Source organism: Bacillus sp. KH172YL63, from assembly GCF_011398925.1.
In the GTDB taxonomy this organism is placed as follows: domain Bacteria; phylum Bacillota; class Bacilli; order Bacillales; family Bacillaceae_B; genus Rossellomorea.
Genome location: NZ_AP022842.1, coordinates 3,815,543 through 3,873,213 on the forward strand (window position 1 = coordinate 3,815,543; position 57,671 = coordinate 3,873,213).

Below are 57,671 nucleotides of genomic sequence, written 5' to 3' on the forward strand. Positions count from 1 at the left end.
AGGAGGAGATCATGCACGACAACATAGCGTTCGGGATCCAGCTTCCCTAAGAAGTATCTTACCTTTCCTTCACCGATTTTCCCCTTGACCTTCGGAGAAGAAGCGAAGACGGCAAGCAATAATAGTAGTGATAGAAAAAGATAGCTCATGTGCGCCCTCCAAATGGAATTATTATACAATCACTATACTACCATAAAACACATGAAACCATCCCGACAAAAAAAGCAGCCCCGAAAGACTGCTTCCCACTCCAATTATTTCATCGCATCCGTCAACACAGGAACGATTTGTTTCTTACGTGATACAACACCTTTTAACAGTGCCGTATTGTTTTCAAGCGTCACGTTGAAGGCTTTTTCTACTTCCGCTGCCTTGCTTCCAAGGGCAAGTGCCGTTGAGTCGTTCTCAAGGATGTCGGTTACAACCAATAGGAAAAGGTCCAATCCTTTTTCCTTGATCAGCGTTTCGACCGCCGCTTCCACCTCTGCCTGGCGTCCGAATACATCATTGATGTCGACCACGTTGACTTGAGCGACTTCCACTTTGGCGTTCCCCATTGAGAATTCTTTCGCATCCAGTGTCACAAGTTCAGCGACTGACTTCGTGCTCATGTTCGCGCCTGCTTTCAGCATCTCCAAGCCGTACACTTCAGGATCCACTCCTGCGATTTCAGCCAATTCCTTCGCTGCTGCTACGTCTTCATCCGTACACGTAGGAGATTTGAACAGAAGGGAATCTGAGATGATCGCTGAAAGCATCAATCCAGCCATTTCCTTCGTCACTTCTACCCCTTTTTCCTTGTAAATCTTGTTTAAGATCGTTGCCGTACATCCAACCGGCTCTGCACGGTAGTACAGGGGATCTGCCGTTTCAAAGTTCGCGATACGGTGGTGATCGATGACTTCAAGGACACGCACTTCCTCGATATCCTCAGCGCTTTGCTGACGCTCGTTGTGATCGACAAGGATGACCGTATCCGTCTCAGCTGCCACCTTTTCCACCAAACGCGGTGCATCCACTTTGAAATAATCAAGGGCATATTGTGTTTCACCGTTCACTTCGCCTAAGCGCACAGGCTCAACGTCCATGCCGATTTTTGTTTTTAAATCAGCATATACGAGTGCAGATGTGATCGTGTCTGTATCCGGGTTTTTGTGCCCAAAAATTAGTGTTTTACTCATTGAACATTCTCCTAACTATATGTAATGGGATCTTTGTTTGCTGTCTTTACATTTTCTTATATTACCATATCTGATGACAAAACCGTATGTATACGGAATTATTTTATGGATAGAAGGATATATGGTTTTACTTCCATCTACTTCCCCCACTTAAAATAACTTCATCTGTTCACCTTGTTTCTTTTCTTTCCCCTCTACTTTATAACCTAATGATCGGTACCCCTCTAATCTTTTTTCATACATTTTCTTAAGTACAGGAATTTGATGATCAACATAATCATAGACTTTTACATCCATTTTAGATGGGTAAGAGCGATGAAGTCTTCCAACATATTGCTGTAGAGTTCCTTTCCACGAAATTGGCATTGTCAAGAAAAGTGTATCCAATCGGGGGTCGTCAAAGCCCTCACCAATGTACTTACCGGTTGCAATGATAACTCTTTCTTCAGTATCAGGTAACTCTTTTAACTGTTTTAATCTGGCCTGCTCCTCTTTTTTCTTCAGACCTCCTTTTAGCACAATAATATTTCTGGCAAAGCCTTGCAGTTTTCCTACCAGTATATCTATATGCTTCTGTCTCTCCGTTAAGATGATTGGGCTTCTCCCTTCTTCCAGCGCATGCAATACATCATTGAAGATTTGGAGATTTCGGGTCTCATTCGTTTGTAAAGTGTTCATTATTTCTTGGATCGTAGCTTTCGTTGCCTTCTCGCTACCCCCGGATATTAATCTAGGACAGAGGAGGTGATTGAAAGAATGTACCTTAGACTGTTGCTTGGCACTGACTTTATAACGGATAGGTCCGCACTGCATCGTCATGATAGGATGCAGTCCGTCTTTTCTAGTAGGTGTTGCCGTTAACCCAAGAACATGTTTCGCACTTGATTTTTTTAATACTCTTTCAAATGTCAAAGCCGATATATGATGACACTCATCCACAATTATATGACTGTATCTTTGAATTACATTTTCCTTTTCAGAATTGGATCCCAGCGTCTGAATCGTGGCAATATCGATTAATCCATTAGGCGTGTTTTTCCCTCCACCGATTTCTCCAATGGCTGATTCTTCACAATGGAAGAGGGATGAAAGACTGGTTTTCCATTGTTTCATCAACTGTTTACGATGTACGATGACTAGGGTGTTCACCTTTCTCTTATGTATCATTGCTGCACCAATCACTGTTTTCCCAAAACCAGTGGTAGCTGAGAGCACTCCATGATTGGATTGACTTAACTTTTCTACGGCCTCTTTCTGTTGCGGGTATAGAGTACCTTTAAATTCTAATTCAAGCTTTGTCGAGGCGATTGTTTCATCTTTAACTGTGCAACCGATTCCCGACTCTTCACAGACTGCAAGAACATCCTCCAAACACCCCCTTGGAAGAATAAGGTCTTTTTCTGTTTGATCTGCGCAATTGATAACCCTTGGTATATGATGCGTCGACAACCTTTTGGCCTGTGCTTTGTAATATGCTGGATTATTAAAGACTGCTATATCCATGAGTTTCTTTAAGATAAATGAAGGGACGACATTTTTATCGATGTATAGGCCATTTTTAAGAATAATAGTAATCTCTGCCGGTTTGCTTTCTGAGGAGATTTTATTTTCATTAAAACCAGATTGGGGATTTTTTATAATGCTATTTATTTTTTTATAAGAAATTTTTCTTATGCTGGCTAAGTACTGCCACTGATCTCCTATTGGTATCAATTCTTCATCCAGAAACACACTATTTCCCTTTTTCCTCGATTCTCCTTGTAAAGGAAGTGCAATAAGGTTGCCCAGACCACCTTTCGGTAAGATGTCCTGGTTCGGAAATAACCTGTCAAAGGAATCTATTCCAAGAGAAAAATGCTGTTCCATTGTCTTAGACAACAATTCGAAGCCAAGCTTCCTCGCAAGGGATGCTTTGATAGCCTCTTCAAAAAAGAGCCAAACATGAGCTCCGTTACCTGATCGAGAAAGCTCAAGGGCTACATGAAGGTCATGAGATTTGCAAACTTTAATAAATGCTTGTACATCCTGTCGCCAACTGCCCTTATCAAAGTCAACTGCTAGAAAAAAGCAAGTGTCATCACTTTGTAAAGGATAGATACCAACCGTCTGTTTCCCACTTAAGTGATTATATATAACCTCTTCAGTCATAGGTAAATAAGCCTTATTCATACATTGACCGCATTTAATATGTGGTTTCTGACATAGGGTAGGGTGCCATTCGTGCTTACAGGCTGGAGTATATCCAGAATTTCCATTTTTGATAGATTCCCACCTTAGGGCATACACATCTTTTCTACCTACAAATAAGGAGGAGAAAAGCCGAATACGATCTTTGATAATTTGTTGTCTCTCTTTTCTTTGCATTTGATTCTGAGATTGCCCTTCATAAGGGATATTATGCTTATCTAATAACGCTTTTAACATCCTATTCTCATTCTGCAACTGTTGGCATTCTAGTAAAACCTGCTGAAGTTTTAATTTATTATTTGTCATAGCAAAACCTCTGTTTTGTTAGAATATTGAATATTTTAAGACTACTAGAAATCCTTCTCATGTAATAGGATATGATATTAGTAAGTATTGGATATTAGTAAGTATTGGATATTACTCGATTACTTATACATAAAATGTGAACATGAATATAGAATTAACTCTGTCCAACTTTTAAATGCTGTTTATTATAAAAAAACCGAACACAAATTCGAAATATCTCAAAGATAAACGAATTTGTTCGGATTTTTTTAATGCGAAGTATGTTTCTTGCATGTAGTATATTCTCGTTGCTAGTAGGATTGCGTAATCAAGAAAAGTGAATTCTCACCCCATACCTCGAGCGGAATACCTTGTACAAGAAACAACAATGTTGAACAAAGACAATAAATACATTTTAAACCCTAATTCTTTCTCCATCTTCACAGCCTGTGCGAATAATCATCTCCACTGTCTTTTTCTTCATATTCAAATGAGAAACATCCGTCCCCGCAATCAATTCTTGCGTATTCCTGTCATCAAACGACAACGCACCCGCCAGATACACTTTAAACACATCGATCAAGCTGTTCAGCTTCACTTCTTCCCCGTCCAGTTCGTATTGATCGGTATCTTCAACGACAGACAGGTTTTGGAATTGAAGGGCATCCTTCAGCATGTTGAGCAGGTCGATGTTTTCAGGTGGATTCGGGTTGGTGATATGATAGATTTTATCCGCTTCCGCTTTTTCAGGAGCGAGACTCAGGATATCCGCGACATAGTCGACCGGGACGAGATTGGATGTCCCGTTCTTGGCTGCCACCAGCCGGTAGGTACGCGCATCGCCTTTGCGTCTCGCTGTCTTGCGCTTGAAGACGGCAAGTGCCCGCATGAATCCATACAGGGTGAACTGGGAATCGGCTTCTCCCGTTTTCGAATCCCCCACGATGATGGCAGGACGGAAAATGGATACGTCCATTTTGTCTCGGTATGAAAACACCAGATGCTCCGATTTCACTTTGCTTTCTTCATAGGGATTATTGAATTCACCGTCCACCGGATACAGTTCTTCGACTCCTTGTGTCAGTTTCCCTACTGTATAGGCCGTACTCACATAATAGAACTTCTTCACATTCAGACGCTCTGCAAGCGCCAGTATATGCTTCGTCCCGTCGTAGTTTGCTGCAAATAGTTCATCCCGCAGATCTTGATCGAATTTCACAAGGGCCGCCAGATGATAGAAGGCATCGATCCTGTCAGTCAACCATTCCTGGTCGTCATGGCTCAAACCGGCGTTTGGAATTGTGATGTCCCCTTGGAAAATATGGATCCTGCTTTGTTCGTCTGCTTCAAAGGAATCCCGTAATCTTTCAGCCTTTTCTACATTTCTCACTAGTATATAAACTTCATTGATTGTATGTTGCAAAAGATTCTTAATCAGCTTCCCGCCCAGGAAACCTGTTGATCCTGTTAGAAAAATGTTCATTTTGTTCACTCCTGCTTTGTTGGTCATTCCGTTAATCATACCACAGATTGAAAGCGTCATCGTGTTGGAACTTGATGACAAAAAAAGAGAGGAGCATCCGCCCCTCCCACAAACTTAATTCCAGCCTTCATAAAACTTCTTTGTCACTTGTACTGTATGGGTGCTTCCCCCGGCATCCTGTACACCTTCAAGGAGCATGGCGAGCACCATGGACGGATCCTGTTGATCGTAAGAAACAAACAGTCCATTTTCCGTCCCTGTCGTTCCCTGCTCTGACTTGATTTCAGCCGTACCGGTCTTTCCGGCGATTGCTTTGCCCTCTACACTCGCTTTCCCGGCAATCCCTTCGGTGACGACTTTGCGCAGATTCGTCTTCATCATGTCTGCTTGCTGTTTCGTCAGCAGCCCTTCCTTCCATACTCCCTGCTCTTCATTCATCAGAAGACGGGGCTTCATCATATCGCCATCATTGATGATGCCGCCGTATGCACTTGCGAGGTGGACGATGCTCATCAACACTTCTCCCTGACCGAAGGATGAATCTGCCAATTGAACTTCCTTGGAAATCTTCCCGTCATTTGACACTTGGGATGTGTAGATTGGATATGACATTGGAATGTCTTCCCCAAAGCCAAAATCCTTCAATCCTGATATAAACGTGTCTGACCCCATCTCCAGTCCAACCCTGGCAAAATAAATATTGTCGGAGAATTTCAGGGCGCTTTCCAAATCCACCCTGCTATCGTTGTCAAACACTCGGACTACCTTATAATTGCCCCAGGAGTCGTCTTTTCTCCATGCCTTCCCTTTGATGTCATAGACCTTATTCGGGTCAAGCTTCCCGGATTTCAGTCCGATCGATGCAGTGATGCTTTTCATCGTCGATCCCGGTGAATAGGCTAGCGGGAATCGGTTCCGCATCGGTTTCTTCGGGTCATCCGCCAACTTTTTATACGACTCAGAAGAGATCCCTAATACGAATTCATTCGGATCGTAGGCAGGCGTGCTTACAAGGGCCAACGCCTCACCTGTTTGGGGATTAAGGGCTGCTGCCGTCCCTGCCTCATCCTTCATTTGTGCATAGATCTTCTTTTGCATCTCGGCGTCGATCGTCAGGGTGATGGTCTCACCATCTTGGACAGGCTGCTCCACAATCGTAATCGTGTCTTCTGAATCCTCTTTTTTCAGATAGATGCGCTGTCCGTCTTTCCCCCTCAGTTGTTCCTCGTACACTTCCTCAGCCCCGCTTAAGCCCATCAGGGACTGAGCCGTATAGCCTTTGTCTTTCAGATTTTCCAATATCTCTGCTGTAAGCTTGCCGATATAGCCTGTGAGGTGAGCAGTGGCTTCTCCGTATGGATATTCCCTTGCCGGCACCCGTTTGGAGTAGAGACCGTCAAGCTCGATGACTTCAAGGGCGAGAGGACGAGCTTTCAAGGCGATTTTTTTGATCGGGACAAAATAGTCAGGCTTTACCCAGTTCGCGTCCAGTTTCTTTTGAATCGCTACCCCTGAAAGATCCAGCAAAGATGATAACTTGCTCATATCACTTTCACTAAATTCCTTCGGGACGATTCCCAGTTCAAACGCTTCCCCATTAATGGCTAGAGGCTGCTGATTCCGGTCCAGAATTTCCCCTCGCTTAGCTGATATACGGTCCACTCCGACTTTGTCCCCTTTTTCCATATCAGGCAGGATGAACGAAGGATCCCATTCCACGAACCAGTTCTCCTCGTCTTCCTTCTTTTCTTTCGTCAGCGTGACTTCTTTTTCATAAGAAACTTCGCCAGCAAGTGTGTGGAAAGAGATGGTCATCGGGAACGCTGCTTCCGTTTGTTTGTCCCAATCCTTTTCTTTATCCGGTTTCTTGAAGTCTACTTTTACATCTTTGACTTCCAGGTCTTTATAGATATCCTCATATCTCGCAACGTAATCTTCTTTTTTGAATGCCTCTTTTGTAGAAGCGCTCACATAGTCGCTGTACATGGCATCAAACTCACCCTTGTTCCACAGGTCCGCGTACGCCTGAAGACGGTCATCAGGCTGAGGCTTTTCCTGGCACCCTGCGGCCAATAGACTGAGAATGACAAGTAAACCAAGCATTAAGACTTTTTTCGTCATACTTCAAGCACCCCCTCGGATTTTTCAACTTATATGTATTCTTTCAAATCTATTCCAACTTTACAAATTAAATGAATTCACCAGAAATAGCTTGTCTCTGTTTCCGAACGCAACCACACCCAATATCCACCACCTTTTCCTCACAATCCCCAGCATTTCTCGCCTATACATGATGCAATTTCATAAAAGTTTGTTATAATAGAACATCGTAAGAGTAATAAGGAACAGAATCCTAAGATTATATCTTGCAAATATAAATCGATAGGTGGAAATAAACATGAAAGATTATCGAGTACTACTGTATTACAACTATGTAGATATTGAGAACCCAGAGGAAGTTACTGCCCAGCACAAGCAGCTGGGTGAGGATCTTGGCCTGAAGGGGCGCATCCTGATTTCAGCTGAAGGAATCAACGGAACATGCTCAGGAACGATCGAGCAGACAGATGCGTATATAGAAGCGATGAAACAGGATCGTTATTTCAACGACACTGTATTCAAGATTGACGAAGCTGACGGTCATGCGTTCAAGAAGCTTAAAGTCAAGCACCGTCCAGAGCTTGTGACGCTTCGCCTTGAAGATGACGTGAATCCAAATGAGCTTACAGGTGAATACCTTGAGCCGAAGGATTTCTTCGAACAGATCCAGGATGAAGATACGGTCCTTCTTGATGCCCGTAATGACTATGAATATGACCTTGGTCACTTCAGAGGCGCAATCAGACCGGATATCACAAACTTCCGTGACCTTCCGAACTGGGTACGTGATAATAAAGATAAATTAGACGGCAAGAAGATCATCACTTATTGTACCGGCGGCATCCGCTGTGAAAAATTCTCAGGCTGGTTAGTAAAAGAAGGCTTTGAAAATGTGGCTCAGCTGCACGGCGGTATCGCAACTTACGGTAAAGATCCCGAGGTAAAAGGTCAGCTATGGGACGGTCAGCTCTACGTATTCGACGAGCGCATCGGTGTTCCTGTCAACCAGACAGAGCATGTCGTGGTAGGGAAAGACTTCTACACCGGCGAGCCATGTGAGCGCTACGTAAACTGTGCCCACCCGCCTTGTAACCGTAAAATCCTTTGCTCAGAAGAAAACGAGCATAAGTATATGAGAAGCTGCTCTGACGAGTGCCGCACGAGCCCTGAAAACCGCTACATCAAAGAGCATGGTTTAACAGAGGAAGAAGTGGCAGAACGTTTGGCAGTGATTGAGCGGGAGAAGGAAACGGCGACGATTTAGTTAGTAAAAATGAGATCAGCTTGTAGAGGAACTTAGTGTTTCTTCTGCAAGCTTTTTTAATGATCTAAACTTTTTTTACAAATATAAAGTGATTGTTGAGGTGTGAACATTCTTTCATCTACCTAGTTCATCCCAGTTAGGTGGGTGAAGTAGTGACTAATAATTTTCGCCACCCAACAACTAATTCTAATTCACTTATTTAAAGTTGTTGGTATTATGCAGTCGTTTTCCCAGAACCCATGAGTAGTAATAAACAGGATAGCGAAGATGCAAAACATAGAACACCTTACTCGCGATGGCATATTAAATTATCTCGTTGACCATATTGCGTATACAGACATAATAGTAGGCTGTCGATACTTTCTCGACAGCCTTAAATAATTCAATGGTCTTCCATTTTTGTGTTGATGCTACCTTTTCTCTCTCTTCTGACTTTCAATATATTTTCTTTCTTCCGTAGCATTCAACTTAGCCGTCGCCTTCCCCACATTCCCGTCCTGCATCCTCCAGATGGTATTGTGATCACCGACTACACCGGAGAAATCTTCCTCTTTCCAGCTTGTGAGGATGTCTCGATAAGTTGTTTCATTTTTATAATTGTTGATGTCGAGCTGATTCAGCAAATAATCGATTCGTTCGTCGGTGATCTCAAAGAATGACCATTTCTCTTTGGCCTTTACCTTCTGATGACTCATGGCGTGGATATATTGGCGCATGACCGTTTCGGTTAACGGCGTTTTGACTTTTTCACCGAACGGGTTCCCGTCTTTGCCAGTTTGTGGGGACGGAGTCGTTTCCACACCGGCCGTCGAAACTGTTTCGGTTTGATCCGTCCCTTCATCCACACTTCCCTTATCTAAGCTCCCGACAGCCACATACACACCCATCGCCGTCAGCAGCAATACACTTCCCAGTATGATCCCGATTGTTTTCTTTCGCAGCATGAAACTCCCCCTGTTTGTCATCGGATTGGTAGACCCACTTTTTTCTGTAGTACTTTCTTCGCTGTATGAGAATAGATGTCCTTCTATAATTTGTAATTCTATTACCATATTTTATCTATCTCAGTTTTTCTTTTCGGCAAGGCAGGAGGTGATGGCATGCGTTTGAAGTACCTTTTTTCTATATAAGGACAAAAAAACGCCCCGCCATCACCGGCAGGACGTTCTCCCTTACTTTAAAACCTCTTATACCCCACAAACTTCGGATTCCAATACGAATTGCTCAGCTTCGAAACCACCACACCGCTGTCAGAAGCGTGAATGAATTCCCCGTTCCCAACGTAGATCCCCATATGGCTGATCCCGGCTTTGTACGTATTTTCAAAGAATACGAGGTCGCCTGCTTTCGGGCTCGTGACGAAGGATGATTTGTTGTAATAGCCTTCAGTATTCGTACGGGCAATCGATTGTCCCGCCTGGTTGAACACGTAGTAGATAAATCCGCTGCAGTCGAAGCCGGACGGCGTTGTGCCTCCCCATGCGTATGGTGTGCCTACGTATTTCTTCGCGATATCGACGACGTTTGAAGACGTCTCAGAACCGCCGGACGCCCCCTGGATGGACAGCTTTTGTCCGACATAGATTGTAGTCGAACTCAGGTTGTTCCAGTTTATGATGTTTGATACGCTCACACCGTAGCGGACGCCGATGGCGGATAGCGTGTCTCCAGATTGGACCGTGTATGTAGTCGATGTTGCCGGCGGCGGGGTACTTGTCCCCCCTGCAGACACGATTAACGTCTGTCCCGGATAGATCACGTCACTTTTAAGATTATTCCACGATTTCAGCTCAGAAACATACACATCGAATTTGGCACCGATCTTTGACAGGTAATCACCGGACTGGACGGTATATGTTTTCCCTGTAGAGCTTGGCGCAGACACTTCCAGCACCTGGTTCACGTAGATCGTATCAGACGTCAGTTTGTTCCAGCTCTTAAGGTTTGAAACGGTTGTATTATATTTATTAGCAATCACCGAAAGGGAATCCCCCGATTGTACACGGTAGGAAGCCGCTTCCGTTGAGTTGGCAGCCATGCTCGAAAGTAGCGCAGCAGTTGTAAAGGCAATAATGGTTTTCTTCAAAAAAAATGTCTCCTTCATCCAAAATGTCTGTTGCCCATCCATTATGGCCGAAGGAGACTTATAGTTTAATAGGCTAAATTTCTTATATAAAGAAAAATCAGGAATAAACCCCAGTATTATAAGGTTTGGTACTTTATGGCTGTATTTCCAATACTCATTATAGTGGGAATGCTAATATAAAAATCGTTCCTGAAGAGGAGCTTTCCTTTAAGTACAGGTCCCCTCCCTGTGCGTTTGCAAGCATTTTGCTGAAAGGCAGCCCAAGGCCCAGCCCCCTTACTCTCAATTTCTTCTCTTCCCCTCTGTAGAAACGTTCGAAAATGAGTGCCTGTTCGTTTTCAGGAATCCCGCTGCCGGTATCCTGCACTTTGATCAAGATATTGGTTTCTATTTGTTGAAGGCTGATAGAGAGAGTGCCGCCACCTTTGGAAAGTGCCTGCCTGCCGTTATTCAACAGGTTGATGAGAATCTGCTCAATCCGCAGCGGGTCGACCTCCGCTTCCACGTCTTCTAATTCCAGGGTTAAATCAAACGTTTTATCCACCTGGGTGTTCGCCCATTGTCTCGCGATATCCTCAAGGAGTTCATTTACACTGACCCGCTCTTTCCGGATCGGGATCGCCCCTGCTGAAAACGAGTTGAAATCAAGCAGGTCGCCGATCATCCGCTGAAGCCGGTGGATTTCTTTTAAAGAGATGTCAAGGAATTCTCTCGCCTCGTTCCCGTCCACGACTTCATCTTTCACTGCCTGGATGAGGCCGCTGATCGAGGTCACCGGTGTCTTCAGGTCATGGGTGACGCCGGCCAGCAGCTCTGAACGAAGCTTCTCAAGATGCTGGAGCTTGACGGCCATCTGCTGGAAGGAGTCGGTGAGCTCGTGGATTTCCTTTTCCTTCGCCTCCTGCTTGAGACTGATGTCATAGTTTCCGTCGCTGACGAGCCTCGCAGCCTGTACCACTTCCTTGATTGGGGCAGACAGTTTACGGGAGAGGTAATAGATGACGAGCCAGCCGAGAAGGGCAAGGCTTACGAGCATGATGGCGAGCAGGCGATACTCCTGATTCACCTCGGCCAGATTCTCCTCCAGCGTGACCATCACCACATAGCCGAGCACTTCCTCCCCTGACCTGATCGGTTCACTGATGGCATAGGCCTTCTGAACTCGATCCCCGTCCAGTTCAATTTCCACTTCCCTGCTTTTATAAAAAGAAGGAGGAAGCTGTTGGACAGGGGGCTGCCGTTTCTTCGGACCCCTGAAATGATCCTTATCAGACAGGACCCGCCCTTCCGTATCAATCACATAGGTTAACGGGGGTTCTTCCAGATGAAGGAACTTACTTCTTTCTTCGACGACTTCCTTTAAGACGGCAGGGATGACAATCCGTCCGTCAGTGGTGACGATCCGGTCTGCCACTTCCTGGGCGACCACATGGGTCAGGTTCAACCTGTTGTCGATCGTCGTCTTCCGGATCCAAAGGGCAGAAATCACAGCAATGATCAGAAGGCCGAGTAGGAGGGTGATCAGGTACCGGGTCGTCCAGTAGCGGAGAAGTGACGGCTTATGCTTCGTAAACACTGAACTGATACCCCATTCCCCGCAGCGTCCTGATTTCCCCCTGCTCGCTTGACCAGCCCCCGAGTGCCTTCCTGATCCGCTTGATTGCAAGATCGACGGCCCGGTCACTTCCCTCATAATCCATCCCCCATACGTTTTCAATCAGCTGTTCCCTGGTGAAGGTCTGGTTTGGATGATTGGCAAGGAAAAGAAACAGAGATAAATCTTTCGGCGTGAACGTCACCTCTTCTCCGCTTAGGTGGACAGTATGCGATTGCAGATTGATTTTCAAGGAGCCGTATTGCTTTATATCTCCTGTTTGCAGAAGTGTCCGGGATCTTCTCAGCACCGCCTGCACCCTTGCGACGACTTCCTCTCCGATAAAGGGCTTGGTGATGTAATCATCGGCACCTGAGGTGAGGCCTTTGAGGCGGTAATCCACGTCGCCAAGGGCCGTCAGCATGATGACCGGTGTCGTGCTGTCTTTGCGGAGGGCTTCAAGGACCGACCAGCCGTCCCCATCGGGAAGCATGACGTCAAGCAGGATCAGGTCCGGGTTGTGGGCGGAAAATGCCTGCAGTGCTTCACTGCCGGAGTAGGACTGAATCGTGGTGAATCCGTTTTTATCTAAATAGGCTTTCAAGACGCGTGATATCGTCATTTCATCTTCAACAATCAATATGGTTTTCATCGGGATTCCTCCTATAGGTGAATTATAAAGGAAATGGAGGGGTTCCGGGGGAATTTCATGCAAATGGAGAGTGCCGCCGGAAGGCACTCTCCTATATCATAAGGGGGTGGGGTTGTTACAGTGCTACATCTTCAACAGTTGTGTTTTCTTCCTGCGCATCTGATTGCTCATCGCTTTGCTTGAAGCCTTTAAAATGTCCTCCACGGTGAGGTTTCTGCGGCGGTTTCACACCGAGCTCCTCAAGTTGCGTCCGTGCTTCTTCACGGGTGAGCGTGCCATCGATCACTTTCTTCAGGATCTCCTGGGCTTTTGCTTTCGTATCGGCATCCAGCCCTTCAAAAGGATCAGGCATTTGGTCAAGGTCCATTGGGACTCCCAGTTCATCAAGCTGTGCCTGCGCTTCCTCTTCCGTGATCAACCCTGCTGCGTATTGGTCACGGATATCGTGGGTTTTCTGGTGGGTCTCCTCATCCATTCCCATTCGATCACCTTTCCGGAATGGCTGGTCGATTCCCAGCTCTTCTAATTGTGCCTGCGCCTCTTCTTCAGTGAGCTCTCCTGCTTCTACTTGGGCACGGATCTCATCAAGCTTCTGACGGGTTTCTTCATCTAATGGCTCATGACCACGATGTTTCCGGGGCGTGATGCCGAGCTCGTCTAACTTCGCCTTAGCTTCATCTTCCGTCAGCTCTCCCGCTTCCACCTGGCTGCGGATGTCATCCAGCTGTTGGCGTGTCTCTTCGTCTAACTGCTCACCATGGTGCCCGCCCCGTTTTCCAAAGTGCTTCAAACCGAGCGCTTCCATTTGATCATGGGCTTCTTCCTTCGTGAGCGTTCCTGCTTCTACCTGTTCTTTGATCGCTTCTATTTTTGCTTTGGTCTCATCATCAAGTTTGCTCCACGGAGACTGTTCCTCTACGCTTGATTCCGCCTGGGCTTTCGTTGTATCATCCTGTGCCGCTGCGTACGCAGTCGGTGCCGCGATCCCAATCGCTAATGCACCTGCGATGAACTTCGTCGAAAATACGTTTAACATGTTTTCTACCTCCAACTGTTTGGTTTGTCTTACAGTTGTTATCATAATGGGCGAATGTGTCAGGTAAATGTCAGGTGGTTTTTTTGCATTGTACTTTTTTATTTTGTAAACTTTCTCTGCTTCAATGTGAGGGATTCTATCTAGGAATTTGAATTTCATCACTTGATTTATTCATCCTTCGTACATCGGGCATTTAGAAGAAGTACACACTTAAAAGTGCGAATGGCAAGTTAGCAAAACAAAGAGGATAATCGGAACCGGCGTTCAAATCTAAATTAAATGTTTAAAATCGAGTGGGTTCAGATTTTTTTGAAGGTCATAGTAGTACCCCAATCATTTTTTCAATAACTTTGATTTTTTGTCTAAAAAAGGTTTACACAGTGAAGATTAGGTAATTTTACATATAAGTGTAAAATATTAGGAGGGATACTTTGGAAGCTTTGATGTATGTGTTCAATATTCTGATTGCCGTGTATTTGTTTATCGATGCCCCTAAGCATCATAAAAACAAGTGGACGTGGGCGATTCTCGGAATTCTGTTTAGCTTTATCACACTGGGGATCTACTGGATCAAGACAGGTAAGAAAGTATTGGGCTGGGTCATCCTGATCGCCTCAACCCTATGGATCATCCTTGGGATCCTCGGCGTCGTGGCACTTGGTGTGTTAAAGGCCGTTCAATAATGTTTGTGTGCAGGGAAGGTGCTGTGTGGCACCTTCTTTTTACGTTTATGAAAGCGAATCCAAATTTCCCGTTGACAACTTGTATATACATGAATACAATGTAAATATATCTTGTATATACAACCCCGCACCGAAAAATGAAAGCGTTTCGTTCTTTAGGTGTTTTTCACTAAAGCATAGCGAGAAACGTTTTTCACATACTAAATAGGGGAATTCCATTAATAGAAATGAAAGCGGGTACAAGGGAGCCTGTCTCCCCCAATCCAAAGGAGGGAATCACATGAGCGTGAAACGTGAAGACGTGCTGGAGATCATTGAAGCGATCGGCGGCAAGGATAATATCCGGACGGCCACCCATTGCGTGACTCGTCTGCGGCTTGTGCTGAATGATGAGAAAAAGGTTGATAAAGAAAGATTAGAGGCAATCGATATCGTGAAGGGATCGTTCTCTTCCAACGGACAATTCCAGGTTGTCATCGGACAAGGCCTTGTGAATAAAGCGTATCAAATTCTGGCTGATGAGACGGGGATCGAATCAGCTTCGAAGCAGGATGTGAAGGATGCCGCAACACAGAATCTAAATCCACTGCAGCGTGCGATCAAAGTGCTGGCGGATATCTTCATTCCAATCCTGCCGGCGATCGTAACGGCCGGTTTGCTGATGGGTCTGAATAATATCCTGACCGGACCTGATATCTTTTACGATGGAAAATCAGTGATTGATGTACACCCTCAATGGGCAGATTTAACGAGCATCATCAACTTGATCGCAAATACCGCCTTCGTGTTCTTGCCGGGACTCATCGGTTGGTCGGCGGTTAAACGGTTCGGCGGCAGCCCGCTCCTGGGTATCGTCCTCGGTCTGATGCTTGTGCATCCTGACTTGCTTAACGCATGGGCGTACGGTTCAGCCGACGAAATACCGAAGTGGAACCTGTTCGGACTTGAAATCGACAAAATCGGATATCAAGGACAAGTCTTACCGATTCTTTTTGCTTCATTATTGTTAGCGAAAATCGAAAAGTTCCTTGATAAGCGTGTACATGATTCAATCAAATTACTTGTTGTTGCGCCTGTCGCGTTATTGACCACCGGCTTTGCAGCGTTCATCCTGATCGGACCTGTGACCTTCTTCATCGGAAACGTTCTGACAGACAGCGTGGTGTGGGTGTTTGACCATGTATCCTGGTTAGGCGGACTCCTGTACGGCGGATTGTATGCCGTCATGGTCATCACCGGTATGCACCATACGTTCCTGGCAGTCGATTTGCAGCTTGTATCAAACGCAGGCGGAACATTCCTGTGGCCGATCCTTGCTCTATCCAATATCGCACAGGGATCTGCAGCCCTTGCCATGATGTTTATCGCGAAGAAAGAAAACGAAAAATTGCGCGGACTTGCAGGAACATCTGCACTCTCTGCCTATCTTGGTATCACAGAGCCTGCGATGTTCGGGGTTAACTTGCGGTACAAATATCCGTTCATCTCAGCCCTGATCGGATCTGCGATCGGCGGTGTGCTGCTTGCCATGACGGGCACGAAAGCATTCTCCATCGGTGTCGGCGGGCTTCCTGGTATCCTGTCCATTCAATCAGAATACTGGGTGCCATTCGCAATCGGCATGCTCATCGCCTTCGTCGTACCATTCGTCCTCACGATGATCTGGTCCAAATTCAGCAAGAACGACGCAATCTAACTGATTATGAAATAGAGATAACAGTTGTATGAACTTGTATATACAAATACAATATAGGGGACAAATTCATTCAAACCACTCACCTCTTCAAGGTCTGTGCACGGAGGATTTGTTCCCTTTCTTTTTGGGGGACCTTTTTGAGGGACGGACCTTCATTTCTGCTGTTTTTGAAGCAACCTTTCTTATGAAATAAGGGTTTCTCCAGTAGCATGGAAGGTCCGTCCCTCAAAAAACAACAGACCTAAAACAGCAAACAGCATAATTGTAAGTGTTTATAATCAATTTATTTGGCGGATGAAAAGGAAATGCGAGGTCCGTCCCTCGCGGAAAATGATGGAAGGATGGTGCTTGAGGATGAAGCAGCCTTGGTGGAAGCGTGCGGTTGTGTATCAGATTTATCCGAAGAGTTTTTATGATACGTCGGGGAATGGCGTTGGTGATATAAAGGGGATTACGGCGAAGCTTGATTATTTGAAGGAGCTTGGTGTTGATGTGGTGTGGATGACGCCGATCTATAAGTCCCCTCAGAATGACAATGGCTATGATATTAGCGATTATTTCAATATTCACGGGGAATACGGGACGATGGAGGATTTTGATGAGCTGTTGGAAGAAGCCCACAAGCGGGGCATCAAGATCATCATGGATATCGTCATCAACCATACATCGACGGAGAACGAGTGGTTCATCGAATCCCGGAAGTCGAAGGATAATGAATTCCGTGACTTCTATATATGGAAGGACGGGAAACCGGACGGGTCCGAGCCGACGAATTGGCAGTCGAAGTTCGGCGGCAACGCCTGGCAGTACGATGAAGCGACCGGCCAGTATTATCTTCACCTCTTCGACGTCACCCAGGCCGATCTGAACTGGGAAAATGATAAAGTCCGTAAGAAGCTGTACGATATGATGCACTTCTGGCTGAAGAAAGGCGTCGACGGCTTCCGCCTGGACGTCATCAATCTCATCTCCAAGGATCAGGACTTCCCTGACGACGACGGCTCGGTCGCACCAGGAGACGGCCGCAAGTTTTACACAGACGGTCCGAAAGTCCATGACTATATGCAGGAAATGAACAAGGAAGTCTTCTCCCACTACGACATCATGACCGTCGGGGAAATGTCATCGACGACGATCGATCACTGCATCAAGTATTCACATCCTGACCGGAACGAGCTCAGCATGACGTTCAATTTCCATCACTTGAAAGTGGATTATCCGAACGGCGAGAAATGGTCCGTCGCAGACTTCGACTTCCTGAAGTTGAAAGAGATCCTCTCCACCTGGCAGCGTGAGATGCATAAAGGCGGCGGCTGGAATGCCCTCTTCTGGTGCAACCACGATCAGCCGCGGATTGTATCACGCTACGGAGATGACGGCAAATACCATAACGAGTCAGCGAAGATGCTTGCGACCACGATCCATATGATGCAGGGTACCCCTTATATTTATCAAGGGGAAGAATTCGGGATGACAAATCCGAAGTTCACAAGCATCGATGAATACCGTGATGTAGAATCAATCAATATCTTCAATATTTTAAAGGAACAAGGAAAATCGGAAGACGAAATCCTTGAGATCCTCCGTCATAAATCACGTGACAACTCACGGACGCCGGTGCAGTGGAACGGAGAAGCAAACGCCGGATTCACAAGCGGCACACCTTGGATTCCAGTCTCGAAAAACTACAAGGAAATCAATGCCGACCAAGCATTAAAAGATGAGAACTCTGTCTTCTATCACTATCAGAAGCTGAACTCTCTCCGCAAAGAATACGACATCATCGTGGACGGAGACTATCAGTTGATACTGGAAGATCATCCTCAGATTTTTGCATATGTACGAAACGGTGATGGGGAGAAGCTGCTCGTCGTGAACAACTTCTATGGTCACGAAGCGGAATTCGCCCTCCCTGATGATATCAATGTAGAGAACTGGACGAGTGAGATCTTACTTTCGAATTATGGGGATATGGAGAATGTGTATGAGAAGATTACACTTCGACCTTATGAATCGATTGTGTTTCGATTGACCCAATAATATTAAAGCATTGTCCTCGGACAATGCTTTTTTTAATGATGTAAAGCTTACCAATCCAAAAAATGGGTATATAATAGTCGTGTTACATTTTTCGTTCAAAAGAAAGAATGTCGACAAAACGATTATGGTCTACGGCCCGCAGAGGTGATTCATCCCGGTCTTGTTTCTCCTGCAGAAGAGCTGATGAGGGAAAAAGTAGAAGCTGATATAAAGAAAAAAACATATAAAGAAGAGGGAAAAGATGAAAATTAAATCACTACTCATACTGACATTGATCGTGTTTACTTTACTTGGCTGCAACAATGCAGCCACCAATGAGGATAAAATGGACGAAAAAATGAAGGAAGAAAGCCTCGACCCGACTAAGCTGCTTCCCATCGGTACAGTTGTCAAGCTTTCTAAAGTTGACAAAGCGGTTATGATTTATGGCTACAATCAAATACAAGTAAGCACGAATAAACAATTTGACTATATCGGGGTCCCTTACCCGGAAGGAAACATTTCACCTGATTATAACGTTTTCTTTAACCGCAATCTAATAGAAGACGTCTTGCATAACGGTTATGTAACGGATGAAGACAAAAAGATCCGGGAAGAAGCAGACCGTGAAGAGAATACTTACTAGGAGGCTTACATATGTTCACAACGAATCCATCTCTAAGAAAAATCATCCGGACAGGTCTTCTTGTGTTCGCTATAATGGGGTTTATCAGCGGCACATTACCGCTCGCCATCATCACTCCCGGTATCCTTTCGGGCTCGTACACGTCTGAACAGCTCCCAGCGTTCACTGTCGTAGCAGTCGTAAATTATGCTTTTGCCATCATGTTGTTGATCGTCCGCAGAAAATATTTTAAAAGTGATTCAAGCAAAGATAATATAAGTTAACTCAAAACACAAAAAAGTTAACATTTATCTTCTTTTATGAGATACTACTGCTAAAAGGAGATATTTATATGCCTACAAAACAAATCGTGCAATCTATTATAGAAGAAATGGAAACAAAACGTATCCAGCTTGGTACAGTTGCCCGAATCTATGGTTTCTCACACCCTGATACGGTGAAAATCAGTCAGGAGCTGGATGATTTATTTAATCTTTATCAATCAGAGAAACAATAAGAGGCTGTGTATGCACACAGCCTCTTGTGATTTATTCCGCAGCTTCCTCTTCAGTAGCCAGGAAGAAAATCGCCGCAACCTTCCAGCCATCCTCTTTATGATGGAAAACCGTTACCTGCTTGCCTGATTTGGTGACTTCTTTATCACTGTTCGGGTCCTTTGTCGTCGCTTTGATTTCTGCGTACACGTCTGCTTTCTTACCGGCAGCATAGTTGATGATCTTAACATTATCAACCGTACGCTTCGAGTCGACCGCATCAAAGATCTGCTTCACATAGCGCTCTTCGTCTTCATACTTGAAGTTCACCGGCGTCTTCGAGATGACGCTCATGTATGAGTCGAAATCTTCTTCATTAAAAGCCGTGATATATTGATCAAAGGCAGCGTTGATCGCCGTCTTATCCTCTTCAGGGATCCCCTCTGCTTCCTCAAGTGCACTCGCATCTTCTACCACCTGGGTCATCTGGTTCAGCGATGCTGCTTCATCAGTCGCAGGATCTTCACTCGGGCTGACTTCTTCCGTCTTTTCCGCTTCTTCTTTCTTGTCCTCATCTTCCCCACAAGCACCAAGTAACAGCGTGCTCATGCCAATTCCCAACATGATTTTCTTCCACTGGTGTTTCGACAATGTTCTTCACCCTTTTCTTAAATTTGCACTATCTCCATTCTATTGAAAATATTCGCAACACTCAAGTTGAATCTCATTTCTTCCCATTAATTATGGTAAAATAATAGATGGTGATATTATGACGAAAAGTAATAAATACAAACAAATCTTTGAAGACCTTTCAGAAAAAATCCAGGACGGCACCTATCAGGCGAATACGATCCTTCCATCGGAGAACGAGCTGACGGTCATGTATTCCACTTCACGTGAGACGATTCGTAAAGCGCTTACACTCCTGGCACAAAAAGGACTGATACAGAAACTGCGGGGAAAAGGCTCCCTTGTGCTCGATGCGTCCCGTATGAGCTTTCCTGTTTCCGGCCTCGTCAGCTTCAAGGAGCTGCAGACATCCATGGGACGGGAATCAATCGAAACCTATGTCCACGACTTCGGATTGATCCGGGCCGCAGAGGTCGCCAACCAGCTCGAGACGTCCCGTGACAGTGAAGTATGGAAAGTCGTGCGATCCCGCAAAATCGGCGGCGAGAGGATCATCTTAGATAAGTCTTATTTCTTAAAAGAGCAGGTCCCGCTTCTGACAAAAGACATATGCGAGAACTCGATTTATGAGTACCTTGAAGGTGAGCTGAACCTTCCCATCGACTTCGCCAAAAAGGAAATCGTCGTGGAACAATGCACAGAAGAAGACCGGAAGCATCTCGACCTCCACGGTTACGACCATGTTGTCGTCGTGAAGAATTATGTCCACCTCAAGGATGCAACACTATTTGAATATACCGAATCCCGCCACCGCCTCGACATGTTCCGGTTCGTCGACTTTGCCCGGAGAAAGAATTAGGGATTGAGTCCACTTCCTTGCAGGGAGTGGATTTTTTGATTGTGTTAAGTAAGCATGTATATGCCAGAGAGAAAATATAGTACAAAAAACGGCCCTTCAACACGAAGGGCCGCTCTCTCAACAACAAATTCACAATACCTGTCTCTCTTCTACTGTTAGCGTACTTCCACCCAGCCGTTTTTGATCGCAGTCACAACTGCCTGGGTACGGTCGTTCACGTTCATTTTTTGGAGGATATTGCTCACATGGTTTTTAACCGTCTTTTCACTGATGTATAAGCCTTCACCAATCCCCCGGTTACTCTTACCGTCAGCAAGCATCTGCAGTACTTCACACTCACGGCGGGTCAATAGGTGAAGCGGGCGGCGAACTTCGGATTGCTGGAATCCTCCTGAGTTCTGGGCGTTTGCCAGGCGCTTGTATTCCGCTACAAGGTTGTGGGTCACCTTAGGATGAACATATGATCCGCCTTCTGCGACGATTTTCACTGCGTCGATCAGGGCGTCTGAATCCATCTCCTTCAGCAGATAACCAAGTGCACCTGTCTTCAGCGCATGGTTCACATAGTTCTCGTCATCGTGAATCGATAAGATGATTACTTTCGTGTTTGGATACTTATCCATCAATTCACGCGTCGCTTCCACACCGTTGATCTCAGGCATGTTGATATCCATGAGGACAACATCTGGTTCATGTGTCTCTACCAGGTTCATCGCTTCTGAACCATCATCACCTTCTGCCACTACGTTGAAAGAAGGTTCGAATTCAAGGATTCGTTTAACCCCTTCCCTGAAAAGTTGATGATCGTCAATGATAACAATATTTGTTGCCATATCTTTCGCCTCCCTAAACCTTGGAAAAATTTACGTATTAAGCGGTACCTGGATCAATATCACTGTTCCATTCCCAACTTTTGAGTCAATCTTGATGTCTCCTTCAAGAAGGTCGACACGTTCTTTCATCCCCATGATGCCAAAGGATCCTTTTTTCTCTTTATGTTGATCGAATCCTTTGCCGTTGTCTTTGATGACAACTGATATTTGGTCTTTCTTTACTTCTACTTTTACTTGTATATGGGTCGCTTCAGCGTGCTTAAGTGCATTCTGGACACTTTCTTGTACCAATCGGAACAGAGCGACTTCGAATTTGGAAGGAAGTCTGATATCGAGCCCCATATTCATGAATTGAATCGAGGTCTCCGGATTATACTCTTCGATTGTACTCAAGTACTTTTTGAGGGTCGGGATCAACCCGAGATCATCGAGCGCCATCGGCCTTAAATCGTAGATGATGCGGCGGACCTCATAAAGGGCTGAGCGGACCATCCGCTTCAGATCGCGGATTTCCTTAATGGCATCCTCTGTACTCTTCTCCCGGTATACCCGCTCGATCAAATCAGAACGGATCAGGACATTTGCCATCATCTGGGCAGGACCGTCATGAATCTCACGGGACAAACGCTTTCGCTCATCCTCCTGTGCCTCAATGATCTTGAGACCGAAATCCTGACGCTGCTTCGCATCCTCCAACGCCTCATTCACTTGCCTTAAGTCACTATTTAAATAATTGAGGACAACCGATATTTGTGAACAAAGGTTTTCTGCCCGTTCAATCGTATCCCCAAGGGTTTGCAGGCGCCTTTCAAGCTCGTCCCTGCGTCCTCTAAGCTGCTTTTCCTGCTGCCGGTTCATCGACAGCTTCATCTGCAGGTCATGGGCCTTTTCGTATGCTTCTCTTACCTGATCCTCTGAATAGGTCTGGAAATGCTTGCTGACCTCGGATAACCTGACCCGGGCAAGCTTTGACTTCTGATGGAGGGTATCCCCTTCATCAATCACCTTCAGGACCATCTCTTTCACTTCGAGCAGTTCTCTCACTAAATCATCATAATCATTTCGACATTGTTCGCCAATCTGGAAGATTTCATCCTTACTTTCGTCAACTGTATCGACCATCTTTTTCAGGATGATATCCAACATCTTGGTGTCTATTTTACGTAATGGCACGGTACACCCCTCTTTTGTTCCACAATAGTCGTCAGCCTAATAAAGCTTGGTCACTATACTCAAGTCACGACAATGGATGTAGATAGACCTACTCTCTCATCTATAAACAAGTACCTATTATCATTTCCATGAATATTGGTTAAACTCCTTTATTCATCTAGGCATATTCCTACACGACGCCTCATTCAAGGCATCATCTCCTCCAATCCATGAGAAAAGAATGGCAATTATCTAGACCATTCGTTGTCATAGCGGAGCCTGGAACAACTGAAGTATCTCTATCAGCGTCCATTATACCATGTCATAAATTGTCGGAGATTAAAGTTTGATTACATTGTATTACCATTATTTCATGTAGAGCCAGTATTTACCTTATTTACACTACCGTCACTAGTGCTCAAGTTGTGCAATACCCCTTCATTTTATATAGTATAAGAAAGAGAAAAATGCGTAACTTGTCGAAGAGGGACAAAAAAGGAAGGGGAAAAACGATGCTGCATCACTATCATACCGTCAAAGGGTACGGTGAACATGAAATCACAATCGAACGCTCAAGATTCATTACATATATCAATCGTGTCGAAACGGAAGAAGAAGCACAACAATTCATCGCGTCCATCAAGAAAAAGCACCATGACGCGAACCATAACTGCTCTGCGTACATGATCGGGGAGAATAATCTGATCCAGAAAGCGAATGATGACGGAGAGCCGAGCGGTACTGCAGGTGTGCCGATGCTTGAAGTGTTGAAGAAACGGGATCTTAAGGATACAGTCGTTGTTGTCACACGTTACTTCGGCGGCATCAAGCTCGGTGCCGGCGGCCTGATCCGTGCGTATGGCCGGGCCACATCAGAGGGATTGAATGCTACCGGTATTGTCGAAAGGCGCCTTATGCGTGTGATGAAGACGAAGATAGATTATACGTGGCTTGGGAAGGTTGAGAATGAGGTGAGGTCTTCTCGTTATCAGTTGAAAGACATTCACTATTTAGACGCTGTCGAGGTTGAAGTGTATGTGGAGGAAGCTTCTAAGGGTGAGTTTGTGGATTGGATGACGGAGTTGACGAATGGGCAAGGAGCAATAATGGAAGAGGAAAAAACTTACCTAGAAATCAATTTGTAATATTTTATCGCTTTTTGTTGCATTGTAGAATGAACTCTTTAGATATATACTTTTTAGGTGAGAGTTATAAAGCAGGAGTGGATTAAATTGGATAGAATAAGAACAAAAACTAAAAAAAGAAGAAGATTGAGAATTAAAAGGATATTACTTCTTTTTGGATTCTTTTTATTGTTAATTGGAGCTTACGGGAGCTACGTCATATACAGTGCATATGAGGCTGCTAACAAGTCTTATAGTGAGTTAGACAGAGGTGAAAAATCCAAGCTGAGAGAAGAAGCAATAGAAGTTCAAAAAGACCCTTTTTCTTTACTAATTATGGGGGTTGAAGATTATTCTAGTGGAGGCGCGCACGGAAGAACCGATTCATTAATGGTTGCCACATTTAACCCTGAGGATCAATCAGTAAAGTTACTCAGCATCCCACGTGATACATTGACAGAGATTGCAGATACAAATGAGAAAGATAAAATTAACCATGCCTATGCCAGCGGAGGAAAGGAAGCAACTATTGAGTCTGTAGAAAACTTATTGAATATACCAATAGATTATTATGTAACGATTGGTTTCGATAGTTTTAAAGACATTATCAACGAAGTTGGTGGAGTATCAGTAGACGTACCATTTGATTTTTACGAGAAAAGTGATGAAGACAATCAAAAAATATATTTCACTGAAGGAACCATGGAATTAGATGGAGAAGAAGCATTAGCTTACGCTCGTATGCGCAAGCAGGATCCGAGAGGAGATTACGGAAGGAACGATAGACAAAAACAGATTCTTGAAGCAACAATTGATAAATTGTTATCTCCCTCCACAGTAACAAAACTGGACAATATCGCTGAACATATCGGTAATAATGTCCAAACAAATATGAAAGTAAGTCAAGCTCTGGCAATCCAAAGTAAATATCCTAATTTCAGTACTAACAACATTGAAAAGCTTTCTTTAGAAGGGTATGATGAATACATTAACGATATTTTTTATTTTGTTCCAGACGAGACTGAGTTAGCAGAATTGACAGGACAATTAAAGAACCATCTAAATCAATAGAAGAAATAAAATCTAGAGTCTCATCTCTAGATTTTATTTTGTAAATCCACAAATTCTGATAATAAGGAGGATCAAGATGAGTACACGTAAAGTAGTTATTTTTCGAGATAAACTTTTACCTGCTTCAGAAACATTTGTAAAAGCCCAGGCAGAAGGGTTATCTGACTTCACCCCCTATTATGTAGGCTATCAAAGAATAAAAAACAGTCTTGCACTAAGCGAAGAAAGAACCTATACCATTCATAATATTGGAACAAGGTTACATAATAAGTATTCTGAAAAATGGCTGAAAAAGTGGTTGATCAATACTATGATTTACAAAGAAATAAAGCGGATCGATCCCAAATTGATTCATGCTCACTTTGGACCCGATGGTACTCTCGCTCTTCCCATTGCTCAAAAGCTAAACATTCCTCTAATCGTGACATTCCACGGATATGATGTAACCAGAAGTATCGACCATTTAAAATCGGACAACGCATATAATATTAAACATTATGTTAGACATATGGATGCATTACAAGAAAGCGACGCTGTTTTTATAGCCGCTTCGGATTTCATCAAAAGAAAACTGGTGGAAAAAGGGTTTTCTAACGACCAGATCATAACACACTATATAGGTGTGGATTTAGAAACTTTAAAAGTTGACCACTCCATAACGCGAGAAGATAGTGTCTTATTTGTTGGCCGCCTTGTAAAGAATAAGGGGTGTGAATACCTCATTCAAGCAATGAAAATGGTAAATGACAAGTATCCAAACACCAGATTGATTATTGCTGGAGATGGGCCTGAAAGGCAAAGGCTAGAACAGTTGGCAGGAGATTTAAACATCAACGCTTCCTTTCTAGGTGCTATTTCACACAAAGATGTAGTACTTGAAATGAATAAAGCAAAAGTATTTTCCGTTCCGAGTATTGAGATTGAATCGGGTGCTTCTGAAGGATTCGGTATGGTATTTGCAGAAGCCCAAGCAATGGCACTCCCTGCTGTAAGTTTTGATACAGGCGGGATCCCTGAAGCTATCTCACATAATGAGACCGGATTTATTGTCCCCCAAAAAGATCATAAACAGTTAGCTGATTCAATTATTAAGCTTTTGAGTGATGTTTCTTTATGGGATAAATTCAGCAGTAATGCTGTTGAACACGTTAATGAGTGTTTCAATTTAAAGAAACAAAATAATAAACTTGAAGAAATCTACAACAGTATTTTATCTTAACGATACAAAAGCACTTTCATAGAGCTTACTTTAAGGTTCGCTTTGAGGTGCTCGCTGCCCAAATAAGCCCTAATGACAATTGTATTGACACACAAACTGGCAACTATAATAAATAAAAAGACTCGTCGATTGATGAGTCTTTTTGTATTTTAATATTCGTTGGTACTGGCATAACGGTCTTCAATTTATGCTCCCGACAATTCAATGGGCATGATTTTTCATTACTCAGCTACGTTAAGCCATTGACCGTCAGGACCAATTGTTATGTGAGGGATATTGTTTGTACTAAATATCTTATAAAGATCAATGTTCTTCTTATTTATATTTTTTAAATGTTGAGCTACATCAAAGCCTGAATAAACGAGAAAATCAATTGATGTAGAGCGTAAATAGAACTCGTAGATATATCGTTTTTTACTAACCTTTATATACCCTACAAATCCTCTGGTTCTTGGAGAAATCCTTACTAAAGGAAACGTAATCGTATGTATTTGAATAAAATCATTATCTAGCAGATATAATAATTCTTCTTCCCACTCAGGAATAATTGCATAAATATAACAGTCTCCCTTATAAATGCTTTTGATTACATCAATAAATTCCTGTTCAGCAATTCCCTCATCCAATAAAATCTCCTTTACCTTTAGAGCGCTTTTCAACAAATCCACCCCTTTGGCCCATAATAAAATTAAAATTCGGGTGTTTCCATATTCAACAATCCATCCATTAATGGAATATAACCTTTCTTTGTCTATCCTTATTTTACCACAGGGCAGGTTGCTGATTTAACAGTTATGATTTGTTTTGACAGACAACTGCGAGGCAATTGACAATCATTTGGCACCTTTTTGCGCGGGCAATAGCTGTTGTCCGGAACAAACACCTTGTTAAAAGGTTAATGCTTTATATACCTTGACATAACAAGAAACTGACCTATGCCAATTCATAGGTCAGTTTTATTTCAATATACAAAAGCACCAAAAAAGGAACCCACTAATATCTAAGCAGTGCCGCCTTTTTATCGTTTACACTTTTTTCTTTTTTAATGAGCCTTTTAGTTCCACAAGATATGCTTTATCGAAAGTAAATACTAACGCACCGTAAATAATAACCCCAAGCAGAATCAATATACTTAAAGGTATAATTAATGTAGGAAAGTGAATGAATGAAAGTAGTAGATACCCCGCATAAACAATCACGGCCATAGATACGCTGAAAAATGCAGGCTTTGAAAGACCGCGGAAGTACTCTCTCCCGTCTAAACCTATTACGTGGTGAAGTAAGATTCTTCCTAATAAAAAATTCAGGAGAGCAAGCAATACATATGTGATGGCGACAGCTTCTATTCCCATATTAACCACTAAATAAAAAGCGATTGCATGAATTGAAGCCACCCCTAAATCCCATTTAAAACCAATATCAGCTCGACCTTTAGCTAGCAATATTGATCCATTTGGATTCATAAGTACTCTTAAAAGTCCTAATGCCGATAATATTTGGACTAAAGGAATGGATGCAGTCCATTTCTCACCAAACATGACTGGAACCAATAAATCGGCTGTACACATTAATCCAAATAAAATAGGAAATGTTATAACAGCCAACATTTTTGACATGTCTGTAAACCCTTTGCTTAAAGAATCATTACTATTTTGCACCTTCGCGAATAGCGGAAAAGCAACTCTTGTAATCAAAGGGTTTATTTTGGTAACCGGAACAACAACCAACTGATACGCTATTGTGTAGATCCCCAATGCTTCTGCCCCTAAGAACCGTCCGATTAATATATAGTCAATGTTCGATGAAAAGTAACTCACTGACCTTGACCCCATTTGATAGACCCCAAAGCTAAGGAATCCCTTAACCTCTCCTAATTTAAAATAAAAACTCGGGCGAAAGGAACTCCACCCCTGAAGGCCATAAAGGATTGATTTAGTCGCATGGAATGCGATTTGACCAATAACAAGTGAATAAACACCAACACCGGCAAAGGCTAATATAATAGCAAGACAAACCCCTAAAACCACAGAGGTGATTTCAGTCTTTGCAATCCGGTCAAATTCTAAATTCTTTTGCATCAAGTATTGAAACTGTTGCCCAAAGGGTATGATACAAAAAATCAGAGCGATCAGATGAATTAACTCAACTAACCTTGGCTCACTGTAAAAATGGGCGACAAGAGGCGCTGAAAGAAATACAATGATGGCTACACCGATTCCTGTAAATACATTCAACCAATACAGAGTTGACAATTGTTTGTGCGTAGCATTTTGCCTGTGAACTATAGCATTCCCTACACCCATATCGGTAAATACTTGGGCGAAAGCAATAATCACTGTCACCATTCCCATAAGTCCAAAATCAGATTTAGCCAACAATCGGCCAAGAATAACATATTGTAATAATTGCATTCCGGTATTGATGATTGTTGCTGATCCAGTCCATTTCATGCCACCTATTAACTGCTTCATCAAAGAAGACAACATGTTCCCTACTTTCTAATTCAAATTCCAAAATAATTTGGTTCAGTGTTCAAATAAATAAACAGCCGTTTATGACCCTATCATAAACGGCTGTTTGGCTTAGATTATTGTCGTCCGGAAACTTTTCTGTAGAACTTAATGAAAGGTCGATACTGTTCGTTAACTAGCCCTACAGATTCAACAATGAAATGAGTAATTAGAAACAAACCGACAATAATAAGTAAGGAGCCCCATAAAGTAACTGATGATAACATGATCGCACTCACACTAAATAATATCCCAAGTGCGTATATAGCCAATACCGTATTTCTATGTGACAAGCCCATGGCCAATATACGATGATGGAGATGTGATTTATCAGGTGCTGATATAGGCCTTTTATTTATGATCCGTCTTATTATCGCAAAGGTCGTGTCAAATATTGGTACTCCCAAGATGATGATGGGTATAATAAAACTGAAAAGTGTCACACTCTTATATAAACCAAGTAAGGATAAAATTGAAATAGAGTATCCCAAAAAGAGTGCTCCTGTATCCCCCATAAATATTTTTGCGGGGTGAAAATTATAAAAAAGAAAGCCCAGAGTACTTCCCAAGATGATAATCGATAACAAGAGAATTAAATCTTTACCGGCCAGTCCGGCCATGATAGCTATCGTAGCAATACCGATTGAGGATATTCCAGCAGCCAGACCATCTAACCCATCAATAAGGTTAATGGCATTGGTAATACCAACAATCCATAAAACCGTTATTGGAAACGACATCCATCCAAGATAAAACTTCTCTACAATGAACGGAATGCTGATAAAGTCAATTGTTAATCCTGTACTTACGATGATCAATGCTACAACAATCTGGCCTGCGAACTTAACTTTGGCAGAAAGTTCATATTTATCATCAAGTATTCCCAATAATGTTATTAGGATACCACCCACAGTTATTGCGGTTACTTTTTCATTATAAAGCCCACTGACATAGTAACCAACAGCAACTCCTATAAAAATGGCGAGACCTCCCAAACGAGGCATAACTTTTTCATGTACTTTTCGATGATTTGGCTTATCTGTTGCACCAATTTTAATTGCCAGCTTTATAACGAGCGGAGTCGTAATCAGGACCGTAATCAGAGAGGCTAAAAAAGCTAAAATAACTTTGTCCACAATTATATCCCCTTAATATTCAAGTTACAGTATTAGTTTGCATCAAATATCTACATAATTCCCTAGCAATAAGTGGACATTCGACAAACTTTTTGCATACTGTTTCTTTCAATATAGCATTCTTCTAAATTTTTTCATCATAAAACATCATCATCGTATCATAATAATGAACATGTGCCAACACATTTCTAAATTATTTTGGTGGATGTTTCTTAATATCCCGCAAAAAACTACAGAGAATGACACGGAGAAGTACCTAGACCATCATTAATTATTTACCCGATTGGAACTACAGAAAAACCACTGCGCCAAGCTCGAAAAACAATGAGACTTGTCGAATTTGCACGCTACAGGGCCAGAAATTTTTGTATTATAATCTTTTCTTCATTGCAAAGAATGCATAATTCAGAAAACACCAAATCGAATAGGGTAGGCTTAGTTTTTCAATTTTTCTGTAAACCTGCCAGTTCCTTTTTGCCGCCTTTACTTTATTACTTGATATCGACCCTTTTACTACCCTATATTTTGAAAGCGTCTCTTTTAAACCATAGGCTTTGAATCCTTTTTTCAGGATGGACAGCTCAAACGCGTAGTCTTGTCGAGTACGAATATTTGGCATTTCAACACTTCCAGTTTTTTCAACATTGATCATAACTGTCAAAAAGCCAATGATTGTATTTTTTAATAAACCATGGTAATCAATCTCCTCAGGGATTTCAATGATTTTTCCTGTATCTTTACCAGATTGATCCATGATTGAGTATTGAGTGAAAGTGAAAGCGTAATGATTATCTTCCATGAATTGGATTTGTTTCTCTAACTTTTTGGGAAGCCATTGATCATCAGCATCCAAAAATGCTATATATGGTCCTTTTGCTTTTTTCATGGCCGTATTACGTGCCACTGCGGCACCGCTATTACTTTCTAGAAAGAACACTTTGATTCTTTCGTCCGAATCGACCTCTTGATTAAGGATATCCCTTGTACGATCAGTTGAACAATCATCCACAATGATTAATTCCCAATTTTGATGAGTTTGGTTTTTGACTGAATCGATAGTTCCTTTGATATACGCCTCTGAGTTATATGTTGGCGTTATGATTGATACAAAAGGCTGTTTTTCTTGCATGATTACGTCACCTCATTTACAAAAATAAAGCTGGCAGAAGCGCCAGCTTTCACCAGATATATTCTAGTTTCGGAAAACTTCAGGAACTAATAGTAAAAAAGCACTTAGCATTAGGCCGATTATGACACCAAATACTGTTTTCTTAAATGGATTTTGTTTTTGAGTGGTCATATTGGACGATTTTTCATCCAGAAGTGTGACTGGCTCCATCACTTCCGCTTCCCTGGCGTTATATAAATCTTGTCGAAGATCATATAAGAACTCTTTTTGTTCAATCTCTTCTTCATTACTGACATTAGTCTCTTGCAAATCTTCTACGGTCTCGTCAACTATGTTTGTCCATTCTTTGTACCTGCCACTACTTAAAGACAAAAATGCATCTACAATGCCTTGAAGGGACTTTTTCACAGTTTCTTTATCATTACCTGTTAATGAAATGACTAATAGCTCATCATATACATTCTCTAAAGTCATATTTTGTTTTAAATCTTCGACTTCAACATCTAATGCATTCTCATCAATGACTTTGTTTAAAAAAGCAGAACTACTCACTAAATTTTTCACGCTATTAGGGTGGTTTAATTGAGGGTCATTGAATTGCCCTAAGCTTATTGTTACATCAGCAAATTGTACGCCTTTATTCATTTCAGTACTATTATTGCCCCCAGCTAAAACAAAAGAAAGTACACCTGTAAAAACGGGGATTAAAAGCAGAAATACAGCAAATTTCTTAAAACGAGTAATAATATTGGATAATGTTTGTTTCATATCATATCACCTTTACGTTTGGTAGTCCTTCATAGACATTAATTATTTCACTAACATTCTTTTTCCAAGTGAATTGATCATTTACTTTATTTACCGCTCTCATTCCCATTTGTGTTCTGATAGCAGGATTCTCAATGAGGTATTCAAATGCTTCTGTAAGTGTATCTGTTTCTTTAGAAGGAACAAGTAATCCTTCCTCGTTCACGGTAATGATTTCTTCAACGCCTTCCCCAATACACCCTATTACAGCATTTCCACTTGCCATTGCTTCAATATAGACCACACCAAATGCTTCATTCCAACTTGGCAGTGAGAATACTTCACTCTCTTCCATAAGCTCCTTCACCACTTCTGGCTTAACCGCTCCCAAGAATTCCACATTCCCCTCCAAGTCCAACTCTTTGGTTAACTGAGTTAAAGCATCTCTTTCTGGGCCATCTCCAGCAATAATATAATGAAAATTTCGGTGTCCCAGTTTACTTAATGCTCTAAGATTGAACTCTATTCCCTTTCTCACAACTAAATGACATACACTAAGTATTCTTGTTTTACCAGGAGGGAAATATGTCTTAGCGTTCTCACATCTTTCCAGAAACAACTCATTGATTCCGTTGTGAATCACCTTAATTTTCTCATCAGGTACTTGTAAATGGGTTTGATTGATTTTATTTAAACGTTCACTCACGAGAATGACTTTTGCAGCCTGATTCATCGTATTCTCTATGAGTGACTTTGCTTTATCGTTTAAATGAATTGATTTAAAAAAGTCTTCCCCATGGATTGTTACCACATAAGGTACTCCTAAATCCTTAGAGACTAGATTAGCCGCTACTCCATCTGGCAAGGCGACGTGAGCGTGTATAACGTCGAAGTCGAAATCTTGTTTCACTTCATTAACTAAATGTTTAATTCCTTTATACATATGGTCCCCATTACGTTCAAAGAGGATATTCCTAGGAAGTGATAAATATCTGGGATGATAAATTTTAACCCCGTCTCTAACGTCTGTCTTCGGGATTTCTGAGAATTCCCTCCACTTCTCATTCAATAAATTTATTGGAAATGGTGTGGATTTAATAGGTGAAATAACTCTTACTTCACAGCCCTGTCTGATTAGTTCTTTAACTTGTTCATGTACAAACGTCCCATATACAGGGTGTGTAGAAGATGGATACATGTGAGAAATAATCAATACTTTCATTTAAACATCTCCTATCTGGCTTAATAAATACGTGAATGAACGGACGAATACTTTCTAGTATAATTCAAAAACCCTACGCTTACGGCAATTAAAACCCAGTGATAGAAAAGATTTGATACAGAGCTTGGGCTAATGGAAGCTGGGACAAATGTAATCAAAGCAAATAATAAACCCTCTGTGATCATTTTTTCCGAATCATCTGTAGATTTCTTCAAAAAACGATATAAAGACGTAATTAATGTAGAGAATAAAAGTACATACCCCACAAATATAATAAGCCCGAAATTACTGAATATTTCTAACCACCAATTATGCATAACAAAGATATCTCTTGTGAAGTATTGTGAATAATGCTGTAAGTAATATTGAGAATTCCCTGCACCTACACCAAACCCAAAAGTTTCTGCAATAAAATAAAAAGCATTTTTTGTTAAATTAACCCTAACATCATTAGAACCCATATTAGAAGGGTTAATGCCTTCACCACTAAACTTTTGAGCTATACTTTGAAATTTCTCGGAGAAAAGGAGCATGATGAAAGATATTAGTACTCCTCCTGAAATCAACATCCATTTCTTCACAACAGGTTTTGAAAGTAAAAAGATATAAGCCAGGATTCCTATACTTAGTCCTAAAATACTTCCTCTAGAAGATGTAACAAAAATTAAATATAGGGATAATCCTAAGAAAAGAAGTCCAACTAACTTCACCAATTGATTCTTTGAATACTTAATTAAGGAGATAAAGAAAAATGAACTTATCGCTAGAAGCGTTGCATAATCATTTTGATTTACAAATACCGCTGTTGGGATTCCCTGTACATATTCAGCTTGGGTATTGATAGTTGAGATGGCAAGATGCTGCTTTGTAAAATGATTCCACAACCCAATACTCACCAAGACTGCAAGCATAAAAATCCAAATGTAAAATAAGTTTAAGTATTGTAAGCGGTTCGTAAAATAAATAGTTACTAACGTTACAAGCATGATTCCAATAAATAAAACCATTAAGTATTTTATGCCTTCCGTAATGGACTGCACCCATATGAGCGATAGAACTCCATATGCGAGCCAAAAATACAAAAAATAAAGAATAAATTTCACTTTTGAATGGTGAAGTGAAATCTCTCCTTTTACTAAATGTACTAGGAACACTGCAAATGAAAGTAAAAAGAAAAACCTATATGGGAATAAACTGAATGGACCGAGACTTACTGACAATACTCCTGAATTTAAAAAAGCAGTAGCAATGAATAAATACAAAAATATATAGATCCAATCGTACTTGCTGATAATAAAAGCGCCTATGGCTGTAATGAAAACCAATAAAAGCATCATAAAAACAAATTTTTTATCAGCAATCGTGTCTGAAAGTAGTTTGAATGCTACGTAAGAAAATACTCCACTTAAGAGTAGCGATAATAAAAGTTGAAGTGATTTATGTTCAATTAGTTTATTTTTTAGGGTCTCCACTGTTTTCCCCCCTTTTTTGCTTAATTAATTAATTGAATGTTTATTTTTCAATTTCGTTTAAATATGGCTTGAAAATGTTTCTTCTGTAGAATCTTTGCCTTGTCTCAATTGGAATTCTCTTTTTTTCTGTAAGGGTTAAATATGGCTCAAAAAACTTTTGAAAGTGAGAACCCTCTTTAAAGCAATCAAATATCGGCAAACCAAGGCCTAAATAATCAAAAGTTTTGGTACCATGCTCGATATCTTCATCTCGTATAATACAAAATCCAATATCTGCTTTTGATGCTCTGGTTATTGCTTCATGATAGGGCATTCTTGGAATGAATCGAACATACTCTTCCATATCAAGTCTAGATATGATTGGGCGTATTTTTTCTTCATTACATCCTATGAACTCTAATACAAACTTTTTATCCTCTTGAATATTGACATCTCTTAATTTCTTCAGTGCTCTCTCTGCTTTTTCTTCCCCATATTCAACAAATTTCCCCATACAAACATAAGTAGTTACATCATTATCAGGTAGTTCCTTCTGATATTGTGCGATTTCTTCAACATTAATATCATGCCCATTAATAACTATCGTGAACTTTTCTGTATTCCCTACTACCTCTTTGTGTGATTCTTTCATACCTTCAGTCACAGTCCAGATTTGTTCACTGTATTTATACATTAGTCTTTCCCAAAACTCCGCTCTTTTTATTACTAAATTGCTCGCTTTTGCTTTTGTCCCTCCAAAGCCTCTTTTTAAATTGGCAGACCACGGATCCCGAATATCGACAATGAATTTTTTCTTTCTTAATATACAAGCCAATAAAATAAAACGCAGATGCCAAAAAGGACCACATGAAACGAATAATTTATCATAATCTGCAGTCATTAGGTGCTTAAATACTTGAAAACCCCATAGGATTTTGCTCTTTAAAGCTTTCTCACCAAACGTTTTTTTTGTGATGACTTCGAGATCATTCCCTCTATCTTCCAACATTTCTGTCAAAACTCTCGACCTTAGAGAGGCTACCCCGTCCTCATCAAAAAAATAATATGCCACATAGGCTATTTTCGTCATACCTTGCCACCTCAAGATTAACTAATAATTTCCGAAAAGATCTTACAACTCCACATAAAAATTTAGGATAGAACAACTTCATTCTATCCTAAAGAATATTAATACGATTAAATTTTACGACAAATTTCTCCAGAAAGGAATAAGTTTTGAGTTTTTACACTAACGAAGGCCTTCCTATGGAGTGGTACTCTATTCCAAATTCAGCTACATGGTCCAATGAAAAACAATTCCGCCCATCGAAAATCACCGGCTTATTTGGTGAATCAGCGATTTTAGAAAGATCCATCTCTTTGATTTCTTGCCAATCCGTCAGAATCATAATAATATCTGCATCTTTAATGGTTTCATCTAACGTTTCAGTAATGGTCACCTGCGAAGGTAAAACTTTCTTAGCTGTTTCTTTAGCAATTGGATCATACCCTTTAATAGTCGCACCTTGTTTAACGAGCTCGCTGGAAATTACAATGGAAGCAGCTTCTCGCATATCATCGGTGTTTGGTTTGAATGCAAGACCCAATAACGCAACATTCATTCCCTCTAATCGTCCGAATCTCTTCATCGCTTTTTCAATAAGGCGATGTTGTTGTTTGTTATTCACTTCAATGACTGATTTTAACAACCGGAAATCATGCTCAACTTCCCCTGAAATTTGGATGAGCGCTTTGGTATCTTTAGGGAAGCATGACCCGCCATATCCAATTCCGGCACTTAGGAATTTCTCTCCAATACGGTCATCCAGACCCATTCCTTTAGCTACATCAATGACATTTGCATTCAGCTTTTCACATATATTCGCAATTTCATTAATAAAGCTAATTTTAGTGGCTAAAAAGGCATTGGAAGCATACTTAATCATTTCAGCCGTTTCAATATCGGTCACCATAATGGTTGTGTCAAATGGTTCATGAAGTTTACGCAGTATGTCCCCAGCCTTCTGAGATTCAACTCCTATAATTGCTCTTTCCATATTCATCGTATCATATATGGCTGAACCTTCTCGGAGAAACTCAGGATTGGAGGCAACATCAAATTGGTCATGTCCACAATACTCAGAGATAATGGATTTCACTCTTCGATTAGTGCCTACTGGAACTGTACTTTTCGTAACAATAACCTTGTAATCTGAAATATTTTCTCCGATTGATTTCGCAACTGCTTCAACAAAACGCAAATCTGCTTCTCCATTTTCTTTCTCAGGTGTCCCCACGGCAATAATAATAACATCAGCACTATCCATGCCTTCTTTTAAATCTGTGGTAAAGAATAATCGCTCTGCAGAAGAATTTTTTATTACCAGTTCTTTCAACCCTGGTTCATATATAGGTACAATTCCTTTTTTTAAGTTATTTATCTTGCTTTCATCAAGATCTACACATGTGACCCGATTTCCAATATCACTAAAGCAAACACCTGAAACCAAGCCAACATATCCTGTTCCAATTACACAAACGTTCATGAATTCTATTCCTCCAAAATTAATCTTCTATAATTTCTTTTAGCCACTTGCGTAAAGGATCTTTCAAATCATCCCTCATTAAGGCAAATTCAACAGTTGCTTGAATGAATCCATACTTATCACCAATATCATACCTTTTTCCATTGAAATGGTACCCATACATATCCTGTTTAGAAGATAGTTCTTTCAGGGCATCAGTCAATTGTATTTCATTGCCCCTACCTGGTTCAATTGTTTCTAGTATATCTAAGATTTCAGGGGTTAAAACGTATCGTCCCATAATAGCAAGGTTTGAAGGAGCTTCTTCTAGTGAAGGTTTTTCTACCAGGTCTTTAATCTTCACTAAATTATCATTCGAAGATGAATCTTCTGGTGAGATCACTCCATATTTAGACACGTCTTTATCTGCCACTTCTTGTACACCTATAATTGAACTTTGTTTTTCTTCGAATTCATTAATAAGTTGTTTCAGGCAAGGGGTTTCAGAAACAACAATATCATCTCCAAGCATGACCGCAAACGGATCGTTTCCAATAAATTTGCGTGCACACCAGATGGCATGACCTAAGCCTTTAGGCTCTTTTTGTCGGATGTAATGAATATCTGCCATTGAAGAAATTTTTTGGATCTCTTCTAGTTGTTCATATTTTCCTTTTGAAGCCAGCATTTCTTCTAAAACCAAAGATTTATCAAAATGATCTTCTATAGCTCTTTTCCCTCGGCCAGTTACGATAAGTATATCTTCTATTCCAGAAGAAACTGCCTCTTCTATTATATATTGGATAGTAGGTGTATCTACGATTGGAAGCATTTCCTTTGGTTGAGCTTTGGTAGCTGGAAGAAATCTTGTACCCAGCCCAGCAGCAGGAATGATTGCCTTTTTCACTTTCATTATTCGACACCTCATTTGAATTTATTAAATACATTGAAAACAATTGTATTATAGCACAACCCTATAATAAAAATCTTGCTGTTACATGATTATAACCTCATTAACCATTTTGTAAATCTTTCAATACCAAAATATAAAAACAAAAGAGAAGAGACACACAGCCTCTTCTCTTTAAAAACATATTATAAATTCTTTTAATTTCCTAATACTGTATTTGGGTAGTAGAAGTTTAGAATCTCAACATAAGATTGTCCAGCCTCGGCTCTGACTTTAGCGCCGTACTGACTCATTCCCACTCCATGTCCAAATCCTTTTCCTTTGATAATATATTTTCCTTGGTTATTAACAATTTGCTCTACTTGATAGCTTTTGAAGTAACTACCACCGAACATTGATCGAAGTTCACTGATGGGAGAATCTTTTAATTTAAGTGTGTATAGTTTAATATCCCCAAGCAAAGCATTCTTAACATCCGTTTTAGCCTGATTCGAAATTGTTGCCTCTCCACCTAGATAGAAAACATGGGGTCTTAAACCTAATTCTTTAACCCAATTCTTTACCACCGAAGGAAGTGTATCTTTTTCAGTCAGCACGATAGGTGCAGATTTAGTTGCCGCAAGCACCGCACCTGGCAATGCATCAATAAATGTTTCACCTTGGGCAAAAAATACATTTTTCATATCAAAATTGTATTTCTCAGCTATATCGATACTTGTTTCATAACGGTTAGATCCTGCAATTCTATCAACTTTTGAGATTCCTAACTTGCGTATTTCTTTTTCTATATCTTCAGATAAAGCACTCGTTCCTCCAACCAATGTAACTTGTTCTATATTATTTGTTTTCAAAACTTCTTTTACTGAATTACTTAGCGCGTCTTTATCTGTCAGGAGAATCGGTCTTTGTTTCTCCGCAGCATAGGAAGCGATGGATAGTGCATCGGGAGATTCTTCATTTCCACTTGTGATAAATACCTGTTTAAACTCTTTTACTTCTTTAGCAACTTTTGCAGAAGTGTCATACCTTGTGGATCCTTCTATTCTTTTTACTTTATATCCCATTGAAGATAATTTTTGATCAACTTCATACGAGATTGCTTTTCCTCCACCTAATATATAAATATCAGAAGCTTTCAACTCTTTAATTTGGTCCATAATGACTGCCGGAAGCTTATCAGATTCTGTTAGCAATAATGGCGATGATAACTTTTTAGCCAAGACCGCACCTGTAATCGCATCAACATGTTTATCGCCCCGACCTAAGACTACGGCGTGTGCTACGTCCCAGCCTTCTTGGGAGATTTGCATACTCGTATGGTAACGGGTTTCCCCACCAAGGACCGTTGAATAGTCCTTAGGTATACTATTACTACTTTCTCGTTCAAATTCTCCATCTGAGTTTTTCACAAAGTACTCAACAGTTACACTGCCATTGGTTTTTTTACCAGTTTCTAATCCTTTATCTGACAGTGTACTTCCAGAAACACTAATATGGGGTACCCCTACAACTTTTATTTCGTCTCCACTATGTCCTGACTTCGTAATATACTTTTTAATATAGTTTAGGATTGTAGTATCTTCACTTTTTTCAAAGGTTTTATTCCACCATAGCTCTGGTCTGATAAGATCGAGGCTTGCGGTATTAATCTGTTCTTGATTAATGGATAAGTCCCATCCAATTTGTGGATCGTAATCGTCTGGTCTAGATGGTAAATAATTAAGTTTTGTGCCGCCCCAATAATTACTGTTAGACTCCGTGTGTCCACCATTACTGGAGGAATAGTATGCACCTATCAATTTTCCATTTTGTCGAAGCACTTTACCTTTCGTTTCTTCAACAGCTTTTGTGGAATTTGGATGCCAACTGTAGCCCGCATAAACTTGATTAGAAATGGTATCGTCAAAGTTTGAATTATTGACTCTCCCCATGGCATAAGTCCTGGCAGCGACAGTTTGTGCTTTCAATGCTTCTACATTCCACGAAGCAGGCATTTCACCTGGTACAACACCTTTTAAATAATCTTCGAAGGGGAGTTTATTAATAGGACGAATGTATCCAGATTCAATGGTAAATGTAACTGTACCCAGATATGGCTTGTCATTGATTGAGAAACGGTTACTCTCACTATATTGCTTTGGTTCAATCGTAAATTCCTGATTATAAGTCTTAATTATTGAGCTGTTTTTGTAAAGAGCTAACTTTCCACCTTCAATTTTGACTTCGTATTTATCATTAGAGGTCAACTTAGTATTGACGTCATCTGAAATGAAATATTCACCTTTTATCATTAACGATATCGCCTTTTGGTTCCCTAGGTAGTTCCGCAATTTGACTTTCACCTGGTCATCCGCTTGTGCAAAGGCTTTCGTATCAACAGAGACCGGAGCAAAAACAAACAATAAAACTAGGAACAAAGTTATCTTTCTCTTCATTTAATATTGCCTCCCGTCTTACACATTATTTTAAAGTAGCAGTGGATGTGTATCCATTTTCACCTGTCACTTCGATTTCTTCCTTTATCAACCCATGACCAGCAGCATAGTATCTAGTTAAAGTCGTTTCACTTCCTGCAATTTCATCTGAAACGGTTTTCACAACATATACATTTTTATATTCTTTTCCATTCATTTTCACAGTAGTATCTTCTTCAAGGACATCCCAGTCTGTATCCACACCAAGAATGCGTTCGCCTTTATTGGATTCAAAGTCTCCTAAAATACTTTTTTCACCGTTATTCTGTTCTGCATAATCCTGATAGACTAGCGTAATTTCTTCATCAGTCCACTTGTAAATTTCTGTTGTTTGAGTACTCCCTAAAGTGACAAGAAGTTGTATGTATTCTTGATTCTGGTCTACAATTTCTTCAGTGAAGAGTGTCTGACCATTTTCAACAAAAGCCCTCGGCTCACCTTTTTCTGGTCGCAGAAGGAAATACTTCTTGCTATCTTGTTTTTTATCAACCTTACTTTGCTCTTCCTCTTTTTCATCCGACTCATCATCCTCAGGAGAAGAAGGAACAGAATCCTGATTCTGTTCCTCTTCAGCTAATGTGGAGTCCTCATTCGTATTGGTTGCAGATTCGTTAGAATTTCCGGTCGAGTCTGAGGCTTTCTCTTCTGAGCAAGCTGTTAAGAATAGCAAACAGCCTACCATGAACGCAATTTGAAATTTATACATAGTTACTTCCTCCACTTGAAAATATAAATCTACTATTTCACCAAGTAAGTTGTATCTTTCACAACGTCATCTTTTAAAGTTCCACCAATGACGTTCACATTTAATATACGTTGATCATTACCAAGATTCATTAAGAACGCTTTAATTCCCTGATCCATCTTCTGACCTGATAAAATAAGCGGAGCCTTAGTTGACACTGCTAACGATGACGCAGCCAGTGCATCTGGGAAATTATCACCTGTCGTTAGAAAGATAGCGTCTGATTTAAAGCTATCTTTGAACTCCCATAGTACAGCTGTTAATGTTTTGTAGCGGTCTTCTCCAGCAAGTCTCTTAGCGTCCGTGGTAGCTTGGCCAACCAACCTTTCCACTGAATTTCCGATAACCGCGTCTCCACCGATCAGGCGAACTTTTTTCCCTTTTAATAGAGATAACGATGAAGATGTGATAGAGTCCTCTTTAGTTAGCACAATTCCCCATTTTTGTGCTGTAGCAATAGGCGCTACAGAAAGGGCATCGGCAAACTTGTCTCCAGAAGCAACAAAGTAACCATTAACGCTTCCTAACTTATTTAGGATTTCTAAATTAGTAGCATACCGGTCACTTCCTTGGATACGCTCAACACCAACATTCATACTCCTAATACTGGTTTCTACTTGTTTAGAAATAGCTTCTTGTCCACCGATAATAATAACTTTATCAGCACCCAGTCTCTTCAATTCCTCTTTCACCGTTGAATTTAATGCCTCGGTCTCCGAGAGCAGTAGGGGTGCCTGACCAAATTTCGAGGACAATGGACCTGCCGATAAGGCATCTGCCGAATCATATCCAGTAGCTAAGAGAACTACTTTTTGTTCTTTCTTGACATCAAAACCATTGGGATATAGGGATTTTGAAACTTCTACTGAAGTCATAATCCTGTCCAAACCACTCAGTTCTTTTACAGCAGGTTTATTTTGCACCGAATCACTTGATGAAGATGACCAGAGGATTTCCTTCGAATCATTTCTGATTACCCTACCAGATGATAACTTTTTAGCTTCGTGTAATGCTTGCTTATAATCATAATAATCTTTCTGTTTAGTGCTTGATTGATAAACAGAATAAATCGGTTTAAGTGTGTTCGACCAGAGAATCCAACCGTTTTCTTTATTTACTATATAGCTTTCATTTGTTGATTTCGCATAAGAATATGCTTGATCATATGAATAGAATTTTTTCTCAGCAACATCTTTACCATAATACACAATGTAATTTTCGTTATTGTAAATCGATTTCTGATTATATTTATCAAAAACGGTTACTAATACTTTTTTACTATCAGCAAATTTAACCGCTTCTTCTTTTGTCGCTTTTACAGCTAATCTTTCATTATTAGAATTGTATACTTCATATACTTTAAAGTATTCTTCTACACCTTGTGTTGCAGCCTTAGCTGCAGACCATTGGAAGTCGCTGGTTTTAATTCGGTTCTCCTCTTCAGCATTTGTCATATAGCCTAGTTCTAGTAAAACAGATGGTGATTGAGCATTCCGGATAACATAAAATGCTTCATCTGCGTGAATCCCTCTATCAACTGTTTTAAGGTTACTAACCATATTAGGATGGATTTCTTCCGCCAATCGTTTACTGTCAGATAAATATTTGATTTGTAATGGATCATGAGGCCAGCGAGAATCATAGTATTTAATCCCGTCATAATAGTAAGTTTCTGTCCCTTTTACATATGGCGAACGCGGATGACCATTATGGTGCACGGAAATAAATACCGTTTGATCATTATTTCCAGCTATCTGACTATTAGCATATCTCATCCTCATATCTAGATCTCCACCATTCCCAGATATGTAACTAGCAAAATCCTTATCTGTTTCTCTCGTCATCCTAACATCATAACCTTTATCTTTCAGTAGGGACTGTAGCTTTAAAGATACGAGAAGATTTACATCTCTTTCACACACTCTTGTAACATTTCCTGTTAACCCGCAAGTCCCTGTATGTTTTCCACCGTGCCCTGGGTCAATGATGACTCGCTTTTCTGCTGAAGCACCATCTGCTGATGCAAGCATGATAAGTCCCATTGAAAGTGCCATAGAAGCTAATAATTTTTTCTTCATTTCTTCCTCCTAAAAATGTCAATTATTCGTAATCTATGTCATATTATAGCAACATATTTCTCTTAACAACATAGATTATTTGGAAAATGGTTCTTGTTATCTAGAAGATTAAATTTCACTCTAGCCAGTCACCTCCAATGATATAAAAAATAGTTTCCAAACAAACTTGCCCTATGTAATTTTCCTGGACCTAGAAATATACGTAAATCAAACTAATTAAAGCACTCTACTCAGTTCATATCGGTTCGTTTTACTTATTATTAATCGTTTACCGATATGTAAAAAATGGAATATTCTTGTGGGTATTTCATTTTTTGATTAGACTATTAAAATTTCAGCTTCCAATTTCTACATTCATTATGTGTCTATTTATTAGGCGAATGCTATAGTCATAAACCAGTTATCACGAGAGCAAATGATATTTGCGGGAGCCAGCGCGATGTTCCGATCCAGTTCAGTAGCACAGTGAAAATATACACATCTTCAGTAGTTAATTAAGATGGGGCATCAGTGAAGCTCGAATGATGTTGCCGAAAATATAATTCAATACTTTTTTATACTGATGCTGCCAGATTATATAATAATACAGCTGAATAATAAAAAGAGTGGGATGTTGTAATCCCACTCTTTTTATTGACATGTTTATTCGTTATTTAAATCATCAATTCTCCACGCCTTAGGTAAAGAAATAGCATCTTCTCCACCTAAAATAAAGTACCCCTGTTTATTTTCAAACCACTTCGTACTCTCTTCAATATTGGATTGAGAAGGCCCCACTAATATCACAGGACCTTTTAATCTTCCTGCCAATGGTCCCGCTGTAAGGGCATCTGGATAGTTTTCACCCGTTGCAAAATATAGATACGGAGAAGGATATTGCTTACCAAAAACTTGCTGAATATTCTTGTTTGTAGAATATCGATCTTCGCCGGCAATACGGTAAGGACTCGGAAGCCCATTCTCAACTTTTCTAGAAATCACTGCTGTTCCACCAACAATATACGTTTTAGTTACTTCATTGGTATGAATGTATTTCTTTATTGAATCTGATATCGATTCCTTCTTCACAAACAAAATAGGATAGTTTAAAGCCCCGCTATAGCCCGCTACTGATAAAGCATCGGGATAATTTTCGCCAGAAACAATAAAGGCTTTGTTAGTATGATATGGTATCGCTTCGTTAATGGCTAAATTTGTCTCATATCTGGTATCACCGAATAGCCTATGAATACTAAGAGGTAAACGGTATAACGCGCCTTCTACATCATCAGAGAGCGCATTTTCCCCTCCCACAATGACTACTTGATCTGCTCCGAGTCTCTTAATCTCTTCAATTACTTCTTCTGAAACCTTCGATCCCTTTACCAACAAGATTGGACAATCTAAATATGATGCTAATGGAGAAGCTGCTAAACTATCAGCAAAAGTATCTCCACTAGCTAAAACGACAAATTTCCCTGAAAGCTTTTGGTTATCAATAAACCATTCTTTTTCATCTAAACCTTCCCAACCCTTTTGGGAAATCTCAACTGATGTTGATACGGAAGTAGGACCTGCCAACCTGTTCTTAGTATGGATATAATCCAAGGCTTCATAAGCATTTACAAGTCCTTCACCTAGCGAATAATCAGTCTCTATCGTATCTGAAGTATTTTCAATAATTCCCTTAACCTGATGACCACTCAAATATGGTGCTTGCTGTTTTACCATTGCTGCGACGGAACTGACAATTCCAGTTGACATACTTGTACCTTCCATTATAGTGTATCCACCTATACCTGTACTAAAGACATCTGTACCTGGTGCCACAACGTCCACAGATCTTCCGAAGTTTGAGAACTCTGCCTTCTTTAATGTTGAAGTATCAACACTACCCACCCCCAGAACACTTGAATATGCTGCGGGGTAAACCACCATTTCTGCATCATCATTTCCTGATGCTCCTACTACCAGCACTCCTTTGCTGGATGCATAATTAATAACATCTTCCAAAGATTTCATATTAGAATAACTGCCCAGACTTAGGTTAATGATATCAACACCTTGATCCACTGCGTATTCAATCCCTTTAATAACTGTAGACATAGAGGTTGTATCATCTTCAAAAACCTTAATCGGCATAAGTTTAACATTTTTTGCTATAGAAGAGACTCCAACGGAATTATTAGTAATTGCCCCTATCAATCCTGCTACGTGTGTGCCATGCCCTTCATGATCAATGGGTGCCTCTCCTTCTTGAACAAAGTTCTTACCCTCTACAATTGTTTCTTTTAGGTCAGGATGATTCAAATCTATTCCAGAATCAACTACTCCTACAACAATCGTATCTAAAGGCTTGTACTTTTCCCAAGCACTGGATATATTCATTCTGTCGAATAATAAAGATTGAGAGTCGTAGAAAGGATCATTTGTGACTGAAGATAATAAAAATGCGGGTTGATCTACTTCAGCATACTGAATTTCCGGATCCTTATTTAATTCCCTAATCCAGTTATCTTTCTCACTTATAGGTACTGAAAGGACGTCTAACTTAAATTTCCTTTCTTTCGTTACAGCCATCGTCTCAACATTTTGTTTATACTTAATCATAATATTTACTTTCTTTTCTGCTAACGCGGGATTTACCTGGATGAACATTGCAGATAGAATAAGTACCATAAAAAGCCTTAAATACTTCATTTTCCGCACCTCACATTTAAACAATTACATTAACTAACAGTATATCGAATAATTGTATAAAAAGTCTAAGGAATTTAGAATGAAAATACTGAAAATTCCACAATTACATCATTTCACAATAAAAAGGACCGCCTAAGAAACTAAGCGGTCCTTTGTCAAACAAACTTATTTAGTTACTTTTTTGTGAAGAGAATCTCTAACTTTTTGATCTACAGCAGCTTGTCCACCAAGTACCGTAATAGTAGAAATATTGTTTGTATAAACATATTTTGTTAAGAAAGAGTCTACTTCTTTTGGCAGCTCATTCGGGTCTACCAGCAATAACAATCCATTGTTTGAAGTGACAAGCGGTGCAGCAGATAATGCATCCGGGAAGTTCTTACCACTTGCTACGAATAGTTCTGGAGATCCATTTGAAAATTTCTTCAGAATCTCTGCAAGAGTTCCATATCGGTTCACACCAGCAAGTCGATTGACTGAAAGTGCTACGGAGTCTGCTTCTTTAGCCACTTTCTCTGAAATTGCTGCTGTACCTCCTAATACATACACATCTTCATTCTCCAGAAGAGATTTCGCTTCTTCTGATAGTGTTTTTCCATCAGTTAGTACAATTGGCATATTATATTCTCCTGCAACAGCAGCGGCACTCAGTGCATCTGCAAAGTTTTCACCTGTTGCCAAGAATACGCCATCTCCAGAGAAGCCTTTTTCTTTTAGTTTTGCTGCTACAGCAAGGTTTGTACCATAACGAGTGGCCATACCTTCGGTTACTAAACGCTCTATATTTGAAGAGTTAATGCTGAGACTATTTAATTGGGTGTACACTTTAGGAGAGATAACTGCTTCTCCACCTAGTAAATACACATTTTCTGCTCCTAAACGCTCAATTTCATTCAGCACTTCTTTAGTTAGCTTACCATCTTTTCCAACAGGTAGAATAGGTGCCTCAAGCTCTGAAGCTAATGGTCCAGCTGATAGTGCATCCGGGAAATTATATCCTGTAGTAAGGATGACCGTCTTACTATTTCCTTTAGGGAAACCATCTGGATATAGCTTTTTAGAGACCGCCAAGGCAGTTCCGATTCGGTCTTCACCGGCAACTTCAGTTATGATATCCCCATCCGCTTTAATTGGTAATAAAGACAGTACCTCATTTGTTTTCGCATCTAATAGATATACCGCGCCGATGTAATTGTTTGATTCTTCAGGAGTAGTAATCTTCACATCTGAAGTTAGTGTTTTTCCTACACCTAAAGACGTTGTCTTATCAGAAACTTCAATCTTTCCTTTTCCTTTTTCACCTGGCGACAGAACACTGAGTTCTGTTACAGAAAGATCAAGTTTCGTACTTGGATCCTGAGTGGCATAACCCTCGATTGCAATAGTATACTTTCCGTCCGCTAGACCGTTTAAAGTTACCATTTCATCCGATGTTCCACCCGCAGACATGCCAACTTGGTTTCCTTTTTCATCCAAGATATAAAGATCCACATCATCGCTTGCATAGGATGGATTTGACGTTTTCACAGATAACGAAACATTGTTCTTGATGTTAAGTTCTTGTTTATAAAATTGATTGTTACCTGGTACTTCTACTCTTGAATTCACTGTTTTAGGGCTGCTAAATTCAGCTGATGCTAACTTAACATCCTTTTTGGTAGATAAGTAGTTTGAAAATGATACTGATTTGGTAATTGCTTTGTTTGGTTCCACTTTACCGAGTTTGATTTCCCCTGGCTCTGCCACAACATCTTGGACAACCGCTTCTAGTTGATATTTATTTATCTCTTTCCCTTTCTCAGGTCCAAATGTTCCATAGACATGCACTTCCCATACACCTGGTTTCGGTGATTTGAATACATCATCTTCTACATCCATACCTCCGTATCCTGCATACCCTTTAAATTCACTCACTTCTACACCATCTGGATCAAAGACGATCATTCGCACTCTGCCTTTGTAATCATTATTTTCACTTAAGGCATTGAGAGAGAATCGTAGTTCACTCACCCCAGGCTTCACTTCAAAAGTATACCCCTTAGATTTAGAGGCTTGAACCTCGTCTGTAATTCGAGAACGGAAGCGATTTTCTTTAGTGAATTTCTTTCCAACAATAATGGTTTGCGCTGATCTCGCCTCAACATATGCGGTAGACTTATCATCAATTAACAAAGTACCGGCATTGGTACCCTCTTTCAGTTTAGAAGAATCATAGTCTACAGTGATAAGCTTGTGCTCTCCAGGAGCAAGCTTTACCTCATGATCAGATGGCGTGAACCAGTCGTCTGATGCTGACACCATGAGATCCTTGGATTCATCTGTATTATTTTCTATAAGCACTTCAACTGTATCTGGAATATCTTTGTTTCGGACATAAAGGCCCGGCCCACCTGAAATTTTCTCACCGTGATAAACGGTAACATCCACTTCTTTAATATCATTGATAAAATGTTTACGTAGATACTCATAGGCTGCAGGAACATTAATTAAGCCTGCACCTTCTTGGGCACGGTTATAACCATCAAGATGGTCTGCAGTTTGAATCAAAGCTTCCCGTGCAATCTCGTAGTTAAAAGGAATACGGTCTTTTAGCGCGGCAGATTTCAATAGGGCGACTGCCCCGGCAACATATGGTGAAGACATACTTGTACCTTGCATCACAACATATGGTCCAGCTTGAACTGGATGGGCTGCATATGCAGAACCAGGTCCAACGATATCAGGCTTCTGGTTTCCAATTTCATTCGGCCCTACAGAAGAAAAATACCATAATCCTTCTCCTTCTTTAGGTGTTCCATCTTCATTTTTACCATAAGGATAAGCATTGTATTCTGTAGCCCACATTTCAGAAGTTATATGCGCTCCAACTGAAATAATTGGTCCTACATCTCCAGGTGACCCAACTGTATCAATTCCAGGTCCGGAATTACCTGCTGATGTGACAAAAATGATATCCGTCATTTCACTTAATAACTCCATTAATTCTCCATACGAACCCATACCTTCATTTAGATCAGGTGAAGAACCTAAACTTAAGTTTGCTACGTCAACATCAAATCCTCCAGCTGCTTCAGGGAGCGCTGCATCTACCATCGCTGATTGGATACTGAACGTAGAAGCTCCACCCTCTTCTTTAAATACCCGTAACCCAACAAGTTCGGCACCTGGTGCTACACCTTCTCCCGCTACTGCTCCATACTTATTTGAACGTAAAGGTCCGTCAGCAGCTGCAATACCGGACACATGAGATCCATGTCCATTAAAATCAGTAAAAATGCTAGCAAATTTCCCCTTTGTGTCTAGATCAGAAATTCGGAAGTTTGCACCCAACAAATCGTCTGATACATTGACATCGAAAGTACCTGTTTCTCCGTTTGCATATCCGGTCTCATCAGTGAAGTCGTGATCGTTATCTGTATCGATATATACCTTGTCATCCACTAATAATGTGGCAAAATTATCTTTAACTGCGCCATCTGCATTTAAATCCTGGCCTTCATTCTCAAATTTTGTCATACTAAAGTACAATTTATCATCAGAAGCATCTAATCCAGTCGTGGTATATGTAGTTTCACCAACTGTAATGCTATCCCCTTCAGCATGGCCTTCATCATACAGTACATCTCCCTCGGCTAAATACGTCCCTTTAACAGGAGAGTAAATACCATATCGCCCATCTCGATCGGCGATTGTATAGTCACGTACGGCCACAATCTTAGACTCACCATATTTACGCGTAGCTTGGTCCATCTTCTCTGTAAATGATTCATGACCTGGATCGGGACCTGAGTCAATGATTCCGATTCGAACTCCAGAACCATCAAATTTATTATGAAAATCCAGTACTCCTGTTGAAGAATGGGTCTCATGTTGTTCCGGAGTTACAATAGCACCTTCAGCCAGCTCGTTTTGCCCCTCCACCTTTAATTCTTTATCCTGTACTTTATCCACTTTCACTTCTGCATTTTTACCAACTGTACGGATAGACTTTAGTCCCATAACATCCATAATTTTACCAGTAGGAACATCTGCCAGATATAAGAAATTCTTATGATTGATCTTAACTTTCACACCCAATTTCTCTAATTGGGCGCTCGCATCCACTTTACCATTCCCCACAATAACCAACTCTTGCATTTTTTTACTACTCATGGATAATGCAATGACATCCGAGAAATTTGATGCCTTGAACTTCTTTGTTTCCTGTAGGGCCGCTTCAGCTTTATCAGGATTAAAACTTGTAATCCCTGCAAACGAAGAAGCAACTAATGATGCACTCGCAACAATGGATAGAACTTTTTTCTTAATTACCAATACTCTTACCCCCAATTGATTTTTTTGAAAAACAGACCCAAAAAAACACTCAAATTTCCTTAATTAAGCAATTATGGAAACAAAAGAGTATAAGACTATTTTAATAGGAAAAAAATCTTTAGTCAACAAAAGGAGACGTTATTTTCTGAATAATTTATATTTTCATTTTGCCACCAAGTTGGAAAACATTTATAAAAATTAGAAAATTATGATAAAATAAATGTGTATTAATATTTTTAAAGAAAGAGGAGAATACATTGGATGATATAAACCAATTAATGGGGTCGATTTTCATTAGTCTCACTAGCAATATAGATAAAGAAGCAGTCAAAAAAAACTCTGATCAATCACTAAAAGTTAAAAGAACAAAGTATGTTGACGACGATCTATATATGAATAGTTTAATTTCTAATATTGCATTTCATATCGAAACAACAAGAGCTATGCATACAATCATTGAAAGATTAATTAAAGATTCCAAGTATCCATACTTCCCTGGTATTAATAAAGCGATGGAAGTAGCACAAGATTATATCGAACAGGAAATGGATAGTTTAAAACCCCAATACTTTAAGGTTATTTCAAAAACTGATAAGCATGAAGAAAAAATAGTGATATTAGAACAGTTATATACTTCAAGCAAGGTAGAGCAAGATTTGACTTATATCTTCCTTAAAGCTTTTGGTGAAATATCGAATCGTGAACTATTCAAATTTATGCTGGACTCTTCTTCTGAACAAACAATTGACTTACTCAGGAAATACTCAAGTTTTCATGCACTATTATTATTAGATGGGTTTTCCATTCAAAAACAGCCGGTTAGAGTATAAATTTGCCAAGTATATTAATCTGAGTGCTTTCCTCGCTAAAACGCCGAGTTGTAAAATTGTTGGATGTTAATATAAGGTATGAATAGACCTTATTATTTGCGGAATCTGAGCCATAGTTCGAGTAAATTACGAAAGGTTGATCATAGTTTACAGAATAAAAAAATCCGAACAATTATTCGATCTCATTAATGAAGCTCGAATGACTGTTCGGATTTATTTTGCATATTATAAACCTTTGCATCAATTTCTATAAATTGTATCAAAGCCATTAGAAGGATTCAGATGTGTACTATCATTTTATAGTTTACCAACATCTGCTTAGTTACTAACTAGTTGACCAACCGCTTCTTGGCTGATAGCCGCTTCCCCTCCTAATACAGTGAAATACCAAGTTCCATTCTCTTGAATATACTTTGTTACGGGGGACGGTACGTTATTCTTCTTCACAAGAATGATTGGCTCATAAAATTTCGCAGCCAGCACTGATCCTGTTAATGCATCCGCGAAGTTTTCCCCAGTAGCAACTGTAATCATTTCAGAAGACATTGGTAGCCTTTCTGCAACCTTGACTGATGTATCATACCGGTCCTTTCCGGCAATCCGCACAGGGTTTTTAGAAGCAAGTCCCTTTTTAACTTTATCAGATATTACATTTGTACCACCAACGATAATCGTATGAGACACCTTCTTTAATGCGGTGCTAGTTTCAGCCGGCAATTGATCCTTTGGGCTTAGCAATATCGGAATCTGATTGGCAGCTGCGTACGGAGCTATCGACAACGCATCTGGGAAATTCTCACCATAAGCTATGACTGCTTTATCATAATCTCCTATTTCAGCAGCTATCTTTGCTGCTGTATCATAGCGACTTTTTCCGCCGATTCGCTTTATGTTCAACCCCATCTGCTTTAGTTCACGTTCAACTTTAGAGGTAATGGCACTGGTACCACCAAGTATTATGACATTCTTCGCTTCTAAATATTTCAATTGATTCTTAACCGCACTTTGTAGGCTGTCTTTTGGATTTAAGAGGATTGGCGCGTCGTGCTTATATGCAAGTGGGGCACCGGCCAATGCATCCGGAAAATTACTATCCCTTGCGAGTACCACTGTATCAGCCCCTTCTGGCCATCCAACCTTTGACACTTCTACAGCCGTCTCATATCTGTTATTACCTGCAATTCTTAGTACATTTTCGTAGTTTTCTTCACCACTATCGTCTGAAACAGCCATAAGAGCATATCTACCATCCCCCCCATATTCGTAGAGGTCGGTTGTTGCTATATAATATGTTCCAGCCGGCAATGCATAGTAAGCTTGGATATCATCTGTTTCATCTGAAACCCACTCATCCGGATATACCGGCTCCTGTCTTGAATCAAATAACAAATATCCTAAATCGTTAAAAGTATATTCTGTGCTTCCTAAGACATATAAATCTTCGGTTTTATTAATTTGAATTTTATAAACATCCACGTCTTGTGACCAATTAAACTGACCAATAATAATATCATCTTTCCGAATGTTATTCGCCTGTGGGAAATCATCATTCGGCTCGTTTTCATATATTTCTCCCAAAAGACTTATATGATCTTGTGATTCATTCTTGTGAAGAGCCTCATTCAACTTATCAAACTTCGGAACAGTAATATCATTTAAATCATCTCCTTTGATAATTTTAGCAATATCACTCTTTAAATCGTTGCTGTCCATCCCTTCATTCGCTAATGTTGGGAATGGTTCGAACATAAAACCCACAAATAGAAGGGAAAGAGCTGTAAACACTAATAACTTTCTCATCACTACACATCTCCTCAATTATAATAGTTTAATTGTATTTCATTTTTACACTAAATGGAATAAAATTGAAAAATTTTCTTGTCTATGTTTATAGATTATTAAATGTTTATAGTTTATTAAATTGGGAATAAAAATAGTATAAACACTACTCTTCGGGTATTTATAATACAAAAAAAGTTGTTCACGTGCTTACACGCAAACAACTTTACATTATTTCAACACTCTCACTGCACCCAAATATCTTGGCTTGAAGTAGACATTATCCATACTAGTAACTTCTACTCCACGATCTCCTGAGTGTATGAATTTATTATCCCCCATATAAATTCCAACATGGGATGGACCTGGCTTATATGTTGTAAATACAACTATGTCCCCTATTGCTGGCTTATTTACTCTAGGATTTTCATTCCACATTCCTGTGGTTGTCCTTGAAACATTAATTCCGTGCTGATTGTATACATATCCGATATATCCGCTACAATCAAATCCGCTCGGAGTTGTCCCTCCCCACTTATATGGGGTCCCGATATATTTTTTTGCTGTTTCTATGATGACAGTTGGGTCAAATGTCAACATTGAAACAGCATGGTCAGATACAACTGAAGTTCCCCCGATAATCGTGAAATTGTTAATATTATAGTTATTGATGGTTTCCTTCACAACTTTAGGAACGCTATCTGATTCTATCAGCATAATTGGCTCATCATTCTTTGCAGCCATGACAGATCCAGTAAGTGCATCTGCAAAACTCTCTCCTGTTGCAACCACTGTGTTACTTGAACCAGAAGCTGAATACAATGTTTTCACTACTTTAGTTGCTGTATCATAACGATCAGATCCTGTGATTCTCTTTGGACTTGGCAATTGACGATAGACTTCATCGCTCACTACTTTATTTCCTCCGACGACAATGGTAGAGTCATATTGATGTAGTGACTTCTTTGTACTATCCGGAAGTACATTTGTACTAGTCAATAATATCGGTATAGCCTTGCTTGCAGCGTATGACGCTATGGCAAGACTATCAGGAAAATTCTCACCGTACGTAATAATTGCTTTATTTCCTCCGACTATTTCTGCTATTTTAGCAGCTGTTGCATAACGATCTTTCCCAGCAACCCTTGTAACAACTATTCCCATACTCGCAAGTTGTTGCGCTACCTCTTCACTAATAACTGATTTCCCACCTAATATGTATGCATGCTTTGCGTTCAGTCTATTAATCTCTTTATTCACATCACCGGGTATACTCGACTTGGATACTAATAATATAGGAGCATTCATTTTATGTGCCAGTGGTGCCCCTGCTAAGGCATCCGGGAAATTATCTCCCACTGCAATTACGACGGTATCCGCTCCTTCAGGCCACCCTTGTTGAGAAACTTTTACAGAGGTATCATATCTATTTGTTCCACTTACTCTATCCACAGTCTTACCGCTTGCTTCAACTAATCCCCCACTATTGATTTGAAGTGCTAATCCAAAGACTAATATAAAAACAAACAACTTACATTTTCCAGATAATAAGTGTAATTTTGACATTCTTTGTGCTCCCCATTTTCCTTTTTTCTACAAAATTTATTGTAACATTAATTTCACCAAATTATTTTACAATTACGTTACAAGTAAATAGATTATTTTAAATTTTCAAAAATAAGTATATAGGTACTAGTATCTAATTAACAAATATCTCCCATAAATTTTAAAGATTTGTAGAATTAGTATGAGAAATCTCGTAAAGTATAGTGTGGATACATTTATTAGGAGGACTGAAATTGTTAAAGAAAGTAACCTGTTACACCTTAGTATTTGTCACATTGCTATTTTGTTTAATATTTGAACAACATTTTACTGAAGCAAGCAATGATTCCAATCGGATTGCCGGATTAGATCGATATGAAACTGCAGTTAAAATCTCAAAAAAAGGGTGGCCTTCCGGGACCAACATTGTCGTACTAACAAGGGGAGATCTATTTCCAGACGCACTAGCTGGTGCCCCGCTAGCCAGAAAATACGATGCTCCAATTCTACTTACATCTCAATCGAGACTACCTCAATCAACCAAAAATCAGATACTTGCATTAAAAGCAAAAAAAGTTGTGATTTTAGGGGGGCCTCAGGCCATTAGTTTATCTATTGATAAAAATCTAAAAACATTAGGACTCAGTGTTGAAAGGATATATGGACAAGATCGTTACTCAACAGCCATTGAGATTTCCAAAAAATTAGGGAATACGAATAATGAATTTATTATTACAACTGGGAAAGATTTTCCCGATGCGCTAGCAGTAGCTCCCTATGCCGCTGAGCATGCTATACCTATTTTACTCAGCAGACCAGATTCACTACCATCTGATGTTAAAAGTACTGTAAAAAATGCCAAAAAAACATATATTATAGGAGGAAAAAACGCATTATATGAAAGCATTGACCCCCTTCTTCCTAATTCACAAAGAATTTCCGGTCCAACCAGATATGATACAGCCAACGAAATCATCTCAAATTTCTACCATGCTAACCCTAAAATGTATGTTAGTACTGGTACCAATTTCGCTGATGCACTCACAGGTTCTGTTTTAGCTGCTAAGCAAAAAACAGCCATATTATTAGTGGATCAAAATCAAACGAAGGGCGAAACGGAATATTTATTTAATCGAAATAGAGTACAGGATTTTAATATTCTAGGTGGTACATCTGCTGTTTCCGATCATGTACAAAAAGAACTTACCACCTTAATCAGTTCTGTAGATAAAGAAACAATCGGTGCTTCAAACGTAACGTCCAAACTATCAAAACTCTCTGCTACCCAAACACTTGCTATTAAAAAGAGCTACAAACAAAGATTAAATGACACTATGCATATCACTGTAGGAAAAGAAGTGTCTAAAACATTTAACGAAGGTCAACTATTTGTCATTCCACCTACTACTGAATTTCCAAATGGTTTCGTGGCCAAAATCATGTCTATTAATGAAGTAATGGGTACTATCACCATTAGCCAACCCTCTATTGGAGATGTGTTTGATAAACTATCCTTGCATGATGAACAATCACTTTCTTTGGAGAAGTTAAATAATTTCGTCCTGAATGACGGGGTGTTTTTGAAAGTTGGTCAAAGCAAGATTTCGACCATACAAGAATTAAACTCAATAAGAAATCTAAGCACAGATGACCTGACATTTTCCATATCATCAAGATGGATGGAAAAAGAAAATTTAAAGATGAATATTGCCGGAGAGATACAGCTACAAGACCTTAAAACAAGAACTGACACTGAATATGATGCAAACCGAGGAATTTCAACTTTTAATGTGAATCTTGACTATACAGAAAAATACAATACTACCCTTGATATAAATGGTTCTACAGATTCACTAGCGTCTGATTCACTGCCAACGTCCGACTGGACTACATTAAACGAAGACCAATCGGCGGCATCATTTGTATTAGGTTCTGTTTCGTACAAGCTTGGAAACATACCTCTACTGACGTCTGTGAAATTTGGTCAAGTTCACATGCCCGTCTCCCTGGCTATTACCTTTACTCTGGACTCAGAAGGAAAGGTTGCATCAGAGGCCCAATTCAGCGTCATAGAAGAAGAAAGGAATCAATTGGAACTTACTTGGAACGAAAAGACCCAACAGATTGAGACCGATCATCTGAATACTCCTATCACTCATAAACAAATGATTAATGGTAAAGTCGATGGAGCATTAACGAATAAAATAAACATGAATGTTGGTTTACAGATCGCCAGTATCTTCCCATTTGAAACGAAGCATTATTTAACCTCCGTCCATAATTGGACTGGGGAAGGGATGTCGAACTTTAATGTCCTTACTCAAGAAACCTTAAATAAATCAGGTTGTTTTACACAGCAGCTTGATATATCAAGAAAAGATATCCTTATCACAAGGTTACAAGCTTCTAAAATAAACAAAAATACTATCATGGACAAAACTCTAGTCAATCATGATCTTGATTTTTGTGTGCAAACTGGAAATGTTTCAGGGGATGCATTCGCTGGAAGTAGTCTAGATCATTCAAACATTGCTGTTAAAGCTATGCAAAATAATGAACTGATGGGCACAGCGACTACCGATGAAGATGGAGGCTATGAATTATCACTGCCTGAGGGGAAATATACCTTATCATTTACCAAAAAAGGATATCAAACAGAAATCATTTACGATACAGAAATTAAACCTGACACCACTTTCACCTTACCTACAGTTAACTTGATAGAACTAGACAAAATTGGTAAGGGCTCGATTAATGGGAAGTTAATAGATGGAGTATCAGGAGAAGCTGTCACCAATGCAAAGATGATCATTCGAAGTGGATTCCATCATTCAAATGGAGAAATCCTAATGGCAACGTACACGGATGAAAATGGAGAGTATGAGGTTCTAAACCTTCTTTCAGGACTTTATTCTATCGAAGTGATAAAAGATGGATACATTTCATACTTATTTAACACTCATATCCAAAAAGGTACCAATATCAATCATCCAAATGAAAGTATCTCCCCCTTACTCGAACACGGAAAGACTAGATTTATTTTGAACTGGGGAAATCATGCAATGGATTTAGATTCACACTTTACCGGCCCAGGAACGAACAATAATCGCTTTCATCTCTATTGGGACGCACCACTGTATAAAGACAATGATGATATGATTGCAAGCTTGGATTTATTTGATAAAGAGGCGTTGACTGGACCTGAAACGATAACATTACACCAGCAGAAACCGGGTTCTTATAAATACAGTGTATATAACTATTCTTATCGCTTACATGAAGGTTCAAATGCTTTAGCTAATTCTGAAGCCAAAATAGATATCT

The 57,671-nt window shown here is 40.2% G+C and carries 43 protein-coding genes (2 of these 43 running past the window's edge); 13 read left to right on the forward strand and 30 right to left on the reverse strand.

The genetic code is table 11. From position 1 onward, the window contains the following. From KH172YL63_RS19500 to KH172YL63_RS19520, 5 genes are all read right to left on the reverse strand, one after another. Nucleotides 1-149, reverse strand: partial view of an NERD domain-containing protein gene (locus KH172YL63_RS19500; RefSeq protein WP_173107657.1) — the 5' portion only. Its footprint begins 601 nt before the window's first position; only the first 149 of its 750 coding nucleotides appear in the window; the start codon lies at nucleotides 147-149; its stop codon lies beyond the left edge, outside the window. Between the two features lie 105 nt (nucleotides 150-254). Then, nucleotides 255-1,181 (reverse strand): manganese-dependent inorganic pyrophosphatase, encoded by a 927-nt coding sequence (locus KH172YL63_RS19505; protein ID WP_173107658.1) that lies wholly within the window; start codon nucleotides 1,179-1,181, stop codon nucleotides 255-257. Nucleotides 1,182-1,331: 150 nt separating this feature from the next. Next, a complete protein-coding gene (locus tag KH172YL63_RS19510) occupies nucleotides 1,332-3,674 on the reverse strand; it encodes a TOTE conflict system archaeo-eukaryotic primase domain-containing protein (RefSeq protein WP_173107659.1) in 2,343 nt (780 codons plus the stop codon). Between the two features lie 394 nt (nucleotides 3,675-4,068). Next, the gene (locus KH172YL63_RS19515; RefSeq protein ID WP_173107660.1) at nucleotides 4,069-5,136 is read right to left on the reverse strand and encodes an SDR family oxidoreductase; all 1,068 of its coding nucleotides are present in this window, start codon (nucleotides 5,134-5,136) and stop codon (nucleotides 4,069-4,071) included. Nucleotides 5,137-5,250: 114 nt separating this feature from the next. Beyond that, nucleotides 5,251-7,257 carry a penicillin-binding transpeptidase domain-containing protein gene (locus KH172YL63_RS19520; RefSeq protein ID WP_173107661.1) on the reverse strand — a complete coding sequence of 669 codons (2,007 nt, stop codon included), beginning with the start codon at nucleotides 7,255-7,257 and terminating at the stop codon, nucleotides 5,251-5,253. Between the two features lie 277 nt (nucleotides 7,258-7,534). Between KH172YL63_RS19520 and trhO the strand changes: the two genes are divergently transcribed. Then, nucleotides 7,535-8,500 carry an oxygen-dependent tRNA uridine(34) hydroxylase TrhO gene (trhO, locus tag KH172YL63_RS19525; protein ID WP_173107662.1) on the forward strand — a complete coding sequence of 322 codons (966 nt, stop codon included), beginning with the start codon at nucleotides 7,535-7,537 and terminating at the stop codon, nucleotides 8,498-8,500. 410 nt (nucleotides 8,501-8,910) lie between these two features. Here trhO and KH172YL63_RS19530 read toward each other — a convergent pair whose 3' ends face one another. From KH172YL63_RS19530 to KH172YL63_RS19550, 5 genes are all read right to left on the reverse strand, one after another. Beyond that, nucleotides 8,911-9,444 (reverse strand): DUF6241 domain-containing protein, encoded by a 534-nt coding sequence (locus KH172YL63_RS19530; RefSeq protein WP_173107663.1) that lies wholly within the window; start codon nucleotides 9,442-9,444, stop codon nucleotides 8,911-8,913. A 233-nt stretch (nucleotides 9,445-9,677) separates the two neighbouring features. Then, the gene (locus KH172YL63_RS19535) at nucleotides 9,678-10,586 is read right to left on the reverse strand and encodes a C40 family peptidase (RefSeq protein WP_173107664.1); all 909 of its coding nucleotides are present in this window, start codon (nucleotides 10,584-10,586) and stop codon (nucleotides 9,678-9,680) included. A 157-nt stretch (nucleotides 10,587-10,743) separates the two neighbouring features. After that, nucleotides 10,744-12,162, reverse strand: a complete 1,419-nt coding sequence (locus KH172YL63_RS19540; protein ID WP_173108307.1) for a HAMP domain-containing sensor histidine kinase — start codon at nucleotides 12,160-12,162, stop codon at nucleotides 10,744-10,746. Then, a complete protein-coding gene (locus tag KH172YL63_RS19545; RefSeq protein WP_173107665.1) occupies nucleotides 12,146-12,832 on the reverse strand; it encodes a response regulator transcription factor in 687 nt (228 codons plus the stop codon). Before KH172YL63_RS19545 ends, KH172YL63_RS19540 begins: the two co-directional genes overlap by 17 nt. Before the next feature lie 115 nt (nucleotides 12,833-12,947). Further along, nucleotides 12,948-13,868: a hypothetical protein gene (locus KH172YL63_RS19550; RefSeq protein ID WP_173107666.1), complete on the reverse strand. Its 921-nt coding sequence runs from the start codon at nucleotides 13,866-13,868 to the stop codon at nucleotides 12,948-12,950. 443 nt (nucleotides 13,869-14,311) lie between these two features. Between KH172YL63_RS19550 and KH172YL63_RS19555 the strand changes: the two genes are divergently transcribed. The 6 genes from KH172YL63_RS19555 (at nucleotide 14,312) to KH172YL63_RS19580 (ending at nucleotide 19,408) form a co-directional block, all read left to right on the forward strand. Beyond that, nucleotides 14,312-14,551: a hypothetical protein gene (locus KH172YL63_RS19555; protein ID WP_173108308.1), complete on the forward strand. Its 240-nt coding sequence runs from the start codon at nucleotides 14,312-14,314 to the stop codon at nucleotides 14,549-14,551. A gap of 280 nt (nucleotides 14,552-14,831) precedes the next feature. Continuing rightward, entirely contained in the window at nucleotides 14,832-16,247 is a 1,416-nt protein-coding gene (treP, locus tag KH172YL63_RS19560; RefSeq protein WP_173107667.1) for a PTS system trehalose-specific EIIBC component, read from the forward strand. A 354-nt stretch (nucleotides 16,248-16,601) separates the two neighbouring features. Next, nucleotides 16,602-18,287: an alpha,alpha-phosphotrehalase gene (treC, locus tag KH172YL63_RS19565; protein WP_173107668.1), complete on the forward strand. Its 1,686-nt coding sequence runs from the start codon at nucleotides 16,602-16,604 to the stop codon at nucleotides 18,285-18,287. Nucleotides 18,288-18,528: 241 nt separating this feature from the next. Further along, a complete protein-coding gene (locus KH172YL63_RS19570) occupies nucleotides 18,529-18,912 on the forward strand; it encodes a DUF4176 domain-containing protein (RefSeq protein WP_232066065.1) in 384 nt (127 codons plus the stop codon). Between the two features lie 11 nt (nucleotides 18,913-18,923). Continuing rightward, nucleotides 18,924-19,175, forward strand: coding sequence for a hypothetical protein (locus KH172YL63_RS19575; RefSeq protein WP_173107669.1), 252 nt, complete (start codon nucleotides 18,924-18,926; stop codon nucleotides 19,173-19,175). A 68-nt stretch (nucleotides 19,176-19,243) separates the two neighbouring features. After that, nucleotides 19,244-19,408 (forward strand): aspartyl-phosphate phosphatase Spo0E family protein, encoded by a 165-nt coding sequence (locus tag KH172YL63_RS19580; protein WP_173107670.1) that lies wholly within the window; start codon nucleotides 19,244-19,246, stop codon nucleotides 19,406-19,408. A 31-nt stretch (nucleotides 19,409-19,439) separates the two neighbouring features. Here the strand turns inward: KH172YL63_RS19580 and KH172YL63_RS19585 are convergent, their stop codons facing one another. Then, complete coding sequence (locus tag KH172YL63_RS19585) at nucleotides 19,440-20,036, reverse strand: nuclear transport factor 2 family protein (protein ID WP_173107671.1); 597 nt, start codon at nucleotides 20,034-20,036, stop codon at nucleotides 19,440-19,442. A gap of 118 nt (nucleotides 20,037-20,154) precedes the next feature. Here KH172YL63_RS19585 and treR point away from each other — a divergent pair, with 118 nt between their 5' ends. After that, a complete protein-coding gene (treR, locus tag KH172YL63_RS19590) occupies nucleotides 20,155-20,874 on the forward strand; it encodes a trehalose operon repressor (RefSeq protein ID WP_173107672.1) in 720 nt (239 codons plus the stop codon). Between the two features lie 155 nt (nucleotides 20,875-21,029). On the opposite strand, the gene KH172YL63_RS19595 is transcribed toward treR, so the two are convergent. Beyond that, nucleotides 21,030-21,707, reverse strand: coding sequence for a response regulator (locus KH172YL63_RS19595; RefSeq protein ID WP_173107673.1), 678 nt, complete (start codon nucleotides 21,705-21,707; stop codon nucleotides 21,030-21,032). Nucleotides 21,708-21,737: 30 nt separating this feature from the next. Further along, the gene (locus KH172YL63_RS19600) at nucleotides 21,738-22,853 is read right to left on the reverse strand and encodes a sensor histidine kinase (protein WP_442858792.1); all 1,116 of its coding nucleotides are present in this window, start codon (nucleotides 22,851-22,853) and stop codon (nucleotides 21,738-21,740) included. A 518-nt stretch (nucleotides 22,854-23,371) separates the two neighbouring features. On the opposite strand from KH172YL63_RS19600, the gene KH172YL63_RS19605 reads away from it, so the two are divergent. From KH172YL63_RS19605 to KH172YL63_RS19615, 3 genes are all read left to right on the forward strand, one after another. Then, entirely contained in the window at nucleotides 23,372-24,004 is a 633-nt protein-coding gene (locus KH172YL63_RS19605) for a YigZ family protein (RefSeq protein ID WP_173107675.1), read from the forward strand. Nucleotides 24,005-24,091: 87 nt separating this feature from the next. Continuing rightward, the gene (locus KH172YL63_RS19610) at nucleotides 24,092-25,054 is read left to right on the forward strand and encodes an LCP family protein (protein WP_173107676.1); all 963 of its coding nucleotides are present in this window, start codon (nucleotides 24,092-24,094) and stop codon (nucleotides 25,052-25,054) included. Between the two features lie 76 nt (nucleotides 25,055-25,130). After that, nucleotides 25,131-26,273: a glycosyltransferase gene (locus KH172YL63_RS19615; protein WP_173107677.1), complete on the forward strand. Its 1,143-nt coding sequence runs from the start codon at nucleotides 25,131-25,133 to the stop codon at nucleotides 26,271-26,273. Nucleotides 26,274-26,494: 221 nt separating this feature from the next. Here KH172YL63_RS19615 and KH172YL63_RS19620 read toward each other — a convergent pair whose 3' ends face one another. From KH172YL63_RS19620 to KH172YL63_RS19690, 15 genes are all read right to left on the reverse strand, one after another. Beyond that, the gene (locus tag KH172YL63_RS19620; protein WP_173107678.1) at nucleotides 26,495-26,932 is read right to left on the reverse strand and encodes a hypothetical protein; all 438 of its coding nucleotides are present in this window, start codon (nucleotides 26,930-26,932) and stop codon (nucleotides 26,495-26,497) included. A 366-nt stretch (nucleotides 26,933-27,298) separates the two neighbouring features. Next, nucleotides 27,299-28,756 carry a teichuronic acid biosynthesis protein TuaB gene (gene tuaB, locus KH172YL63_RS19625; RefSeq protein WP_173107679.1) on the reverse strand — a complete coding sequence of 486 codons (1,458 nt, stop codon included), beginning with the start codon at nucleotides 28,754-28,756 and terminating at the stop codon, nucleotides 27,299-27,301. A 104-nt stretch (nucleotides 28,757-28,860) separates the two neighbouring features. Continuing rightward, on the reverse strand, nucleotides 28,861-29,922 hold the full coding sequence (locus KH172YL63_RS19630; RefSeq protein ID WP_173108310.1) for a glycosyltransferase family 4 protein: 1,062 nt from the start codon (nucleotides 29,920-29,922) through the stop codon (nucleotides 28,861-28,863). A 367-nt stretch (nucleotides 29,923-30,289) separates the two neighbouring features. Then, nucleotides 30,290-31,048, reverse strand: coding sequence for a glycosyltransferase family 2 protein (locus KH172YL63_RS19635; RefSeq protein WP_173107680.1), 759 nt, complete (start codon nucleotides 31,046-31,048; stop codon nucleotides 30,290-30,292). A gap of 63 nt (nucleotides 31,049-31,111) precedes the next feature. Continuing rightward, nucleotides 31,112-31,816 (reverse strand): YveK family protein, encoded by a 705-nt coding sequence (locus KH172YL63_RS19640; RefSeq protein ID WP_173107681.1) that lies wholly within the window; start codon nucleotides 31,814-31,816, stop codon nucleotides 31,112-31,114. 1 nt (nucleotide 31,817) lies between these two features. Then, the gene (locus tag KH172YL63_RS19645; protein ID WP_173107682.1) at nucleotides 31,818-33,017 is read right to left on the reverse strand and encodes a glycosyltransferase; all 1,200 of its coding nucleotides are present in this window, start codon (nucleotides 33,015-33,017) and stop codon (nucleotides 31,818-31,820) included. A 20-nt stretch (nucleotides 33,018-33,037) separates the two neighbouring features. Next, on the reverse strand, nucleotides 33,038-34,489 hold the full coding sequence (locus tag KH172YL63_RS19650; RefSeq protein WP_173107683.1) for an O-antigen ligase family protein: 1,452 nt from the start codon (nucleotides 34,487-34,489) through the stop codon (nucleotides 33,038-33,040). A 40-nt stretch (nucleotides 34,490-34,529) separates the two neighbouring features. Then, complete coding sequence (locus tag KH172YL63_RS19655) at nucleotides 34,530-35,558, reverse strand: glycosyltransferase family protein (protein WP_173107684.1); 1,029 nt, start codon at nucleotides 35,556-35,558, stop codon at nucleotides 34,530-34,532. 154 nt (nucleotides 35,559-35,712) lie between these two features. Further along, entirely contained in the window at nucleotides 35,713-37,014 is a 1,302-nt protein-coding gene (locus KH172YL63_RS19660; protein ID WP_173107685.1) for a UDP-glucose dehydrogenase family protein, read from the reverse strand. A gap of 19 nt (nucleotides 37,015-37,033) precedes the next feature. Continuing rightward, nucleotides 37,034-37,906 (reverse strand): UTP--glucose-1-phosphate uridylyltransferase GalU, encoded by an 873-nt coding sequence (gene galU, locus KH172YL63_RS19665; protein WP_173107686.1) that lies wholly within the window; start codon nucleotides 37,904-37,906, stop codon nucleotides 37,034-37,036. A gap of 194 nt (nucleotides 37,907-38,100) precedes the next feature. Further along, on the reverse strand, nucleotides 38,101-40,338 hold the full coding sequence (locus tag KH172YL63_RS19670) for a SpoIID/LytB domain-containing protein (protein WP_173107687.1): 2,238 nt from the start codon (nucleotides 40,336-40,338) through the stop codon (nucleotides 38,101-38,103). A 25-nt stretch (nucleotides 40,339-40,363) separates the two neighbouring features. After that, complete coding sequence (locus tag KH172YL63_RS19675; protein WP_173107688.1) at nucleotides 40,364-41,083, reverse strand: hypothetical protein; 720 nt, start codon at nucleotides 41,081-41,083, stop codon at nucleotides 40,364-40,366. A gap of 32 nt (nucleotides 41,084-41,115) precedes the next feature. Continuing rightward, on the reverse strand, nucleotides 41,116-43,200 hold the full coding sequence (locus KH172YL63_RS19680; protein WP_173107689.1) for a cell wall-binding repeat-containing protein: 2,085 nt from the start codon (nucleotides 43,198-43,200) through the stop codon (nucleotides 41,116-41,118). Nucleotides 43,201-43,842: 642 nt separating this feature from the next. Continuing rightward, the gene (locus KH172YL63_RS19685; protein ID WP_173107690.1) at nucleotides 43,843-45,879 is read right to left on the reverse strand and encodes a S8 family serine peptidase; all 2,037 of its coding nucleotides are present in this window, start codon (nucleotides 45,877-45,879) and stop codon (nucleotides 43,843-43,845) included. 165 nt (nucleotides 45,880-46,044) lie between these two features. Beyond that, nucleotides 46,045-50,193, reverse strand: a complete 4,149-nt coding sequence (locus tag KH172YL63_RS19690; RefSeq protein ID WP_173107691.1) for a cell wall-binding repeat-containing protein — start codon at nucleotides 50,191-50,193, stop codon at nucleotides 46,045-46,047. Nucleotides 50,194-50,450: 257 nt separating this feature from the next. On the opposite strand from KH172YL63_RS19690, the gene KH172YL63_RS19695 reads away from it, so the two are divergent. Further along, entirely contained in the window at nucleotides 50,451-51,023 is a 573-nt protein-coding gene (locus tag KH172YL63_RS19695) for a hypothetical protein (protein ID WP_173107692.1), read from the forward strand. 318 nt (nucleotides 51,024-51,341) lie between these two features. On the opposite strand, the gene KH172YL63_RS19700 is transcribed toward KH172YL63_RS19695, so the two are convergent. After that, nucleotides 51,342-52,823 (reverse strand): cell wall-binding repeat-containing protein, encoded by a 1,482-nt coding sequence (locus tag KH172YL63_RS19700; protein ID WP_173107693.1) that lies wholly within the window; start codon nucleotides 52,821-52,823, stop codon nucleotides 51,342-51,344. Nucleotides 52,824-53,033: 210 nt separating this feature from the next. Continuing rightward, a complete protein-coding gene (locus tag KH172YL63_RS19705; protein ID WP_173107694.1) occupies nucleotides 53,034-54,368 on the reverse strand; it encodes a cell wall-binding repeat-containing protein in 1,335 nt (444 codons plus the stop codon). Between the two features lie 233 nt (nucleotides 54,369-54,601). Here KH172YL63_RS19705 and KH172YL63_RS19710 point away from each other — a divergent pair, with 233 nt between their 5' ends. Beyond that, nucleotides 54,602-57,671, forward strand: partial view of a cell wall-binding repeat-containing protein gene (locus KH172YL63_RS19710; RefSeq protein ID WP_173107695.1) — the 5' portion only. Its footprint extends 197 nt past the window's final position; the window shows 3,070 of its 3,267 coding nt (coding positions 1-3,070); it begins with the start codon at nucleotides 54,602-54,604; its stop codon lies off the right edge, out of view.

Bases quoted from the DNA above. Each gene is read 5' to 3' on its own strand.
- KH172YL63_RS19705 (WP_173107694.1), bottom strand. From the start codon at position 54,368: ATGTCAAAATTACACTTATTATCTGGAAAATGTAAGTTGTTTGTTTTT.
- KH172YL63_RS19595 (WP_173107673.1), bottom strand. From the start codon at position 21,707: ATGGCAACAAATATTGTTATCATTGACGATCATCAACTTTTCAGGGAA.
- KH172YL63_RS19505 (WP_173107658.1), bottom strand. From the start codon at position 1,181: ATGAGTAAAACACTAATTTTTGGGCACAAAAACCCGGATACAGACACG.
- treP (WP_173107667.1), top strand. From the start codon at position 14,832: ATGAGCGTGAAACGTGAAGACGTGCTGGAGATCATTGAAGCGATCGGC.
- KH172YL63_RS19550 (WP_173107666.1), bottom strand. From the start codon at position 13,868: ATGTTAAACGTATTTTCGACGAAGTTCATCGCAGGTGCATTAGCGATT.
- KH172YL63_RS19515 (WP_173107660.1), bottom strand. From the start codon at position 5,136: ATGAACATTTTTCTAACAGGATCAACAGGTTTCCTGGGCGGGAAGCTG.
- KH172YL63_RS19675 (WP_173107688.1), bottom strand. From the start codon at position 41,083: ATGTATAAATTTCAAATTGCGTTCATGGTAGGCTGTTTGCTATTCTTA.
- KH172YL63_RS19575 (WP_173107669.1), top strand. From the start codon at position 18,924: ATGTTCACAACGAATCCATCTCTAAGAAAAATCATCCGGACAGGTCTT.
- KH172YL63_RS19655 (WP_173107684.1), bottom strand. From the start codon at position 35,558: ATGACGAAAATAGCCTATGTGGCATATTATTTTTTTGATGAGGACGGG.
- KH172YL63_RS19685 (WP_173107690.1), bottom strand. From the start codon at position 45,879: ATGAAGTATTTAAGGCTTTTTATGGTACTTATTCTATCTGCAATGTTC.
- KH172YL63_RS19545 (WP_173107665.1), bottom strand. From the start codon at position 12,832: ATGAAAACCATATTGATTGTTGAAGATGAAATGACGATATCACGCGTC.
- KH172YL63_RS19635 (WP_173107680.1), bottom strand. From the start codon at position 31,048: ATGCAAGAAAAACAGCCTTTTGTATCAATCATAACGCCAACATATAAC.
- KH172YL63_RS19660 (WP_173107685.1), bottom strand. From the start codon at position 37,014: ATGAACGTTTGTGTAATTGGAACAGGATATGTTGGCTTGGTTTCAGGT.
- trhO (WP_173107662.1), top strand. From the start codon at position 7,535: ATGAAAGATTATCGAGTACTACTGTATTACAACTATGTAGATATTGAG.
- KH172YL63_RS19530 (WP_173107663.1), bottom strand. From the start codon at position 9,444: ATGCTGCGAAAGAAAACAATCGGGATCATACTGGGAAGTGTATTGCTG.
- KH172YL63_RS19570 (WP_232066065.1), top strand. From the start codon at position 18,529: ATGAAAATTAAATCACTACTCATACTGACATTGATCGTGTTTACTTTA.
- galU (WP_173107686.1), bottom strand. From the start codon at position 37,906: ATGAAAGTGAAAAAGGCAATCATTCCTGCTGCTGGGCTGGGTACAAGA.
- KH172YL63_RS19510 (WP_173107659.1), bottom strand. From the start codon at position 3,674: ATGACAAATAATAAATTAAAACTTCAGCAGGTTTTACTAGAATGCCAA.
- KH172YL63_RS19600 (WP_442858792.1), bottom strand. From the start codon at position 22,853: ATGTTGGATATCATCCTGAAAAAGATGGTCGATACAGTTGACGAAAGT.
- KH172YL63_RS19640 (WP_173107681.1), bottom strand. From the start codon at position 31,816: ATGAAACAAACATTATCCAATATTATTACTCGTTTTAAGAAATTTGCT.
- treC (WP_173107668.1), top strand. From the start codon at position 16,602: ATGAAGCAGCCTTGGTGGAAGCGTGCGGTTGTGTATCAGATTTATCCG.
- KH172YL63_RS19520 (WP_173107661.1), bottom strand. From the start codon at position 7,257: ATGACGAAAAAAGTCTTAATGCTTGGTTTACTTGTCATTCTCAGTCTA.
- KH172YL63_RS19580 (WP_173107670.1), top strand. From the start codon at position 19,244: ATGCCTACAAAACAAATCGTGCAATCTATTATAGAAGAAATGGAAACA.
- KH172YL63_RS19700 (WP_173107693.1), bottom strand. From the start codon at position 52,823: ATGAGAAAGTTATTAGTGTTTACAGCTCTTTCCCTTCTATTTGTGGGT.
- KH172YL63_RS19555 (WP_173108308.1), top strand. From the start codon at position 14,312: ATGTATGTGTTCAATATTCTGATTGCCGTGTATTTGTTTATCGATGCC.
- KH172YL63_RS19645 (WP_173107682.1), bottom strand. From the start codon at position 33,017: ATGAAAGTATTGATTATTTCTCACATGTATCCATCTTCTACACACCCT.
- KH172YL63_RS19680 (WP_173107689.1), bottom strand. From the start codon at position 43,200: ATGAAGAAAAAATTATTAGCTTCTATGGCACTTTCAATGGGACTTATC.
- treR (WP_173107672.1), top strand. From the start codon at position 20,155: ATGACGAAAAGTAATAAATACAAACAAATCTTTGAAGACCTTTCAGAA.
- KH172YL63_RS19615 (WP_173107677.1), top strand. From the start codon at position 25,131: ATGAGTACACGTAAAGTAGTTATTTTTCGAGATAAACTTTTACCTGCT.
- KH172YL63_RS19670 (WP_173107687.1), bottom strand. From the start codon at position 40,338: ATGAAGAGAAAGATAACTTTGTTCCTAGTTTTATTGTTTGTTTTTGCT.
- KH172YL63_RS19605 (WP_173107675.1), top strand. From the start codon at position 23,372: ATGCTGCATCACTATCATACCGTCAAAGGGTACGGTGAACATGAAATC.